Genomic DNA, 56318 nt, shown 5'->3' with positions numbered 1-56318 from the left:
TCGAGCGCGAGCTCCGGCGACGGGTTGCAGAACAGGTTGCAGTAGTCGAACGTGCGGTCCCCGAGCAGGCCCTTGGGATCGATCGCGAGCCAGCCGCGCTCGCCGAAGTCGAGCACGTTGGCGTGGTGCACGTCGCCGTGCAGCGCGACGACGTCACGCTCGTCGTCGAGGAGCGCCAGGGCGAGGTCGGCACCGCGCCGGTGGAACGGCGTGAGCTCGTCGGCGTGCGCGAAGAGATCGCGGAACCACGTGCGAAGCGGCACGAGGTCGGGCGGCCCGGGGGAGTCGAGCACGTCGGCGGACGCCTCGTGCAGCACGGCTGCGGTCGCGCAGAGCACCTCGGTGGCAGCTGCATCCGCCCCCGACACCGACAGGTGCGCGAGTGACCGGGGACCGGTCGCCCGCTCCATCAGCACGGCGTCGCCCTCATGTTCGAGCACGCGTGCAGCACCGTGGCCCGACCACGCGGCGAGCAATTCTGAGCCGCGCTGCTCCTCCTCGACGTGCGAGATCTTCAGCATCACCGCTTGCCCGGTCGCTGTATACGCGGGTGCGAGCGTCGAGGTCTCGGTCTGGAACACGGCGCCGTCGAGGCTGAGGCGCCAGTGATCGAGCCAGTCCGTCGCGACCGCGAGATCCGTCGTCGTTCCGTCATCGGCCGACTGGAGGGTGTCGTCGCCGGCGGACCGGAGGGCGCCGACCTCGGCGGACTGGAGTGCGTCGTCGTCGAGCATGCTCACGCCCTCCCGGCCCACGGGTCGTAGTCGACCTCGAGCTCCTCCTGCCTCGGCCGCTTCGACTCGGGAACGTGCTGGAGGTTCACCCGGATCCGATACCAGAGCGAGCTCGAGCCCCGCATGCCGTCGACGAGCACGTCGGCGGGCTGCAGGAGCGGCACGACATCTGGGTGCTTGGCCTTCCATCGTTCGAGCCCTTCGAGCGCCTCGGGCTTCGTCTCGGCTCGCGCGATCTCGATGAGCGGCATCGTCGACTTCCGGCGTCCGGAGCCGTCGGATGACGTCGGCGCCTTCTCGGCCGGCCCGAGCTCCTCTGCGAGCCGGAGCAGTGCGTCGAGGCTGCCGGCGTCGTCGTCGATCCCGGATGCCGCGTCACCGCGCTCCTCGAACCGGCGCAGCACCGCCGGCACCGTGAACTGCTCGGGATGGCTGCCGCGCACCTCGGCCCAGTCGAGCGGAGTGGACACGCGAGCGTCAGGCAGCGCGCGCACCGAGTACGCGGACGCGACGGTGCGGTCCTTCGCGTTCTGGTTGAAGTCGACGAAGACGCTCTCGCCGCGCTCCTCCTTCCACCACCTCGCGCTCGCGAGGCCGGGGGCGCGATTCTCGATCTCGCGGGCGATGGTCTCGGCGGCGAGCCGAACGTCGTGATAGCTCCAGCGCGGCTCGATGCGGGCGTAGATGTGCATGCCGCGGGAGCCCGACGTCTTCGGCCAGCCGATCAGGCCGTGGTCGGCGAGCACCTCCCGGGCGATGAGCGCGACGTCGACGATCTGGGCCCACTCGACGCCCGGCATGGGGTCGAGGTCGACGCGCAGCTCGTCGGGATGATCGAGGTCGCCGGCACGCACCGGGTGCGGGTTGAGGTCGATGCATCCGAGGTTCACCACCCACGCGAGCGCCGCGGCGTCGTTCACGACGACCTCTTCGGCCGAGTTGCCCGAGGCGTAGTGGAGGGTCGCCGTCTCGATCCACTCGGGCCGCTTCTCGGGAGCACGCTTCTGGAAGAACGCCTCCTGGTCGATGCCCTTGACGAAGCGCTTGAGCACCATCGGCCGGCCGGCGACCCCGCGAAGCGCCCCGTCAGCCACCGCGAGGTAGTAGCTCACGAGGTCGAGTTTGGTGAGCCCCACCTCGGGGAACACGATCTTCTCGGGGCTCGAGATGCGCACCTCGCGGCCGCCGATCTCCAGCACCTCGGCCGCGCTCGTCTTCGGGCTCACGCTTTCACTCTATGGCGGGGTGCGCGGAAAGGGGAGGCCCTTCTCCGCGGCGGGCGCTGGGACGGGAGCCGGATCGTCTCAGCGCGCCGCCGTGGCGGCCTCGGCGTAGCGCCGCGGTGTCTCGCCGATCACGGCGCGGAACTCGCGGGTGAGGTGCGCCTGGTCGACGAATCCGAGTGACGCGGCGAGATCGGCGAGCGCTAGGGCGTCGGGGGCCGCGAGCGCCGCCGCGGCCTCCTGCATCCGGTAGCGGCGGATGAGCCACTTCGGCGTGAGCCCGAGCTGCTCGCGCACGAGGCGCTGCAGCGACCGGAGGCCGAGTCCGCTGGCACTGGCGAGGTCTTCGGCCCGCAGGATCGTGCGATCGGTCTCGGCGAGCTCGACCACGCGGCGCACGAGCCGCGAGTCGTCGTCGAGCACGAGGTGCTGCGCGAGCATCCACGATTCGAACGCCGAGCGGGCGGCCTCGTCGTCGCCGGCTACGACCGACGTGCGGATCGCGTCGACGAGCGCCGCGGCATCCGTGGCTCGAAGCTCTTCGATCGCGACCGAACCGCCGATGGGCGCTCGCATCGGGCCGGTCACGAGCAGCCGCGCGACGCCCGGCTGCAGGAGCGCGCCGAACGCCCATCCGGTGCCCTCGAGGCGACGGTGCCCGCGGCCGAGCTCTGGGCCGTGGAGTGCTGCGCCGCCCGCTTCGATCACGAGATTCGCCGAGGGGTACTCGAGCACGCCCTGTTCGACGACGACGCCGGGCGGGAGGCTCCAGCGGGGGATCCAGACGTGACGTACGAGCTCTGCGACCTCGGGCGCCACGGCCAGACGAGAGAGGCGAACCGGGGCACCCTCACGGGCCTGCCGGTCGGCGACGGCCGGAAGCGGGGCGAGCCCCGGCTGCCCCGGCTGCGAAGCGAGCACGCCATTAACGGCCGGCACGCCGGCGCGCGAGCGCCAGTAGTCGTCGGCTGTTGCGGCAGGCATAGCGCAAGTATCGCGCCCACCACCGATGTCGCGTTTGTGCAAGACCGGGCGGATGCGGCATCCGTAGCGTCGTGGTCATGAACCAGGAGGGTGACATGCAGGACTTCGAGATGACGATCTACATCAAGGCCGACCCGCAGGTCGTGTGGGACGCGATCACGGGCAACGAGGGCAACCGGGCGGTGATGTTCGGCTCGGTCATGCGCGGCGACCTCGAACCGGGCGGACGTTACGAGTTCGTCGGGCCGGGGGAGGGCGGCGACGAGACCGTGCACGTCTACGGCGAGGTGCTCGAGGCCGAGCCCGGAGCGGCGCTGAGTCTTACCGAGCATCCGGGACCGATCTACCGGGAGAACCACGCCGAACTCACGAGCCGCATGACCTGGCGGCTCGAGTCGGCCGGCGACCGGCTCACGAAGGTCACGTTCACGAACGACCAATGGAGCGCGGGGCATCCGTCGCACGCGGAGAGCGCCGAGACGTGGCCGAAGGTGCTCTCGAGCTTCAAGTCGTGGATCGAGACGGGCGAGGCGATCCCCCTCGGGTAGCGATGGAGGACGGACGACGGATGCCGGTGGGCTACCGGGCCAGTTCGGCCCGCCGCATCCGGAGTTCACGGACCGCGCCGTTGAGCGGCGAACCGGTGAAACCGATGGCGTCGAGACGAACGGTGGACGCGGCGTTCAGTGCAAGCGCCTCGGCTGAACGTGCGGCGCGCTCGGGAAGGCCGATCGCGTCGGCGAACGCCTGCCAGTGCCGCGCGCGAAGTCTCGTCGTTCGGCCGTCGATCGGCAGCGCCATCGAGGTGTCACCGTAGACGAGCGTGCAGGCCACGTCGTAGACCGGGGCGACCGTCCATCCCGCTCCGGCGCCGCGGATCACGGACACGTTCTTCGCGTGCAGGTCGCCGTTGCCGGTGAGCCAGGCGAACACGAACTGGAGGTACAGGTTGCGGCTCGCGACCACCGGTGCCGATGCGACCGACGCGAGTGCCGTCACTACCCGCTCGGCGGGCACCGAGTACTTCGAGGCGGGAGGAACGGCGAGCACTTGCGTGGCGTCCTCGAGCGCGAGCCGACGCCACGAACCGTCGGGCAGCGGCATCCGATCGAATCGCTCGACCAGCAAGCCGGCGACGTCGTGCCGGTCGGCGACGAGCGCTGACTTCGCGACGGGGAGCTTCAACGCTTTCGCGCCGGCGAGGTGCGCCGCCTCGTTCTGCACAAGAAGCGGATACTCCGCTGGTGACAGCTTCAGGATGTATCTGCCCTGACGAGTGGCGAGGGGCGTGCTGATCATCGACGCACTCGCCTTGCGCTGCACGCCGGGGATCGCATGGCGGTCGACTTCGTCGACGAGTGCGCTGAAGTCCAGCGTTCCGGCCTCGTCGGCGCCCGCGAGCGGCGCCGGGTCGGCGGGTGCCTCGCCTTCGACGACGACCTGTACATCGCCCGGAACATCCTCGCCGACGGCGAGCAGGAGGCTCAGCTCGTCGTCGGCGCTCGTCTTCACCGCGCGCCGCAACACGGAGAGGCGATGCCCCTCGGGAAGCAGCCCCGCGAAGAACGGCGGCAACGCCCCGGCGGGTGAGACGACCTCGCGATCGGTCATGGGGAGCGACGTCGCAATCGGCTCGGCGGGGGAGCGATCAGGCGAGGCGCGCAGGTAGTCGTCGAGGTAGCGGAACGAGGTCGATCCGTCGGCTCGCCGTTCGATGCGCGCTGCCAGCACGCCGGCTTTGTAGACGTCGGCCGCCGAGGTGAATCGCAAGCGCTCGAGGTCGACGGTCATCCGGCGGCCACCAACTCGAGCCCGAGCACCTCGGCGACGCGCGCGACGACGCGAAGGCTCGCCGATCCGGTTCCCTTCTCGATGTCACGAACGGTGCGCGTCGACGTGCCAGACAGCTCAGCCAGCTGCTCCTGTGTGAGGCCGGCCGTCGCGCGCGCTGCGCGGATGCGGGCACCGATCACCTGGGATGCGGTCATGACGCCTCCGTCCATGGGCAGGATACTGCCGAAATCAAGGCAACTCTGTATCCCAACTGGTCTATTGCGAGTAATTCGGCAGTATACTGCCGATTTGCCCGCTTTTGCAATGCGAGACTCGACGAGTCAGAGAATATCGGCAGAATCGTGCCGGAGGCGTGCCTGGATCGGCGCGGTAGGGTTGTGCGTCATCGGCCGAACGAGAGAGTGGGAACGGATGCGACGCATTCTCGACATCCGGATCGTTCGGTGGGAGTTCAAGGCGCTCTACGTCGTGGGTGCGATCCTCCTCGGCTTTGTGATCGCGGTACTTCTCCGCACGTTGGGCCTCGCGGAGATCGGCGTACTGCTCACCATCACCGTTATCGACTTCGGTGCGCTGCTCCTCGGCGCGCGGATCTTCCGTGGCAGAGGCGAAGAGGTCGAGCCGCCGCGAGCGTGGTGGCGCATGACCGCCCGACCGACCTTGAGTCGGCGGCTCGGGATCCTCTTCGTCGTGTTGTCGCTGCTTGGAGCAGTGAGCCTGGTCCTCGAAGTGACGGGCGTCTACGCACCGTTGCCGCTCACGGGTGACGACATGGTCGCCTCTTCGAGGGGCATCGTCGAGCTCGCCATCGTCGCCTACCTCTACCTGAACTCGGCGGTTCGACTGAAGCGGCTCGGCGTGCCATCCAAAGATCCGAAGCCACCGCAGGGGCCGCACTTCCGTCCGCCTGTCAAGCTGACGCCCTGACCGACGACGCGCATAGGATCGGCTCATGGCCGATGACGCGGTGACGCGAGCTCAAGAGGCGGCCGCTGCTGCGGCCGAGGCAGCCGAAGCGCTGCAGGTGCAGGCGCAGGAGGCCATCAAGAAGGCCGAGGAGGCCGCGGAACTCGCGCGCGCTGCGCTCGAAGCGCAGCAGCAAGCGACGGATGCCGCGGATGCCGGTGGTGGTTTCGATACGCCTGCTTCGCGGGCTACTCAACCACCGGAGGGTGGTTTCGATACGCCGGCTTCGCGGGCTACTCGACCACCGGCATCCGCCGGCCCGCTCGGCGCCGACCAGGTCGCGGCGATCAGGAGCGGCTACGCGTTCGAGGGCGCCGCCCTCGAGATGGGCGCTCTCGTGAACGGCGAGGCGATGCCGGATGTCCCGGTGCGCATCCCGCTCGCGATGACGAACCGGCACGGACTCGTCGCGGGCGCCACCGGCACGGGCAAGACGCGCACGCTCCAGGTGCTCGCCGAGCAGCTCGCCGCCGCCGGTGTCGCCGTATTCGCCGCCGACATCAAGGGCGACCTCTCGGGCATCGCGACGCCGGGGGAGGCCAACGAGAAGCTCCTGCAGCGCACCGAGGGCATCGGGCAGGCGTGGACCGCGGCATCCTTCCCGGTCGAGTTCTTCTCGCTGGGCGGCATCGGCAAGGGCGTGCCGATCAGGGCCACAGTGGCCGGGTTCGGACCGCTCCTGCTCAGCAAGGTGCTCGGCCTCAACGACACGCAGGAGTCGAGTCTCGGCCTCGTCTTCCACTACGCCGAGAACGCAGGCCTCGCCCTGCTCGACCTCGCCGACCTGCGCGCGGTGCTGCAGTACCTCGTCAGCGACGAGGGGAAGGGCGAGCTCGAGGGCCTCGGCGGCCTCAGCAGGGCGACGGTCGGCGTCATCCTGCGCGAGCTCGTCACGTTCGCCGAAGCTGGGGCCGACGTCTTCTTCGGCGAGCCCGAGATCGATACGGCCGAGTTCCTGCGCGTGGCGTCCGATGGTCGCGGCATCGTGAGCCTGCTCGAGGTGCCGGGCGTCGCCGATCGGCCGGCGCTCTACTCGACGTTCCTCATGTGGCTGCTCGCCGACCTCTTCAACGACCTGCCCGAGGTCGGCGACCTCGACCAGCCGAAGCTCGTGTTCTTCTTCGACGAGGCGCACCTGCTCTTCACGGGCGCCTCGAAGGACTTCCTCGCGCAAGTCGTGCAGACCGTGCGACTCATCCGTTCGAAGGGCGTCGGCATCTTCTTCGTCACGCAGACACCCAAGGACGTGCCCGCCGACGTGCTCGCCCAGCTCGGCTCGCGCGTGCAGCATCAGTTGCGGGCGTTCACTCCCGATGACGCGAAGGCGCTGCGGGCGACGGTGTCGACCTATCCGAGGTCGGGCTACGACCTCGAGGAAGTGCTCACGACCCTCGGCACCGGCGAGGCGATCGTCACCGTCATGAACGAGAAGGGCGCACCGAGCCCCGTCGCCTGGACCCGTCTTCGTGCTCCGCAAGCGCTCATGAGCCCGTCGACGGATGCCGCGATCGACGCCCTCATCGGCGCGTCGCCGCTGCTCCCGAAGTACGGCACGTCACTCGACCGCGAGAGCGCGGGTGAGATCCTCACGGCGAAGATGAACGCGGCGGCGGCGGCCGCGAAGGCGGCGGACGACGCGACCGCGAAGGCGAAGGCCGATGCCGAGTTCGCCAAGCAGCAGGCGGCAATCGAGCAGCAGCAGGAGAAGGAGCGCAAGGCCGCGCAAGCCGAGTACGACCGGCTGATGAAACGCACGTCGGGCACGTCCCGTTCGTCGGGGTCGGGCTCGCGTTCGCGGTCGCGTTCGACGGGCGGCTCGAAGTCGACGCTCGAGCAGGTGCTCGGCTCCAAGGCGGCCCGCGATGTGCTGACGACCGTCGTCGAGGGCATCTTCGGCACGAGGCGGCGCAAGTGAGCGCCGAGCGATCGGATGCTCCGGCGAGGGCCGTGGGCGCGCCGCATCCGCTGATCCGCCGCTACCAGCCCGCCGACCGGCACGGCATCGCCGAGGTGTGCCTGCGCACCGCGGCGGGCGGCGGCGACGCGACCGGCGTGTACTCCGACGACACGCTCATGCCCGAGGTCTTCGCGCTGCCGTACGTGGAGTACGCGCCCGAGCTCACGTTCGTCGTGAGCGACGGGCACCGCGTGCTCGGCTACGTGCTCGGCGTCGCCGACACGGCGGCCTTCGTCGAGTGGTGGCGGCGCGAGTGGGGGCCGGAGTTCCGGAAGCGGCATCCGGCGCCGGGCCCGCCCACCGGGCACGACCCGAAGTTCTCCGAGGAAGCGCTCATCCAAGCAGGGGTCGAACCCGATCGCATGCTCATCGCCGAGCTCGACGAGTACCCGGCGCACCTGCACATCGACCTGTTGCCCGAACTGCAGGGGCAGGGGTTCGGTCGCAAGCTCATCGACGTGTTCCGTGCGGCGCTCGCGAGCCGCGGGGTTCCGGCCGTGCACCTCGGATTGGATGCCGCGAACACCGACGCTCGAGCGTTCTACGACCGGCTCGGGTTCCATGAGCTGCCCTCGAGCCGCCCCGAGGCGCCGCTGCTCGGCATCGACACGCGCTAGGTCAGCGTGACCGGCTTGCGGGAGAGCGAGCGGCGCTCGAACCAGTAGAGCAACTGGGGGTCGGACTGGCGCAGTTCGGCGAGCGTCACGGGCTCGTCGCGCCTCGTCTCATCGACCCCGAGGATGGGAGCCACGCGCGACATCGCGCGCTCGTCCCAGAATCGGCCGCGCATGCGGAAGGAACAGTGGCCATCGCGGCACACCACGAACAGTTGCTCGGTCGTGTCGAGGCTGTTCAACCGGTAGAGCTGCACACGGACCACCCCGGTGATGTCGCGAGCAGCGACCACGGACATGAAACCGAAGAAGCCGCGCTCCACGATTCCATGCCGGCTGAGCGAGGCCTTCGTGCGGCGATACGCGAGCCAGGCCGTCACGAAGAGGAGCGCGACAACCACCGCCGACACGGCGACGAACGGCCACTCGCCGAGCGGATCGAGGACCCAGAGCAGCACGGTCAGCAGCGGCAGGAAGAGCATGACGACCGGAAGGCCAATGCTCCAACCGAGAGTGCGACGCGGCCTCAGGGTTGCAACCCTGAGGCCATCGCCCCCTACTGCCACCGGTCCGGTGGAGACGCCCCCTGTGTCCCCACTCTTCATCCCCACCTGCACCGTTGACATCTCTCACATCATGGGGCGCACGCGAGAACCGCGCTATTCGGCATTAAGGAGGACACGTCTGCGCGCGAGGGGCGAGACATCTGCGCGCGAAGGAGAAGCGGGCCGGAAACGGCTCCGCCGCGGGCATCGGAACATGCTCGCGGCGGAGACAAACTGGCGGAGGATGGGGGATTCGAACCCCCGAGGGCTTGCACCCAACACGCTTTCCAAGCGTGCGCCATAGGCCACTAGGCGAATCCTCCACGGGACGCGGCACTCGAAAGCGCGTGCGACCTCATGAAATCGTACCCGACTTCCGAACGCCCGCCGTTCGCGCGATCGGTCGAGCCGACGCGACGGGGCTTCACCCGAGCTCGAGAACGGGTAGAATGGACGACGGCTCCCCGCGTGGCGCCATCCAGGCCAACTCCCCCAGGGCGGAAACGCAGCAAGGGTAACCCGGCTCTGGCGGGTGCGCGGGGGGTCTTTCTTATGCCCGCCCAATAGGCTGGGCGGGTGGCGCACCGCATCTACATCTGCTCGGCTGAGGGCAATACCGGCAAGTCCACGGTCGCGCTCGGCACTCTCGACACCCTGAGCCGGCGCGCGACGCGCGTGGGCGTGTTCCGTCCGATCGCCCGATCCACCGCCGAGCGCGACTACGTGCTCGAGCTGCTGCTGAGCCACGAGGGCGTGGTCGAGCTCGACTACGACGACGCGATCGGCGTGCGGTACGACGACGTGCACGCGAACCCCGATGCCGCGCTCGCCACGATCGTGCGCCGCTTCAAGGCCGTCGAAGACCGTTGCGATGCCGTGGTCGTGCTCGGTTCCGATTTCACGGATGTCGGCAGTCCCACCGAGCTCGCCTACAACGCGCGCATCGCGGCGAACCTCGGCGCCCCCGTGCTGCTCGTGCTCGGCGGCCGTGTCGGCGAGGGCCGCGGCCGCTCGGAGCGACTCGGCTACTCCGACGCGCGAACTCCCGACGAGCTCGCCCAGCTCACCGAGCTCGCCGTCGAGGAGCTCGGGCGCGAGCACGCGAGCCTCCTCGGCATCGTGGCCAATCGCGCCGATCCAGATCGGCTTATCGAGATCGTCGAGGCCGTGCGGGTGGCCGCCGGTTCGGGAGCGGATGCCGCGGGCACCGAGGTGCTGGCCGAGGCATCCGTCGCCGTGTGGGCCATTCCCGAAGACCCGTTCCTCGTCGCCCCCTCGATGCGCACGATCATGTCGGCCGTCGACGGCGAGTTGTACGCGGGCGACCCCGACCTCCTGAACCGCGAGGCGCTCGGCGTGGTCGTCGCGGCCATGTCGATGGAGAACGTGCTCACGCGGCTCATCGAGGGGTCGGTCGTCGTGGTGCCGGGCGATCGCAGCGAAGTGCTCATCGGCGTGCTCACGGCGCACGCCTCGGCGACGTTCCCGTCGATCTCGGGCATCGTGCTGAACGGCGGCTTCCCGCTCGCCGAACAGGTGGAGCGACTCGTCGAGGGACTGCAGGCGGGCCTGCCCATCATCCGCACCGAGTTCGGGAGCTACGACACGGCGCTCGCGATCACCCACGCGCGCGGCCGGCTCGCGGCGGAGTCGCAGCGCAAGCGCGACACGGCGCTCTCGCTCTTCGAGAAGCACGTCGACGGCCAAGGCCTGCTCGACCTGCTTGACGTGGCGCGCGCCGAGGTCGTCACGCCGCTCATGTTCGAGTACGGCCTGCTCGAGCGGGCACGCGGCGTGCGCAAGCACATCGTGCTCCCCGAAGGCGACGACGACCGCATCCTGCGTGCGGCCGCCATGCTGCTCGCGCGTGATGTGGCCGAGCTCACGATCCTCGGCGGGGAGATCGAGGTGCGTTCCCGCGCGATCGGCCTCGGCCTCGACATCTCGCGCGCGACCGTGCTCTCCAACCACGACCACGTGCTCGTCTACCGCTTCGCCGACGAATACAAGCGGCTCCGCGCGCACAAGGGCGTCAGCCTCGAGCAGGCGCGGGAGACCGTCACCGACGTCTCGTACTTCGGCACGATGATGGTGCAGCTGGGCCTCGCCGACGGCATGGTGTCGGGCGCAGCGCACACGACGGCGCACACCATTCGGCCGGCATTCGAGATCATCAAGACGAAGCCGGGGGTCGAGGTCGTCTCGAGCGTGTTCCTGATGGCGCTCGCCGACCGCGTGCTCGTCTACGGCGATTGCGCGGTCGTGCCCGATCCCACCGCCGAGCAGCTCGCCGACATCGCCGTCTCGTCGGCCGAGACGGCGGCGCAGTTCGGCATCGAACCGCGCATAGCGATGCTCTCGTACTCCACCGGCGAGTCGGGCTCGGGCGCCGAGGTCGACAAGGTGCGCCGCGCGACGCAGCTCGTGCGCGAGCGTGCGCCGCAGCTCGCGGTCGAGGGACCGATCCAGTACGACGCCGCTGCCGACGCCGCGGTCGCGCGCACGAAGCTGCCCGATTCCGAGGTCGCCGGGCGGGCGACCGTGTTCATCTTCCCCGACCTCAACACCGGCAACAACACCTACAAGGCGGTGCAGCGCTCGTCGGGCGCGGTGGCGATCGGGCCCGTGCTGCAGGGCCTGCGAAAGCCGATCAACGACCTCTCGCGCGGCGCACTCGTGCAGGACATCGTGAACACCGTGGCCATTACGGCGATCCAGGCGGCGGATGCCTCGTGAGCGTCGTCCTCGTCGTCAACTCGGGTTCCTCGTCGCTGAAGTACCAGCTGATCGACGTCGAGGCAGGGCGGGCGCTCGCAAACGGCCTCATCGAGCGGATCGGGCAGGCCGAAGGGCACGTGCAGCATCGCCGCGAGGATGCCGAGCACGGCCGCGACACGTGGGACACCGACGAGGAGATCCCAGACCACGACGCGGCCTTCAAGCACATGCTCGACGCGTTCGAGGCGCACGGGCCGTCGCTCGAGTCGCATCCGCCCGTCGCGGTGGGGCACCGCGTCGTGCAGGGCGGCTCGCGCTTCGTCGAGCCGACGGTCGTGACCGACCGGGTGAAGCGCGAGATCGAACAGCTCGAGGAGCTCGCGCCGTTGCACAACCCCGCGAACCTCGCGGGCATCGTCGCCGCGCAGCAGGCCTTTCCCGACGTGCCGCACATCGCCGTCTTCGACACCGCCTTTCACCAGACGCTGCCGCCTGCGGCCTACACGTACGCGATCGACCGTGAGCTCGCTGCGAAGCACCAGGTGCGGCGCTATGGCTTCCACGGCACCTCGCACCGGTTCGTGTCCCGTGCGGCTGCGGAGTTCCTCGGGCAACCGGTCGAGGAGCTGCGGATGATCGTGCTGCACCTCGGCAACGGGGCATCCGCGTGCGCCGTCTCTGGTGGGCGCTCGGTCGAGACGAGCATGGGGATGACGCCGCTCGAGGGGCTCGTGATGGGCACCCGGTCTGGCGACATCGACCCAGCGGTGCTCCTGCACCTGCAGCGCGTGGCCGGGCTCGACACGGATGCCACCGACAAGCTCCTGAACTCGCAGAGCGGCGTGCTCGGCCTCAGCGGCCATCGCGACATGCGCGACCTCGTCGGCGCGTTCGAGTCGGGCGACGAAGCGGCGACCCTCGCGCTCGAGGTGTACACCCACCGCATCCGCGCCTATGTCGGCGCCTATGCCGCTCAGCTGGGCCGCGTCGATGCGATCGCGTTCACCGCGGGCGTCGGCGAGAACTCGCCGATCGTGCGCGAATGGTCGCTCGCGGGGCTCGAGGGCTTCGGCGTCGAGCTCGACACCGACCGCAACCGCGCGCGCGGGAGCGACGTGCGCCGTATCTCGACCGATGCCTCGCGCACCGCGGTGCTCGTGGTGCCCACGAACGAGGAGCTCGAGATCGCGCGCCAGACGCTCGCGGCCGTGGAGCACTGACGCCGCGGGTCAGGGTACAACCGTGCACTGCGGGTTCGCCCCGGCGAGTCCCATCGAGGCGTCCGCCTGCGACCACAGCGATGTCCAGCCGCTCGAGTGGAGGAACCGCACGCCGACGCTCTTCGTGCCGCCCAGGAGGCCCGTCAGCACGCCGGATCCGAACCGTGTCGTGTAGACGCCGCCGACGGGCCCCGTCGTGGTGATCGACGACAGGAGCGAACCGGTGACCTGCTCCAGCCCGCTGACGCCGCTGATCGCGTACTGGGCGTTCGCGCTGGTGAAGCCAGAACCTGGGGGTACCATCCAGGTGATGGTGATCGCCGGATTCGTTCCGAGGAATCCAGGGCTCAGCGTGCAGGTCGCACCGAGCGCGGGTCGCGCGACGGTCAGCGCCGTGTACGAGCCGGTCGCGTGAGTGGTCTCGTTCCAGCCCGCGTCGGTCGCGCTCGATTGCGCCGAGAGGGTCAGTGCGGCCCCGAGTGCGAGTACCGCTCCGACCATGGGGAGCCGGAGGCGCGTCATCCGTTTCTCCCGCCGGTCCGGTCGCGCGGACGCCGGATCAGCGCGGCGGTCCCCGCGGCGATGAGCAGCAGCGCCGCCAGGGCGAGTGCGGCGGGCGGGAACGGGAGACCCGTGCGGGCGATCCCGCCGCCACCAGATCCGATACCGGATGACTCGCCGAATCCGCTGGCCCGGACGACGAGGTCTCGCCAGCCCCCATGAATCGACTCGTCGCCGCCGTCTGCCAACCCGACCGTCAGCCGGAGCCAGCGCTGCTCGCTCGTCGAGATCTCGTCGAGGCGGTGGCTGGTCGCGACATCCGTCGCTGTCAGGTCGAGGACATCGCGCCGGCCCGACGCACAGCTGGTGCCGATCCAGCGCACGTCGCACGCCGCGACCGAGATGGCGAGGGCCGGCTCGTCGGCGGTGAGTTCGAGGTCGATGTCGACGGCGCCCGGCTCCTCGGTGATGGCCTCGACGCCGACGATCCAGACGGACTCGGCGCCTGGCTCGAGGCTCCGGGCCTGCTCGGTGTCGAGGATCGAGGTGAGCCGGATCCTCTCGCCCTGCACGATGTGCTCGTTCGTCGTGGTGGCAGCGGTCGCCGGCTCGGGGGCCATCGTCACGCCGATGAGCGCTGCCACCACGATCACCGCAGCCCCGCTGGCATGGCGCGCTCCCGACGATGAGTGCTCGCGGCCGGCGCGTCGTCGTCGTCGTCGTGTCGTGGTCTCACCCGGCGCTTCGCGACGCGGCCAGAACGCCCACGTCACGAGGCCGGCCATGAGCACCGTCACGGTCGCCAGCACAACGGGATTGCCTGCGGCGTCGATCGCGGGTGCGATGCCCGGAACGGAGAAGATGACCTCGCGCACGTGGGACACCGAGTAGGGGAGCGGATCGTCGGTCGGATTCGCATCGCCTCGAAGCGTGAGCTCGCGAACAGCCCCGGCGCCCTCGACTGCGACCACGCGGTGGGTGATGGGCAGCGCGTTCGGGCGGTCGACCGTCACGATGTCGCCCACCTCGACCTCGCTCGCCGGCACCTCGCGCACGAGCGCCGCCGATCCGGCCGGAATCGTGGGGGTCATGGAGCCAGTGCTGAAGAGGATGACCGAGGCGCCGAACCACACCGCGGCGAGCACGAGCACGATGCACGCCGCACCGCCTGCGGCGAGCACGGTGAGCACGACCTCGCCCGATACGTGCAGCACCTTGCGTGCGATCGAGGTCATGGTCTATCCAGAGGTTCCGGTGAAGGTCCAGGTCGCTTTGGCGGTTTCGCCTTGGTAACTGTTCGCGGCGCCCGCGATCACCCGCACATCGAAGCAGAAGCCGATCGACGCCCCAGCGGCGCCGATGGGATTCGATACGGGGGTTGGCGGTGCGCTCGAGAGCGCAACCCACGTCGTCGTGCCGCCGACGATGAAGGTCGAGGGCGCGGCGAACGCCGCGGCGTTGCACGCGATCGTGGGATTCGGCGACGAGGTGCGCACCGCACGGTACTCGAGCGCCGGCGCCAGGGCATTGTCGGTCGAGTCGACATCGAGCCCGGTGAGCACGACGTCGCCGCCCACGGTCGACGCCGGCGTCGTGCGCACGTTCAGCCACGCGTAGTGCGAGACGCTCGGCGACATCGCGGTCGCGTTGAAGGTCAGGCTCGCACCAGGCGCTACCGCGTTGTCCGCATACGTCGGGCTCCCTGCACTCTGCGACTGCAGGTCGAAGACGCTCGAGCCGAAGCTGCCCGTTGCGGTCTCAGTGTCGGTCCACGCGGCGAGCGTCGCCGTCGCGCCTGCGCCGAGTACCAGCCCGCCGGCGAGCACCGCCCGCCATCGGGCGGCCCCGCGCCGGCGTCGCCGCTCGGCGTGCCGGGGCATCCGCTAGTCCTAGGGGAGCGGATCCGTCGAGGTTCCGACGAATTCCCAAGTGACCGATCCCGTGAGGCTTTGGGCGATGTCAGGACCCGCGGTCACGATGAAGCACAGGTTCAGCGGCGTCTCCGCGGCCGTGAATGACGGGAGCGCAGTCGGTCCGCTCGCCGTCGTGGCAGCGTCGTTGACGAGGGTGGTTCCCGCCGTCGTCTCATCGCAGCCGGCGACGAACGTGCCCGTGTCGACGAGGTCGTACGTGAGGTCGGCGGCGATCGCGTCGGCGCTGGCCGCAGCGATCGTGAGGTCGGCCGCATACGTCGAGGTTGCGGAGAGCTGCACGGCGAACGGCACGGCGACGACGTCGCCGGGCGACAGCGTGTCGGGCTCAACGACGAACGTCAGGGTCTTGCCAGGTGCCGTCGGGCTGCTCGAGAACACAGTGCCGTCGGTGCTGCCCTGCAGATCGAAGGCGCCGGATCCGAAGCTGCCGGTCGCGAACTCGGAGTCGTTCCAGGCGGCGAGCGTGATCGCCGCGCCGACGCCGAGCACGAGTCCGCCGGCGATCACCGCCATCGCCTTGCGACGCCGTCCGAAGGCCCGGACCGGTTGTGCTGTCTGCTCGACGTGAGTTTCCACTGTGTCCCCCATTTGATGGAATCCGGTCATGCCCCCATGTCCGGTGAGCCTGAGCATATGCGGGTTCGGCACAGATAGCGAGGGGCGAATGTCCCCCACTACGGGGACCGAGTGGAGCGTTCTCGGCCGGGCTCAGCCGACGAGCCGGGCGCAGTCGATGCAGAGTTCTGCCGTGGGCCGGGCCTCGAGTCGGGCGACCGCGATGCGCTTGCCGCAACGCGAGCAGATGCCGTAGGTCCCATCCGCAATGCGGGCGAGTGCTCGATCCACGTTGCTGAGCTCGGCTCGTGCATCGGCGAGCACGGCGCTGCGCTGCGACCACTCCTGTGTCATCGTCGGGCCCTCGGGGTCGTGCTCGTCGTCGGCCGAAGCGCCCGAGCGCGCGGCACGGACCTCACTCATCACGTCGCCGAACTCGGCGAATCGTTCCTCGGCGTCGGCTCGCTCCTTCAGGAGTTTCACTTGGAAGCGTTCGAGCTGAGTCGGGGTCATCGTCGTGGACATGGCGCTCCTTCCGGTTCCCGAATGGTACGCCTGCCAGTCGATTTGGAGCGTTTGGCATCGCCGACAGCGAATTATTGCGTGCGCAGCCGCTCGCTCGACTAGGTTCAGTCGCGTGGCAGGGGTCGCGATCGTCGGAAGCGGACCGAACGGCTTGGCCGCCGCGGTCACCCTCGCTCGCGCCGGCGTGCGCGTGCGGGTGTTCGAGGCCGAACCGACGATCGGCGGGGGAGCACGCACGCTGCCACTCACCGAGCCCGGCTTCCTGCACGACTGGGGCTCTGCGGTGCATCCGATGGCGCTCGCGTCGCCGTTCTTCCGCGACTTCGGGCTGGCAGATCGCGTGGGCTTCGCGATTCCGGATGCCTCCTATGCGCAAGCGATGCCCGGTCGATCCGCGATCGCGTGGCGCTCGCTCGAGAGAACGGCCGACGACCTCGGCCGTGACGGGCGAGCGTGGCGGCGACTGTTCGCTCCGCTCGTGCGGCGGCGTGATCGGCTCGTGGAGTCTGTGCTCCGGTCGATGCTGCCGCCGCGGCATCCGCTGATCACCGCTCGCTTCGGCGCTCGCGTGCTGCTGCACGCCACGCGAGCCGGAGCCCGCACGTTCAAAGAGGCGAGTGCACCGGCGCTCATCGCCGGCGCGGCAGCGCACGCGAGCGGACCGATGCCCTCGTTCGGCTCTGCGGCGACGGGACTGATGCTCGCGACGCTCGCGCACGGCGACGGCTGGCCGATCCCGCTCGGCGGATCGCAGTCGATCGTCGACGCGCTCGTGGCCGAGCTCGAGTCGCTCGGGGGAGTCGTCGAGACGGATGCCCGGGTGACGTCGATCGCGGAGCTCGGCGACGTCGATGCCGTGGTGCTCGACGTCGCGCTCGCGCGATTGCCCGGCCTCGTCGGCGATCGCCTGCCGGATTCGGCCTCGCGCTTGCTCCGGCGGTACGTCGGCGGCGGCGGTCGCCCGGGCAACGGGCTCAGCAAGGTGGACTTCGCGCTCTCCGCGCCCGTGCCGTGGAGTGACCAACGGCTCGCCGAGGCCGGCACGGTGCACCTCGGCGGCACGGCACAGGAGGTGTGGGCCGCGGAACGCGAGGTGACCGCAGGGCGGCCCGCGAGGCATCCGTATGTCCTGCTCTCGCAGCCGAGCCTCTTCGACCCGTCGCGGGCGCCGGCCGGGCGGCACACCGTCTGGGCGTACATTCACGTGCCTCACGGGTCGACCCTCGATGCGACCGAACACGTCACGGCACGCATCGAGGAGTTCGCACCGGGTTTCCGCGACACCGTGCTGGCGTCGCGGGCGACGACCGCGGCCGAGCTCGAAGCGCACGATGCGAACCTCATCGGCGGCGACATCGGGTCGGGCTTCCTGACGCTGCGGAGCATGCTCGCGCGGCCGGTGCTCGCACGTCGGCCCTGGCGAACGCCGGTGCCGGGGGTGTACCTGTGCTCGGCTTCGACGGTTCCCGGGCCGGGTGTGCACGGCATGGCCGGCCATCTGGCGGCGAAGACCGTGCTGCGCGACGTGTTCGGCCATCCCCGGTTCACCGGATCCGGCGATCGTGTCGGCGGCGCGAACTACGATTGAGGCGTGGTCACCGCCCTGTATCGCCGCTACCGGCCTGAGACGTTCGCCGAGATGATCGGCCAGTCCCAGGTGACCGAGCCACTCATGACCGCGCTTCGAACCGACCGGGTGAACCACGCCTACCTCTTCAGCGGCCCACGCGGCTGCGGCAAGACCACGTCGGCTCGAATTCTCGCGCGATGCCTCAACTGCGCAGAGGGCCCCACCGACACCCCGTGCGGCGTGTGCCCGAGCTGCGTCGAGCTCTCCCGCGGCGGCAGCGGATCGCTCGACGTCGTCGAGATCGACGCGGCGAGCCACAATGGCGTCGACGACGCGCGCGATCTACGTGAGCGTGCGGTGTTCGCACCGGCTCGCGACCGCTACAAGATCTTCATCCTCGACGAGGCGCACATGGTGACGCCGCAGGGCTTCAACGCGCTGCTGAAGCTCGTCGAGGAGCCGCCAGAGCACATCAAGTTCATCTTCGCCACGACCGAGCCAGACAAGGTGCTCGGCACCATCCGCTCGCGCACCCACCACTATCCGTTCCGGCTCGTGCCGCCCGGCCCGATGCTCGAGTACGTGCAGCAGCTCTGCACCGAAGAGGGCGTCGAGGTCGCGCCCGGCGTCCTGCCGCTCGTCGTGCGCGCCGGCGGCGGGTCGCCGCGAGACACCCTGTCGCTCCTCGATCAGCTCATCGCCGGCTCCGAGGGCCCCACCATCGACTACGAGCGCGCCGTCGCGCTGCTCGGCTACACGCACGCGGCCCTCCTCGACGAGGTCGTCGATGCGATCGGCGCGAGCGATGCCGCCGGCGCCTTCGCCGCCGCCGATCGTGTCGTGCAGACGGGGCAAGACCCACGCCGTTTCGTCGAAGACCTGCTCGAGCGCCTGCGCGACCTCATCGTGGTGGCGGCGTCGTCACCCGAGGCCGCCGCTGCGGTGCTCCGCGGCATCCCGGCCGATGAGCTCGCGCGCATGGCCGCGCAGGCGAAGGCGTTCGGCTCGGCCGAGCTCTCGCGCGTCGCCGACCTCGTGAACCAGACCCTCACCGAGATGACCGGCGCCACGTCGCCGCGCCTGCACCTCGAGCTCATGCTCGCCCGCGTGCTCGTGCCCTCGAGCGACGACACCGAGCGCGGCGCCCTCGCGCGGGTCGAGCGCCTCGAGCGTCGGGTCGGCGTGACTGATTCGGCGACGGATGCCGCGAGCCCGGCGCCCCCCGTGCGTGCGGCATCGGCGGCGCCGTCTGCGCCCGTTGCGCCTGTTGCTCCGCCCGTTCCCGCGCGTGCCGCTGCGGAGGCTCCGCGCCCCGCAGGCGCCGATGCTGCGACCGACTCGCGTGCGCCGGCCACGGCAGTCCCGGCTTCGAAGCCCTCACGAACTCCGGTGCAAGCGCCGACCGAATCGACGGAACCGCAGGCCGCAGCGGCACCTTCCGCGGCATCCGCCTCAGTGAAACCGGTGGGCCCGGTCACCCTGCAGCAGGTGCGCGACGCCTGGCCCGAGGTGCTCGCATCATTGCAGCGCACCAAGCGCAGCGCGTGGATGGTCGCGTTCACGGCGCAAGTACGCGAGTTCCGCGACGACGACGTGCTCGTGCTCGCGTTCCCGAGTGAACATGATGTCGCCGGATTCCGCGGCGGTGCTCCCGGCCAGAGCGTGAGCGAACTCCTGCGCGGCGCGATCATCGAGGTGCTCGGCGTTCGCGTGAAGTTCATCGCCAAGGTCGAGGGGTCGGGTTCCGCGGCACCGCGCAGCGGCGCAGCGCCGCAGTCCGACGCACCGTCGACGGCTCCGGGTGTGGGCGGCGGCACCGGCGAAGCCTCGAGCCCGACAGCCCAGCGCACGCCGAACGCGGCGACCAAGGTCGCCACTGCGGCAACGACCGAGTCCAGTGCGACCAAGTCGAGCGCGACCAAGTCGAGCGCGACCAAGTCGAGCGCAGCGGGCACGTCGAAGGCGGCAACCAAGCCAACGGCTTCCGCTGCACCCGCCGCCACGGTCGACTCCTGGGCGACGGTCGCCATCCCCAACGACGCGAGCGAGCTCGACGAGACACCAGCTGATCCGGTCTCCGGCTCGCGCTCAGAGCCAGCAGACTCGGCATCCGACACGGTCGCGGCCGGTCCCGCGACCGCGTCCAGCGCTGCTGCTGCATCTGTCACCTCCGTCGCCGTGGCCGACGTCTCCTCCGCAGACGTGCCCGACGACGCCGATGCGCCTCCCGAAGACTTCGAGCCGCCGTTCGATCCGGGTCCCGTGCCCGACATCGTGACCGAGGCATCCGTGCCCGACGCTGCGCCCGCCGGTGCGACCACCGGCGGCGGCATCCAGCGCTACGGCGAGTCGGTCGTGCGCGAGGTGCTCGGCGCCACTTTCCTCGAAGAGGTCGAGGCGCCGTCGCGGCCCGGCTTCGGGGAGCGTGGGTAGCACGTGTACGAAGGCATCGTCCAAGAGCTGATCGACGAACTCGGCCGCCTCCCCGGCATCGGCCCGAAGTCGGCGCAGCGCATCGCGTTCCACATCGTGCAGACCGAGCACTTCGACGTCACCCGGCTCGCCGAGATCCTCGCCGAGGTGCGCGAGAAGGTGCGCTTCTGCGAGATCTGCGGCAACGTCTCCGAGCAGGCCACGTGCTCCATCTGTCGTGACCCCCGCCGCGACCCCGCGCTCATCTGCGTCGTCGAAGAGGCGAAAGACGTCGTCGCGATCGAGCGCACTCGAGAGTTCCGCGGCCTCTACCACGTGCTCGGCGGCGCCATCAGCCCGATCGACGGCATCGGCCCCGACGAGCTCCGCATCCGCCAGCTCATGCAGCGCCTCGCCGACGGAACCGTCACCGAGGTCATCATCGCCACCGATCCGAACCTCGAGGGCGAGGCGACCGCGACCTACCTCAGCCGCCTGCTCACCACCCTTGAGATCCGGGTCACCCGCCTCGCCTCGGGACTTCCCGTCGGCGGCGACCTCGAGTACGCCGACGAGGTCACCCTCGGTCGGGCCTTCGAGGGCCGCAGGGTCGTCGGCTAGTCGCGCGAACGGATGCCGCCGGCAGGTCAGACTCGCTTGACGGCGCCGTCCCGGCGCGCGTACAACGGACCCATGGCGAGCGCAGGAGCGGAGTGGGTCGCGAACTACGTCGCGGCGTGGGAATCGAACGATCCCGAGCAGATCGGGGCGTTGTTCACCGATGACGCCGCATACCTCCCGAACCCCGACGACGAGCCACGGCGAGGCCGCGACGCGATCGTCGCCGGCTGGCTGGAGGACCGCGACGAGCCGGGCACCTGGTCGTTCGACTGGAAGATCCTGCACGAAGACGAGGGCTTCGTGGTCGTGCAGGGGCGCACGGAGTACCCGGCCGAGAAGGACTACCTGAACCTCTGGATCGTCCGGCTCGACCCAGACGGTCGCGCGACCGAGTTCACCGAGTGGTACATGCCGCGGCCGCACTGATCGGTTCGAGGCATCCGGCCGCCCAGACCGCGAGCCCAGCTACCCCGCCGTCACATTGCCGGGCGCGTATACGCGCCGCCGTATGATTGGGTCTCCGGGCGCGACGGCGCCGGCAATCACCCTGGGAGACCACGTGAGCTTGATCGTGCAGAAATACGGCGGATCGTCTGTCGCCGACGCAGAGAGCATCAAGCGGGTCGCCAAGCGCATCGTCGAGACCCGCAAGGCGGGCAACGACGTCGTCGTGGCTGTCTCCGCGATGGGCGACACGACCGACGAACTGCTCGATCTCGCGAATGAGGTCACGCCCATTCCGGCGCCCCGCGAACTCGACATGCTGCTCTCGGCAGGCGAGCGCATCTCCATGGCGCTGCTCGCGATGGCGATCAAGAGCATGGGCCACGAGGCGCGTTCGTTCACGGGCAGCCAGGCCGGCATGATCACGGATGCCACGCATGGCGCCGCTCGCATCGTCGACGTCACCCCGGTTCGGCTGCGCGAGGCGCTCGACGACGGCGCCATCGTCATCGTCGCCGGCTTCCAGGGTTTCAACCGCGACACCCGCGACATCACGACCCTCGGCCGCGGCGGCAGCGACACCACGGCCGTGGCGCTCGCAGCGGCCCTGGAGGCCGACATCTGCGAGATCTACACTGATGTAGACGGCGTGTTCACGTCCGACCCGCGCGTGGTGACGAAGGCCCGCAAGCTCGACCGCATCACGAGTGAAGAGATGCTCGAGCTCGCGGCATCCGGAGCCAAGGTCTTGCACATCAGGGCTGTCGAGTTCGCTCGCCGGCACGGCGTGACCCTGCACGTGCGTTCGTCGTTCAACAACAGTGAGGGCACGATCGTCTACGATCCCTCGCGTCTTCCCGAAGGAGAAACTGTGGAAGAGTCCGTCATCGCCGGTGTCGCGGTCGATCTCACCGAGGCCAAGATCACGATCGTCGGCGTGCCCGACGTGCCCGGCGTCGCCGCGAAGATCTTCAAGATCGTCGCCAACACGAACGCGAACGTCGACATGATCGTGCAGAACGTCTCCGCCGCCTCCACCGGGCGCACCGACATCTCGTTCACGCTGCCGAAGACCGACGGCCAGCGGGCGCTCACCGCACTCTCGAGTGCGCAAGAGGCCGTGGGCTTCACCTCGTTGCAGTACGACGACCAGATCGGCAAGGTCTCCCTCGTCGGCGCCGCCATGCGTTCGGCAGCGGGCGTCTCGGCGCGACTCTTCGAGGCGCTCTACGAAGCGGGCATCAACATCGAGATGATCTCCACGAGCGAGATCCGCATCTCGGTCGTCACGCGCGCCGACAGCGTGCACGCCGCCGCGCGCGCCGTGCACACGGCGTTCGAGCTCGACGGCGAAGACGACGCGGTCGTGCACGCCGGTACCGGCCGCTGATCGCGGCATCCGAGGGCGAGCGGATGCCGCATCCGCTCGATTCGCTGTGAAGCCCGACACCGAATCCCTGCCGCTTTGCATGACTTTCCTGCCTTCGTAGGACACTTGCAGGCTCAGGCGTCCTCCCCAACGGCAAATGTCCTGCAAACTGGAATGAGCGTTCCCGTCGGCCGACCGGCCGAGCGGGTGATGGAGGAGTGATCGTGGTCAGCAGCAACGGAGTGAACATCGGCGTCGTCGGCGCCACCGGGCAGGTCGGTGCGGTCGTGCGACGCCTGCTCGAGGAGCGCGACTTCCCCGTCGCGTCGATCCGCTACTTCGCCTCGGCGCGGTCGGCCGGCACGACCCTGCCGTGGAAGGGCGAGGAGATCGTCATCGAAGACGCATCGACCGCCGACCCGACGGGGCTCGACATCGCGATCTTCTCCGCGGGCGCCACGCTCTCCAAGGCGCAGGCCCCGCGCTACGCCGCGGCCGGCGTGACCGTCATCGACAACTCGTCGGGCTGGCGCATGGACCCCGAAGTGCCGCTCGTCGTGAGCGAGGTGAACCCACACGCGATCGATGAGGCCGTGAAGGGCATCATCGCGAACCCGAACTGCACGACCATGGCCGCCATGCCCGTGCTGAAGGTGCTGCACGAGGAGGCCGGCCTCGAGCGCCTCGTCGTGAGCACCTACCAGGCCGTGTCGGGCGCCGGACTCTCGGGTGGCGAGGAGCTGCTCGAGCAGGCGCGCGCCGCCGTCGCGCAAGACACGATCGGGCTCGTGCACGACGGCCGAGCGGTCGAGTTCCCCGAGGCGCAGAAGTTCCCGCGCACGATCGCGTTCGACGTGATCCCGCTCGCGGGCTCGATCGTCGACGACGGCGACTACGAGACCGATGAGGAGAAGAAGCTCCGCAACGAGAGCCGCAAGATCCTCGAGCTCCCGGGCCTGCGGGTCGCCGGCACGTGCGTGCGCGTGCCCGTCTTCACGGGCCACTCGCTCTCGATCAACGCCGAGTTCGCGAACCCCATCACCCCCGAGCGAGCGACCGAGGTGCTCGCGAACGCCCCGGGCGTCGCGCTCTCCGACGTGCCAACGCCGCTCCAGGCCGCCGGCACCGACCCGAGCTACGTCGGCCGGATCCGCCAAGACCAGTCGGCGCCCGACGGCAAGGGCCTCGTGCTCTTCGTCTCGAACGACAACCTTCGCAAGGGAGCGGCGCTGAACGCCGTGCAGATCGCGGAGCTCGTGGCGGCGAAGCTGCAGCTGCCCGCGACCGTCTGACCGGGGCAGGATCACCCCCGATTTGGGGGAACCCAAGGTGAGGAAACATCAGTAGGTTTGGGCGAGCGCCCGTTCGTTGAAGAGCGGTAGGGAGACCTACCGCTCTTCGCATGCCCGAAGCAAGAACGGACGGATCCTCGACGTCTTCCCGTCGTCGGGATGCCCCCAACTCACTTACCCGAAGGTTTACCCGACCATGAAGCATTCCCGCACGCTTGGTGCTGCCCTGATACTCGCCGGCGGCGCCGTCGTATTCTCCGCCGCCCCCGCCTACGCCGCCATCATTCCGACCGACCCGCCGGAGGGGGCGTCGGACCAGATCTGCGAAGACCTCGACTCGGGGAAGAGCACTGAAGGAGGCCTCGGCACGACGGAGGAGATTTTCGCTCCCGAAGGCATGGTCATCACGCTCGTCTGCGTGAAGTCCGGCGATGACGTCAGCGGCGGCGGCCCCGAGTACTACCTCGTCGATCCGCCGACCAACTCCGTGATCATCGCGCACTCGACGGGCAAGGACATCAGCCACTACTCCTTCGCGTTCGAGGCAGCTCCGACGCCGGAGCCGACCCCGACTCCGACTCCGACTCCGGAGCCGACCCCGCCCCCGACCGTGCCGCCCGCCGGAGACAAGCTCGCGGAGACCGGCTTCGAGTCGGGATGGCTGCCCTTCGTCGGCATCGGCGCGCTCGCGCTCGGCGCCGCGCTCTTCGTTCCGCGCCTCGTCGCCAAGCGTCGCTGAGTAGTCTGACGACACCGAACGGCCCGCCGCGGATCATCCGCAGCGGGCCGTTCTCGCGTCTCGAACGTGCTGGTCGCACGCCGCCGGGGATGAGCCCTCCCGTGTCGCCTATCCTGAAATCCACGATGTTGCATGCGCTGGGGAGTCGGGCGGCATTCGCCTCGGCGCTGGTCGCGGCGGCGGTGATGCTGCTCGCGGCGTGCGTGGCGGCAGATGATGTGCCTGCTGCGGCGCCCACACGGGGAGCGACGATCGCCGCCTTCTACGGCGACTCGTACACGCGCGGCACGGGCGCGAGCTCACCCGAGCGCCGCTGGTCGACGATCGTGTGCGCCGAACGCGGCTGGTACGAGTTCAATCCGAGCGTCGACGGCCTCGGCTACGTGAACAATCGCGGACTCGCCCCCGGCGGCGACCTCGTCGACCAGATCGTCGACCACGAGCCGTCGCCCGACGTCGTCATCGTGACGATGGGGTTGAACGACGCGTTCTCGATGCCGTCGGCCGGCGATGAGATCCGCGAGGCGATCGCCGACGACCTCGAGCGGTTCCGCACCGAGCTGCCCGACGCGCGGCTCGTCGTCGTCGAGCCGTTCTGGTACCAGGACGACCGACCCGACGAGTTCGAGCAGATCGTCGAATGGGTCGAGGATGCCGCGAGCCGAGTGGATGCCGACTACATCGCGGGCGCGTCGCACTGGCTCGAGGGCCACCCGGAGTGGATGTCGTCCGACGTGATCCACCCGAATGACGACGGCTACGCCGAACTCGCCCGCAGGATGGACGCCGAGCTCGAGCGTCTCGGCCTCTGACCGCAGTCGCAGCCCCAGTCGCAGCCGCTGTCCGCTGTCGGCTGTCCCGGCAATCTACCTGCCCGCGCCGCGTGTCCCCGTTAGGCTCATCGCATGGGGGGAACGGGTGAACCTCGCCGCGGCAGCGCGGCCGCGACGCTCGATCGATCCGTGATCCTGTCGCAGCTGCTGTTCGGCGCGGTGGTCGTCGTCTTCGTCTTCACGCTCCTGGTGTTCCTGCCCGAGTCCGCGTCGCGGCCGCTCATGCTCTACGGAGTCGGTGTGGCGTTCGTCGTGACCGGGGTGACCGTGGTCATCCCGTGGCATCGCCTGCCTCACGATCTCGTCATGCTCGTGCCCATCATCGACATCGTCGCCGTCGGGCTCATGCGGCTCGGGGATCCGGCCACGGGCGTCGGGCTGCTGTGGGTGTTCCCGACACTCTGGCTCGCGAGCTACTTCGGCCTGCGGGGCGCCGTGATCGCGGTGTCGTCGTCGGCGGGACTCGTCTGGCTCACCGAGATCATCACGGGACGCGCGCTCACCGCGGGAAGCATCCCCGGAGTCGTGCTGCTGCCGATGGCGCTGCTCTTCGTGGCGACGAGCGCGGTGCTCACGAGCCGGCGCACCAGCGCGCAGCGCGTCCTCCTGCGCACGCAGGCCGGACAGGTCGAGCGCGCGCTGCGCCGCGCGAACCGCCAGGAATCGCTCATCGCCGAAGTGCTGAACGCGGTCGACTTCGGAGTGGTGCGACTCGACCGCGAAGGGCACGGGGCCGTGATGAACACCGCATACGCACGCCTCTACCGGCTCGACATGGCCGTGCCGGACGCGGCCCGGTTCGGTGTGGCCTTCGCGGAAGACAGGGTCACCCCGCTCACGCCAGACGAGCTCCCGTTCAACCGCGCGGCGCGAGGCGATGAGTTCGACAACGTGATCACATGGATCCCGCGCGGAGGCGCAGAGCTTGCTGCGGTCGCCGTGACCTCGCGGCGGCTCTACGACGGCGACAACGAGCCCGACGGCAGCGTGCTCGTCGCGCGTGACGTGACCGCCGAGCTGCTCGCCGTCCGCGCACGAGACGACCTCGTGGCATCCGTCTCCCACGAACTGCGCACGCCGATGACCTCGGTGCTCGGCTTCGTCGACCTCTCGCTCGACGACCCAGACCTGCCCTCTGGCGTACGGCGCAACCTCGAGATCATGGAACGAAACGGGGAGCGGATGCTCCAGCTCATCGCGAGCATCCTGCAGAGCGCACGTCAAGCGGATGCGCCGTCCCAGCTCGAGCTCGGTGACACCGACCTCGGCTCGATCGTGCTCGAGTCCGTCGAGTCGCTCCGGCCTCGTTCAGACGAGCGGGCGCTCACCGTGACCGTCACGACGGCGGAGCACGCCATCGTGCGCGCCGATCCCTTCCGCATCCGGCAGGTCGTCGACAACGTGCTCTCGAACGCCATCAAGTACAACCACACCGGCGGCGAGGTGACCCTCGGTGTGACGGCCGATGGGGACACGGCGTGGATCGTGGTACGCGACGGCGGCACCGGCATCCCCGAGGCGGAGCTGCCACGGGTCTTCGACCGGTTCTTCCGGTCGGAGTCGGTGCGGCAGGGCAGCGTGCATGGCAGCGGGCTGGGTCTCGGCATCGCCCGTGACTTCGTGGAGCTGCACGGTGGGCGGCTGAGCATCGACAGCGAAGAAGGACACGGGACCACCGTGATCATCACATTGCCCGTGGCCGGACCCGGAGCGGCATGAACATCGACCTGTACACGATCCAGCTCGCGACGACCACCGTCACCATCGTGGCCGGCGTGATGTTCATCCTCGACACCTTCCTCCGGAAGACGGATGCCGCGGGCCGCGTGTGGGCGCTCTCGTTCATGGCCGGCATCCTGGCTTCCTTCGCCTACGCTGCGTGGGTCGTCGTGCCGGGCGCGTGGTGGGCGGTCGCGATCGGCAACGCGGCCGCCGTGCTGAGCCCGGCGCTGCTCTGGAGCGGTGCACGCGCCTACAACGGGCGACCGCATCTGGTGTGGATCGGCGTGGTCGGCTCCACGGCAGCCGCCACGGCGGTGCTCGGTGCGGGCCCTCGTGGCGGCGACTGGGCGGGCGCCGCAGTGATGTTCGCGCTCATCGCGACGTTCGGCATGCTCGGGGCGATCGAGTCGTTGCGGGCGCCGATGCGCGAGAACTGGACGGCGCGCGGGCTCACCGTCATCTTCCTCGTGGTGGCGCTCTTCTACGCGGCGCGCACCGCGGTCTTCCTGCTGCGAGGACCCGACGACCCCTTCTTCGCGACGTTCCTCGGTACCGAGGCGTCGGCGTTCGTGATCATCTCACTCATCATCGTGACCCTGCCGAGCCTCGTGATCCTCCAGGGCGAGCGCGTGCCACGGATGTCGGGCCGAGGGGACATCGCCCTCTCGTACAACGCCGACGCCGTCCTCAATGACGAGTTGTTCCGGGAGATCGTCGACGACTGGCTCGAGCGCGCGAACTTCCACGATGAGCAGCTCGTGTTCATGCGTGTCGAGCTCGACGAGCTCGACGCGCTCAACACCGCGTTCGGGCGCTCGGTGGGCACGCAGCTCCAGACAGAGTTCGCGGCCGCGGTCCGGCGCTTCAGCTCGCCGCACTCGCACATCGGCATCGCCGGGCGAGGGGCGCTCGTCGTCGTGGGGCCGTACGTGCAAGTCGAGCAGGCGGCGCTGAATGCCGCGGCGATCCAGGTGGGTCTCCGCGAGAACCGCATCGAGGCTGCGCAGGGGATCCGGTTGTCGGCGAGCATCGGGCTTGCCGGCACCGACCGGTGCGGCTACGACTTCGATCGGCTGATGGATGCCGCATCGGGCGCCGCTTCGAGTGCACGCGAGAGCGGGGGAGACGCCATCGTCCTCGCCGAGTGAGGTGCGGTGTACTCGAACGGCGAATTCTTGAGGAGATCTTGAGGTGACGTTGCCGCATCCTCGCGCCGATCCCGAGGTCGCCCGGGGAGACTCGTGGCGTGGTGCGGGGACGCTGCACCAGAAGTCAGGAGAACACCGAGATGTTCGATCTCGCCACCCCCAAGGTCCACCCCCGGACCATCCCCCGGGGTATGGCACCGATCGCAGCTCGGTTCTCGCGGCCGCTTCTCGATCCCGAACTCGAAGCGTACGCAACCGACTTCGTCGCCGGTGGATACTCTGCAGTCCGCCCGCTCGACCGGTTGCATCGTCCCCGCCGCATCACCTGACCGGTGCTGCAGGGCGGCGTGAGCGGATGCCGCCCCCCGCTCCTGTCATCGGCCGGCTCACGCGTCGTCGGCCGTCAGCCGGTAGCCGACGCCGCGCACCGTCTCGATCCATCGCGGATGCGAGGCGCTCTCACCGATCTTCCGGCGCAGGTTCGCGAGATGCACCTCGACGGCGCGCCTGTCGGCGTCACTGACGTAGGACGACGTGACGTAGCCCTCCCCGCGGAGGGCGACGGCGAGGTCGGACTTGCTTCGCACGCGTCGCCTCGACGACATGAGGTCGTGCAGGAGCTCGAACTCGCTGCGCGTGAGTTCGAGCTCGTCGCCGTCGATGGTGACGAGATGCATCTCGGAGTGGAGCCGGAGGCCTCGGTGCTCGAGCCATCCCGCGTCGGACTCGACCGGCCTGGTGGCCGGAACCGCCTGCGGTTCCTCGAGGCGAGGGCGTCGGAGCATCGCCTCGATCCGCGCCCGAAGTTCACGAGGCCGGAACGGCTTCGCGACGTAGTCATCGGCCCCGGCTTCGAGCCCCATGAGCGTGTCGATCTCGTCGCTGCGAGCGGTCAGCATGATGAGGTACGTCTCACTGAACGCGCGGATGCGCTTCGCAGTCTCGAACCCGTCGATCCCGGGCATGCTGATGTCGAGGGTTGTCAGTGTCGGGTGGTGCCGCCGAACCTCCTCGATGCCGTCGAGCCCGTTTCCGGCGCTGTGCGTCTCGAAACCCGCTTGTTCGAGCACCTGCTCGAGCAGTCTCCGGATGTCGGCGTCGTCTTCGATGACGACCGCGACGCGATCACCTCGCATCGCCGGCGCCTCGCCGTGTGCATCGTTGCTCGCCACCTCGCCCCTCCCCGTGCGGCCGGTGTCTTCCCCAAGCGCCAGTCTATGTGGAGGACTGCTGGGGGACAGGTCGGCGCAGGCTTCCGACGCCGGCTTCGTCACTCCTGCGGGATCGCCGCCACGACGTCGATTTCGACGAGGATGTTCGCGAGGCGGGAGCCCACGGTCGTGCGCACCGGGTACGGCTCAGTGAAGAACTCGGCGTAGGCCGTGTTGTACTCGGCGAAGTCGGCGAGGTCCTCGAGGTGCGCCGTGACCTTCACGACATCGTCGAAGGAGAGCCCGTACTCGGCGAGCACGGCGCCGATGTTGCGCAACACCTGGCGGGTCTGCTCGGCCACGCCGCCCTCGACGACGAGCCCGGTCGCGGGGTCCTGCGGGCCGAAGCCCGCGGTGAACAGGAAGCCGTGCGCGACCACGCCGTGGCTGTACGGCCCGGCGGGCTTCGGCGCGTTCGAGAGAGTGACGGCGGTCTTGGACATGGTTCCTCCGGTGGGATTCGAGCGGATGCGGCATCCGCTGGTCTGGCGGGACGCCCCGAGGCGTCCGCTGTGGTCAGCCGAGCTCTCGCGAGATGAGCTCGGCGGTCTCGCGCAGGGCGGGCAGGTGCTCCTGCAGCTCGTCGAGGTCGGCGACCATGCGGATCGCGGTGACCGAGAGCGCGCCGACGACCCCCATCGGGCTGCGGATCGGCACGGCGATGCAGTTCACGAACGCCTCGAACTCGCGATCGTCGGTGGCCCAGCCGCGGGCGCTCACAAGGGCGAGCTCCCGGTCGAGGAGCTCGCGCGTGGTGATCGTGTGCTCGGTGTAGCGCTGCCAGGTGACGCCGTCGAGCACGGCGTCACGGGCGGGCCGGTCGAGGCCGGCGAGGACCGCCTTGCCGACCCCCGAGCAGTAGGGGATCACCTCGCGGCCGATGCGCGAGTACATGCGCACCCCCGACTCGTCTTCGGCCTTGTCGACGTAGACGATCGAGCGGTCCATGAGGGCGGCGAGGTGCACGGTGTTGCCCGTGCGGCGCTGCAGTCGGCGCACGTGCTCGGCGCCGGCCTCGCGGAGGTCGAGCGAGTCGAGCGCCTGCTTCGAGAGGGCCGCGAGCCGGGTGCCGAGCGTGTAGCGGCCCGAGCCGCGCCGGCGCACCCAGCCGACCCCCTCGAGCGCCTGCAGTTCGCGGAACATCGTCGAGCGATGCAATCCGAACGACTCGGCGAGCTCGGCGACGGTGCGCGGGTCGGCCGCGATGGCATCGATGATGCGCGCCGCGCGGGTGACACTCTGCGACATGTCAGGCCTCCTCGGGTGGTGCGGTTCGAGGGCGTCGAGCAGATGAGCGCCGGATGCCGCGCCCGGGCGTCGCGCCCGTGAGCGCGCCGCCCGCGAGCACCGGAACTCCCGCGACGAACGCGTCGTCGATGCCCCGTGCCAGCCCGAGCGGCGCCTCGTAGCTCGCCGTGTCGGCGACCCGATCGGGATCGACGAGCACGACGTCGGCGATCCACCCCGGCCGGATGCGCCCGCGCCGGCCGAGCCCGAACCGGTCGACGGCACGTGTGGAGCAGAGCGCCGCCGCCTCGCGCCAGGACAGCGCGCCGCGCTCGCGCACGAGGTCGCCGAGGTACCGCGCGAACGTGCCGCGCGCCCGCGGGTGCGGGTGGGCGCCGACGAAGATGCCGTCGGAGCCGCCGAGGGCACCGGTGTGGGCGAGGATCGAGGCCAACTCGGCCGGCGAGCGCTCGTTGCGCACCGCCATCACGACGTTCACCTCGAGGCGAGAGGTGGCGAGCACATCGAGGGCGAAGCTCGCCGGGTCGGTGTCGGCGCGGCGCGCCGCTTCCTCGAGGGTGAGGCCGTGCGCCCAGGCGAACTCGGGTGCCGCGATGTGGGCGAGCGTGAGCATCGACGGCCACTCTGCGCCGAGACTCGGGTAGTCGGCGATCGAGGGGAACCAGTACCGGAACAGCACCTCGCGCTCCGCGGGATCCGCGAGCGCCTCGATCACGTCGGCGACCGGCTGCACCGAGAGCGCAGCGGGCAGGATCGGCATTGCGAGGATGCTGCATCCGCGCGTGTACGGGTACGCGTCGAACGTCGCATCGACGCCGGCTGCGGCGAGCCCGTCGAGCAGGCCGTGCACGATGCCGGGCTCGGCGTGGAAGTGGGAGACGTGCACGGCGACGCCCGATTGCAGGGCGATCGCCTCCAGCTCGGCGATTCCGGCGGCCGAGTTCGCCTCGTACCCGCCGCGAAGGTGGGACACGTACACGCCGCCCGCGGCGGCGACGGGCTCGGCGAGACGGGCGAGCTCGTCGGTCTCGGCGAAGATGCCGGGCACGTAGTCGAGTCCGGTCGAGAGGCCGAGGGCGCCCGCGGCGAGGCCGTCGGCCACGAGCGAGGTCATGGCTTCGAGCTCTGCGGATGCCGCGGCATCCGTCGACCGGCCCATCACCTCACGCCGCACGGTGCCGGCCGGAACGAGGATGCCGGCGTTCAGCGCCGTGGTGCCGTCGTAGCCGGCGAGCAGTGCAGCGACGCCACCGCCCCGATAGGTCGGGTGCCGGCCGTTGATCGCCGCGAAGTACTCGCTCGCGTAGGTGCCGTCGCCGGGAGCGAACGAGACGCCGTCCTGCCCGCCGATCACCGTCGTGACGCCCTGCCGCAAGAGCGCGAGCTGCACGTCGGGATCGAACAGGAGCGCGTCGGCGTGCGAGTGCGCGTCGACGAATCCGGGCATGAGCAGTCGCCCGGTGCCGTCGAGCACGGTGTCGCCGGCCGACGTGGCGACGCTGCCCGCCGGGTCGATTCGCACGATGAGCTCGCCGTCGAGCAGCACGTCGGCCGGCGCGGCGCCCGCGCCGTCGCCATCGACGACGGTCACGTTGCGGATCAGGTGCGGCACGGGCTCCTCTTTCGGTCGGTCGGCTGGGCGGTGGGCGGCTGTGCGGTGGCTCTGGCGCGTCAGAAGAACGTGCGCACGAGGTCGACCACGCGGTCGGAACCGCGGTGCTCGACCACCGGGATCCAGCGCCACTTGTCGAACGCCGTGCACGGATGCGAGAGGCCGAGTGACACGACATCGCCGATGCTGACCGGCAACGCGGCATCCGAGCGCAGGAAGGCGTGCTGGTCGTTCACAGCGGTGACGGATGCCCCGACGAGCGGCTCCTCGTCGGCGCCGAGCCGCGCGGCCCGCCCGAACGGCACCGGCAGTCCTTCGTCGTAGGGGAAGTCGCGCTTGCCGCCGTCGAGCAGGGCGAGCCCCGGCTCGGGATGCGAGACGACGCGTGCATAGCCCCGCATCGCCGAGATCAGGGTGGCGCCGCCCGAGCGAGCAGCAGCGCCAGCGCGAGCGTCTGCACCAGCGCCCGCGTCGAGCGGGGAGATGCCGTGATAGAAGCCGTCGTCGTGCAGGAGCGAGGCGCCTGAGCGGAGGATCCAGCTCGCCGGGAGGCCCGCCGCGGCATCCGCTGCCATCGCCGGTGCGAAGACGTCGGCGACGACGTCGAGGTAGGCGCTGCCGCCCGCGGTCACGATGAGCTCTCGGTCGCCGACGAGCGGTCGTACGGCGGCGCGCAGTTCGAGGAGGTCGCCGAGGTAGTCACGCACGGCGGCGAGTGCCGCGGGGGAGCGGTCGTGGCCGAGGCTGCCCTCGTAGCCCGCGACGCCCGCGAGGCGAAGCGACCGCGAGGCGGCAATGCGCTGAGCGACGCCGACGGCTTCGTCGAGCGAGCGAGCGCCGGTGCGGCCCCCGGCGGCGCCGAGCTCGACGAGCACGTCGATCGGGCGGGGGAGCGGGGCATCCGGAAGGGCCTGCTTCATCGCCTCGACGGTCGCGACCGAATCGGCCCAGCAGGAGAAGGCGAAGCCCTCATCGGCGAGCTCACTCGCGATGAACGCGAGCCCGGCGGGGGCGACGAGGGTGTTCGCGAGCATGATCCGGGCGACGCCGAACGAGCGCGCGGTGCGCACCTGCCAGGGGGTCGCGAGGGTGAGGCCCGCCGCCCCGGCGTCGAGCTGCCGCTGCCAGAGGGCGGGTGCCATCGTGGTCTTGCCGTGCGGCATGAGGTCGAAGCCGTGGGAGGTCGCCCACTCCTGGATGACGGCCGCGTTGTGCGCGAGGGCCTGTTCGTCGAGCACGAGGAGCGGGGTCCAGAACTCGCTGAGGCGGGGGCCGCTCGCGAGGAACTCGCGCACCGTGAGTCCGGCAGCTCGAGCGGGGAGGCCCTTGTCGCTCGGCTCGAGGCGCTCCTCGGCGAGCTCGGCGATCACGCGCGGTTGCGGCATCCGTCATCCTCTCGTTCAGCGATGCGACGGGAAGGTGTTGCGTATGCTGCAACCGGTTTGCGCCGAATCTGCACAAGCGCCAGCATAGGGCCCGTGACCCTCGCAGCGCAGCCCGACGTCGTCGCCATCGGCGAGACGATGGTGCTCATCGCGCCGGCCGATGCTGAATCGCTCGAGCACGCTGCCGACTTCCGCCTCGATCCCGGCGGCGCCGAGGCGAACGTGGCCTCGCACCTCGCCGCGCTCGGTCGCCGCGCAGCTTGGGCCGGCATCGTCGGCGACGACGCGCTCGGCCGCCGCCTCGTGCGACAGCTCGCCGAGCGCGGCGTCGACACTCGCTGGGTCGGCGTCGACCCCGAGGCGCCCACGGGCGTGTACTTCAAGGATCCCGGCCATGGCGTGCAGTACTTCCGAGCCGGGTCGGCGGCGTCGCGCATGTCCCCGGCGCTCCTCGACGAGCTGCCCCTCGGCACCGCCCGCCTCGTGCACCTGAGCGGCATCACGCCGGCGCTCTCGGCATCGTGCGACGCTCTCGTCGACGCGGCCTTCGCGCGTGTGGCGGCCGGCCCCGCGATCGCGAGCTTCGACGTCAACCACCGGCCGGCGCTCTGGCCGTCGACGGATGCCGCGGCGCGTCGCCTTCGCGAGCTCGCGGCGCGAGCCGACGTCGTGTTCGTCGGCCTCGACGAGGCAGCCGGCCTCTGGGGCAGCGCGACGGCCGACGACGTGCGGGCGCTGCTGCCCGAGCCGGCACTCCTCGTCGTGAAGGACGGCGCAGTCGGCGCGACCGAGTTCGGAGCGGCAGGTGCCGTGCACGTGCCCGCGATCGAGACGGAACTCGTCGAGGCGGTGGGGGCAGGCGACGCGTTCGCCGCGGGCTACCTCGCCGCCCTGCTCGACGGCATTCCATCTGCTGGTCGACTGCGCGCCGGACACGAGCGCGCCGTGGTCGTGCTCGCAGATACCGCCGACTTCCCCCGCAACCGACCGTGATCGAGAGGCCGCAGATGACCGAGATCGTGAACGCCGAATTCGATGAGATCCTCGCAGGGCGGCCGCTCATGGCGATCCTCCGAGGCCTGGGCGCCTCGCGCAGCCTCGAGATCGCCCGTCGTGCCTGGGAGCTCGGCATCGAGGTCGTCGAGCTGCCGATCCAGTCGCCGGCGGATCTCGAGGCGCTCGCCGCCGTCGCCGAGGCCGGACGAGCCGAGGGCCGCCTCGTCGGCGCGGGCACGGTCGTGTCGGCGCGCCACGTCGAGCTCGCGGCATCCGCCGGCGCTGCCTTCACGGTGAGCCCCGGCTTCGATGCGGACGTCGTGCGCGCCTCGGTGGCCGCCGGACTCCCGCCGCTTCCCGGCGTCGCGACGGCGAGTGAGGTGCAGGCCGCGATGGCGCTCGGGCTCACGTGGCTGAAGGCGTTCCCCGCGTCGCTGCTCGGCACCGCCTGGTTCGGCGCGATGGCGGGCCCGTTCCCGGATGCCCGTTTCGTCGCGACCGGTGGGATGGATGCCGCGAATGCGGGCGCGTTCCTCGCTGCCGGGGTTCGCACGGTCGCCGTGGGCTCGGCGCTCGAAGACCCGGCGCAGTTGCCTGCGCTCGCGGCGATGCTCGCGCGCTGACGGCGCCGCAGGTTCCCCGGCCGCGCGAGGGCGGCTGTGGATACGTGGGCGCCTCCCGGTGGGTGCGAGACTATGCGACGACGAGTTGCTGGAGCAGACGGACCGTATCCCGCTGCTCGTCGAGTGCTTCCATGCGCGACTGGACGGTCTCCAGGTGAGTGCGAAGGTAGTCGCTGACGCAAGCGTGCAGTCGTGCGCCGCTGTCCAGGAAGCAGGGGATGACCTGGGAGACGATGGCAAGGGGCAGTCCCGCGTTGAGGAGCAGCCGGATTCGACGCACGCTCTCGACGTCGGCGGGTCGGAACCTGCGGTGGCCGGCGCTGGTGCGTGCCGCGTCGAGGAGATCGTTCTGCTCGTAGTAACGCAGCGCGCGGACGCTGACACCGGTGCGGTCGGAAAGCTCGCCGATAGAGATGGTGTTGTCGTACAGGTCGGGCATCGCTGACTCCTTCGAGGCGACTTGCATGTGACGCTAGCGTCAGTTCCTACGGTGATGGTCATGACGACCACGACTGATGCAACATCCTTCGCTGACGGCTTCTTCCTTCTCGGCAGCGATCTCCCCGTCCGCAGAATCGGCCTCGGCACCATGCGTCTCACCGACGCGACCGGTGACGACACGCAGGCCGGTGCGCAGATCTGGCATGCGCCTGCGGACCCGTCCGAAGCGATCGCCCTGCTCCGTCATGCCGTCGAGCTGGGCGTGCAGTTGATCGACACCGCGGACGCGTACGCGCTGGGCGAGAGCGAGGAGCTCGTCGCCGCGGCGCTGCACCCCTACCCGGAGGATCTGGTGATCGCGACCAAGGTGGGGAATGTGCGCCCCTCGCCGACGGAGTGGGTGCCGCTCGGGAACCCGGCATACCTCAAGCAGCAGGTCGAGCTGAGCCTGCGACGGCTGCGAGTGGAGACGATTGACCTGCTTCAGTTGCATCGCCTAGACCCCGCCTACACGATCGCGGATCAGGTCGGCGCTCTCGCGGAACTTCGTGAGCAGGGGAAGGTGCGGCACATCGGGCTCTCCGAGGTCAACATCGACGAGCTGCGCGAAGCTCAGCTCGTTACGCCGATCGCCGCGGTGCAGAACCACTACAACCTCTCGGCTCGGGACCACGAGGCCGTGCTCGACTGCTCGACCACCGCGGGCATCGCCTTCATCCCGTTCTTCCCTCTCGCCATCGGCGACCTTGCCCGTCCTGGAAGCTCGATTGATGAGGTCGCCGCCGAGCTCGAAGCCACCCCCTCCCAGGTCGCGTTGGCGTGGCTGCTTCACCGCGCAACAAACGTCCTCCCGATCCCCGGCACGACCTCCATCGCCCACCTCGAACAGAACATCAGCGCGACCCGCCTCGAGTTGACCGAAGCGCAACTCCAGCGCATCAGCCCCTCCGAGACAACCGAGCGTGGTCAGTGAGCGCGCGCCCACCCGCCAGCACCGACCGCCCCGCCAAACGCTTGCGAATGACCGCCGAATGGCGCTGCCGTTTCGTATTCGTAAATAAAGTTTCCGGATAGTTCATTTTCTGATAAGTTCCTTCCCAGTAACGCCCCCGAGCCCGTGTCCTGCTTGTCGCGGCGCTCCTTCCCAGCAATGAAGCACGAGAAAGAAGGAACGATGATTCGTCGACCGAAACGCTCCATCGCCGCGACTGTCGCCGCGGGCGCGGCCGCCCTCGCGCTCGCCCTGACGGGGTGCAGCCCCTCTGCGGAGGCCGGCGCGGATTCACGGCCGCTCCGCGTCTGGGCCGGCAGCGCCACGCCCATCAACAACAACTTCAACCCGTTCAACGTCGACACGGCCGTGCACGCCACCTACGGTGCGATCTACGAGCCGCTGTTCTTCTTCAACCAGCTCTCGAGCGAGCCGCCCGTAGGACTCCTCGGCGACAGCTACGAGTACAGCGAGGACGGCACCGTCATCACCGTGACGCTGAAGCCCGATCTCAAGTGGAACGATGGCGAGCCCCTCACCGCCGCCGATGTCGCGTTCACCTTCGGCTACGGGCCGAACACGAGCGAGGACCTCGTCTCGGCGGAGGCGATCGACGACACGACGGTCGTGCTCAGCTACTCGAAGCCGCAGTTCACCGGAGCGTCGCTCATCCTCGGGTCGACGTGGATCGTGCCCGAGCACGTCTGGGGTGAGATCGACGACTACATGGCCGAGACCAACGCCGAGCCGGTCGGCAGCGGGCCGTACATGCTCAAGTCCTTCACCGAGGCCGCCTACACCGTGACGGCCAACGAGCACTTCCGCGACGGCGAGCCCGCTGTGAAGGAGGTGCAGTACATCGGCATCGACAGCAACCAGTCCTCGCAGGATCTCCTCGCCACCGGCCAGCTCGACTGGGTGGGACAGTTCGTCGCGAACCCCGACTCGGTGACCGGCGACGGCGTGATCTCCACACTCAACCTGCAGCAGGACCCGACCGTGATCGTGACCTGCTCCTCGGCCGAGCTGGGGTGCACCGGCCCGCAGACCGACCCCGCGGTTCGCCAGGCGATCAACGTCGCCATCGACCGCTCGACGATCCGCGAGAAGGCCTTCGCCGGACTCGCAGGTGAGGCGACGCCCACGTTCATGCTCCTCCCGCGCGACGAGGGCTGGCTGAGCGACCCGAGCCTCGAGGTGAGCCCGCAGGAGTCGAACGCGGCCGAGGCATCCGGCATTCTGGAGGCCGCCGGTTACGTGAAGGGCGCCGACGGCTTCTACGCCAAAGACGGCCAGGCGATCGAGCTCGACCTCTTCTCGCCCGACGGCTGGACCGACTACAACGATGCCGCGAAGCTCATCTCGGAGCAGGCGGCGGAGGCCGGCATCAAGATCACCGCCCGCACCGTCTCGGACGCCGACTACTGGACGCCGATCTCGGCAGGCGACTTCCAGCTCGCCATGTACGGACTCGCCGCGAGCCTCGTGGCCGACCCCTACTCGACGTACAGCGAGTACTTCGCGGGCACGTCCACGGCGAAGGTCGGCGAGGATCCGGTCTCGGGCCAGAATTACGTGCGGTACAGCAACCCGACGGTCGACGCCGCGATCGTCGCCGCCGGCGCCACGCAGGACGAGGCGACGAAGCGCGACGCCTACGCGACCATCCAGGCCGAGATCGTTCGCGACCTCCCGTACATCCCCGTCGTGCTGAACGCCTCGCAATCGTTCTTCAACACGACGGACTTCGCAGGCTGGCCGTCGGAGGGTGACCTGTACGCGGCTCCGCTGCCGTACACCTCGGTCGCGAACGCGGTCGTGCTCACCCACCTCTCGCCCGCGAAGTAGGAACGGGCGGTCCCATGTCACGGATTCCTTCGACAGCCGCGAGAGCGGATGCGTCATGAGCTACTACCTCCGACGGATCACCTTCTACGTGGTGACCATGTGGGCGGCGGTCTCGCTCAACTTCTTGCTCCCGCGGCTGCTGCCGGGCGACCCCGCCAAGATCATGATCGGCAAGCTCCGGCGGGCCAACGGCGGACGACCGATCTCGCAGGAGATGATCGACGCCATCACGTCGATCCTCGGCTCCGACGAGGGATCCATGTGGGACCAGTACGTGGCGTACTGGGGCCGGTTGCTTCAGGGAGACCTCGGCGTCTCCTCCACGAGGTACCCGGCCCCGGTCGCCGATCTCATCGCGCAAGCGCTGCCCTGGACGATCGTGCTCGTCGGCGTGGCGACGGTGATCTCGTTCATCCTCGGCATCGTCGTCGGTGCATGGGTCGGATGGCGCCGCGGCACGTGGCTCGACCATCTCGTGCCGATCACCACCGTCTTCCAGTCGATCCCGTACTTCTGGCTCGCGCTCGTGCTCGTCGCCGTCTTCTCGGTGAACCTCGGGCTCTTCCCGATCATCGGCGGGTACGACTTCTTCGCCTTCCCGGCGGGGCCGGAGTGGAGTTGGGCGTTCGTCGGGAGCGCGGTGACCCACGCGATCCTCCCGGCGACCACGATCGTGCTCTCGTCAGTGGGCGGGTGGCTCCTCGGCATGCGCAACATGATGGTGTCGACGCTCTCCGAGGACTACGTCGTCACCGCCGAGGCGAAGGGACTCACCCCTCGTCGCATCCGCACGAAGTACGCCGCGCGGAACGCCGCGATCCCGTCGCTCGCGGGATTCGGCATCGCGCTCGGGTTCGTGGTCGCCGGCTCGATCGTGATGGAGCAGGTGTTCAGCTACCCGGGCATCGGCAAGCTCATGATCCAGTCGGTCCAGGGACTCGACTACGCGCTCATGCAGGGCGTGTTCCTCGTCATCACCGTCACGGTGCTCGCCGCCAACCTCTTCATGGACGTGATCTATGGATTCATCGACCCGAGGGCGCGCCACAATGGCTGACGCCCGGTCCCGGTTCCGCACCCTCCTGCCGCGCCGGTCGGCGAAGCTCGTCGGCGGGTTCGCGATCGTCGGCGCCATCGTGCTGTTCGCCATCCTCGGCCCGCTGATCGCACAACCGCCACGGGACTCCGACAACGCCTCGCTCCAGCAGCCGAGCGCCGAGCACTGGCTCGGCACCTCGAAGCTCGGCTACGACGTGTTCTCGCAGCTCGCGTGGGGCACCCAGGGCTCGCTCATGATCGGCCTCGTGGCCGGCATCATCGCGCTCGTTCTCGCGGTCGTCTTCGGTGTGCTCGCCGGCTACTTCGGCGGCTTCGCCGATGAGGCGCTGTCGCTGTTCACGAACATCATGCTCGTGATTCCGGGCCTCCCGCTCGTCATGGTGATCGCCGCCTACGTGCAGCGATCGGAGGGGCTCGGCGACTTCGCTCGCAGCTCGGTGCTCGTGGCGATCGTGCTGGGTATCACCGGCTGGGCGGGCTCGGCCGTCGTGCTCCGTGCGCAGGCGAAGTCGCTCCGCTCGAGGGAGTACGTCGCCGCCGCACGGGTGGCGGGGGAGAAGGCCTGGCGAGTCATCTTCGTCGAGATCCTCCCGAACCTCGTGCCGCTCCTCGCCGCGCAGTTCATCTTCGGCATCATCTTCGCGATCCTCGGCGAAGCCGGGCTCTCCTACCTGGGGCTCGGCGCCACCGGTTCGATCACGTGGGGCACGATGCTCAACGATGCCCAGACCGGGCAGGCGGTCGGCACGGGAGCGTGGTGGTGGTTCGTGCCGCCCGGTGCGATGATCGCCGCGCTCGGCGCAGGGCTCTCGCTCATCAACTTCGCGATCGACGAGGTCGTGAATCCGAAGCTCCGACTCGCCCCCGAGAACGCCCGGAAGGTACGCCGGGCCGCGAGGGCCGGGGTCGGCGTGACCGAGACGGGAGTCATCGCATGAGGCCCGACGCACAGCCCGTGCTCACCGCACGAGGCGTCTTCATCGAGTACGAGGTCGACCCGCCCGTCAAGGCCGTGCGGAACGCCTCGCTCACCCTCCACCGCGGAGAGATCCTCGGTCTCGCGGGCGAGTCGGGCTGTGGCAAGACCACGCTCGCCTACGGCCTCAACCGCCTGTTGAAGGCGCCCGCCCTCATGACCGCCGGCGAGGTGACGTTCCACGACGCCGACGGGCGCGACATCGACGTCGTCGAGCTCCGCGACGAATCACTTCGCACATTCCGCTGGGACAAGGTGTCGATGGTTTTCCAGGGGTCGATGAACTCGCTGAACCCGGTCATGAGCATCCGGCGCCAGTTGCACGACGTGTTCACGACGCACCGACCCGGCATGAGGCGCCGTGAGCGTGAGGCGCGGTGCGCGGAGCTGCTCGGACTCGTCGGCGTCGACCCGTCCCGCCTCTCGAGCTTTCCGCACGAGCTCTCGGGCGGCATGCGCCAGCGGGTCATGATCGCCATGGCCCTCGCGCTCGACCCGCAGGTCATGATCATGGACGAGCCGACGACGGCGCTCGACGTCGTCGTGCAGCGGGGCATCATCCGCGAGATCATGCGACTCCGTGAGCGCCTCGGCTTCGCGGTCATCTTCATCACCCACGACCTGCCGCTCCTCATCGAGATCAGTGACCGGATCGCGATCATGCTCGAGGGCGAGATCGTGGAACAGGGCACCGCGGCCGAGGTCTACCGCGCGCCGAGGCACGACTACACCAAGCGGTTGCTCGCGAGCTTCCCGAGCCTCCGCGGCGAACGCGGGGACTTCGTGCGCCGCGGCGCGGACACGACGACGGGAGACGCGGCGTGAGAGACATCCGGCAGCGGGCGGGAATCCTCGAAGCCCAGCACCTCGTGAAGGACTTCCGGCTCCGTGACGGCGTTCGGCTCTCGACGCTGCACGCGGTGAAGGACGTGTCGTTCTCGCTCGAGCCGGGACGCACCGTCGCGCTCGTGGGCGAGAGCGGCTCCGGCAAGTCGACCATCGCGCGCATGATGGCGAAGCTCGAGACGCCGAGCTCAGGGCGCGTGATCATCGACGGGAAGCCGAGCGCCGACCGTGGCCGTGGCCTCGCGCAGTATCGGCGCGACGTACAGATGGTCTTCCAGGACCCGTTCGGCTCGCTGAACCCGTTCCACACGATCCGCCACCACCTCGAGCGCCCGCTTCGCATCCACCACCCCGGATGGTCGTCATCCCAGGTGCGGAACCACGCGCACGAACTGCTCGAGAGGGTGCAACTCACCCCCGCGAGCCGATTCGCCGACCGGCGGCCGCATGAACTCTCGGGCGGCCAGCGACAGCGTGTCGCCATCGCCCGGGCGCTCGCCCCTGGCGCCCGCTTCATCGTGGCCGATGAGCCGGTCTCGATGCTCGACGTGTCGATCCGGCTGGGGGTCCTGAACCTGCTCGCCGATCTCCAGCGCGAGGAACGACTCGGGGTGCTCTACATCACGCACGACCTCGCGACCGCCCGCCACTTCTCCGACGAGATCCTCGTGATGCTCCGCGGGGAGATCGTCGAGCGCGGCCCGAGTGACCGCGTCATCCTCGACCCCCAGCACGAGTACACCAAGACGCTGCTGGATGCCGCGGCCGACCCCGAGAACCTCGGGATGCTGCGCGACGAGGTACGGAACGGCGGGTGATCTCCATTCAGTAAAGAATGTTTTCAGATAGAGTGACGCCAGCGCGAACTGCGCCGAGAGAGGGATGGAAGAGATGAGCCAGATCGACCCCGGAACGCCCACGTGGCTCCGTGCGCACAACGACCGCACGGCGTTCCGGCTGCTGCTCGAGCACGGCCCCCTCACCCGCTCGAAGCTCGGCGAGCTCTCGGGAATGTCCAAGCCCACCGCCACCCAGATGATCACCCGACTCGAGCGAGTCGGGCTCATCAGGCCCGTCGGCGAGGTCTCGGGCGGTCGAGGCCCCAACGCGGTCAGCTACGGCGTGCGAACCGACCGCATCACGGGAGTGGCGATCAGCATCCTCCACCGGGTCATCCATGCGGTCGTCGTCGACGCCGTCGACCGCGATCATCCGGTCGTCGAGATCGCCACGGATGCCACCGCCGAGCGAACCCCAGAGGGTGACGTGCGCGCCGCGGTCCGTGCCGCGTGTGCCGCCGCCGGACTCGACGAGGCGACCGTCAGCCGGGTCGTCGTGGGCGTGCAGGCCGCGTTCTTCGTCGAGGGCGACGAGCTCTCCTTCACGGACACCCTTCCCGGGTGGCCGGCCGTCGGCGCCCGCCGGCGCATCGAGGAGGCACTCGGCCTCGCCGTGACCCTCGACAACGACGTGAACCTCGCTGCCATGGCCGAGCGATCGGCGGGCGCGGCGCAGAATGCCGCGAGCTTCGCGCTCTTCTGGATCGGCGACGGCCTCGGCGTCGGCGTCGACATCGGGGGCACACTGCACCGCGGCGCGTCGGGCGGAGCGGGCGAGATCGGATACCTCGCGGTGCCCAGGGCCGCGGCTCGACTCGCGCCCGAGGCGAACGACTTCACCGATCTCCTCGGTGGTCCTGCGGTCGTGCGGATGCTCGGCGGCTCTCGCGAGACGCTCGTCGAAGCCCTGCCCCGACTCGCCGACGACGAAACGGCGCTCGCCGCCCTCGCCGACCGCGTGATCCTCGCCGTCGCGCCGCTGCTTGCGATCCTCGATCCGTCGATGGTCGTGCTCGGCGGACCGACCGGGACTGCGGGGGGAGCGCGACTCGCTCAGCTCGTCGCCGATCGTGTCGACGAGGGCGCACATCCGAGGCTCGCCGTGCGAACGAGCGGCACGGGAGCGCAGCCCGTGCTCCTCGGCGCGCGCCAGCAGCTCGTCGAGCAGATCCGCACGCAGCTCGAGGCCGATATCTCGCTCGCCCCCTGACCCACAACGATCGATCGACGGATGCCGCGCAGAGGCATCCGTTCGTCCCGCCTGCCATCGCACCGCCCGGCACCCACCGCCACGCACCTGAATCGAGGACCCATGAAGCTCGCCATCGTCGGCGGAGGCTCCACCTACACGCCCGAACTCATCGACGGCTTCGCCCGGCTCCGGGGAGTGCTCCCGCTCGAGGAGATCCACCTCGTCGACCCCGACGAGCATCGACTGGGGCTCGTGGCCGGAATGTCGCAGCGGATGCTCGCAAATGCCGGGCACCCGGCCCGAGTCGTCGGCACGACCGACCTCGTCGCAGGCGTCGCGGATGCCGACGCGGTGCTCATCCAGCTGCGCGTCGGCGGGCAGGACGCGCGGCACGCCGACGAGACCTGGCCGCACGAGGCCGGATGCATCGGCCAGGAGACGACCGGCCCGGGGGGTCTCGCGAAGGCACTCCGCACGGTGCCGGTCGTCCTGCGCATCGCCGATGTCGTGCGCGCCCACGCGAAGCCCGACGCGTGGATCGTGGACTTCACGAACCCGGTCGGCATCGTCACGCGCGCCCTGCTCGAGGCCGGCCATCGCGCGGTCGGACTCTGCAACGTCGCGATCGGATTCCAGCGCCGATTCGCGTCGATCCTCGGTGTCGCGCACGAGGAGGTCGAGCTCGGCCATGTCGGCCTGAATCACCTCACCTGGGAACGCAGCGTGCAGGTCGGCGGCCGTGACGAACTGCCCGGCCTCCTGCACGACCGGCTGGGCGACCTCGCCGCCGACGTGCACCTCGCGCCGGCGCTCATCGCGCAACTCGGCGTCGTGCCGTCGTACTACCTCCGCTACTACTACGCGCACGATGAGGTGCTCCGTGAACAGCTCGCTGAGCCGACGCGGGCCGAATCCGTTCGGGCCATCGAGCGCGAGCTCCTCGAGCTCTACGCCGACGAGGCGCAGCGTGAGAAGCCCGTTGCGCTCGAGCGTCGAGGCGGAGCGTTCTACTCGGAGGCGGCGATCGAGCTGCTCGCGGCGATGCGGGCGCCCGGCGGGCGCTCGCGCGTCGTCAACCTGCGCAATGACGGCGTGCTGCCGTTCCTGCCCGATGACCATGTCATCGAGGTGCCGGCGGTGTTCCGCGACGGGGCGTTCGTCGCGGAACCGGTCGCGCCGCTTCCCGACGATATCCGCGGACTCATCGCCGCCGTGGCGGGGTATGAACGCCTCGCGCTGGATGCGGCGATCTCCGGCGGTCGGGATCGCGTGCTCCGCGCGCTCCGTGCGCATCCGCTCGTGCTGCAGCACGACCGCGCCGAACAGCTGACCGACCTGCTGCTCGCGCAGAACGCGCCATTCCTGGAGTGGGCGCGATGAGCGGCCTCGTCGTGGCGGTCGACGGCGGCGGCTCGAAGACCGATGCGGTCGCGCTGACCCTCGAAGGGGAGCTCGTCGCGCACCGCCGAGGGCAGGGCTCGAGTCCGCACTTCGAGGGGCTCGCCACGTCGGTCGAGGTCGTCGACGGCCTCGTTCGCGCAGTTGCGGGTGATGCGGAGATCATCCAAGTCGATCTCTATCTCTCGGCGCTGGACCTGCCGATCGAAGTCGAGCGCTACCTCGCGGCGATCGCCGGGCTCGACTGGGCCTCCGCCCCGCACTTCGTCGGCAACGACCTCTACGCGCTCCTCCGCGCCGGCACCGATGAGCGCGACGCGGTCGCGGTCGTGTGCGGCACCGGCGTGAACGCGATCGGCGTGCGTGCCGACGGCGCCGACGCGCGATTCCCTGCACTCGGCCCGATCTCGGGGGACTGGGGCGGTGGTAGCGGACTCGGCGAACAGGCGGTCTGGCATGCAGCGCGGGACGTCGACGGCCGTGGGCCGCGTACCGCCCTGACCGCGGCGATCGCCGAACGGCTCGGCGTGCCCTCGGTGACCGCGCTCATCGAGGAACTCCATTTCGGCACGAGGAACGGCACCGACCTCGCCGGGCTCGCACCCGTCGTCTTCGAGACGGCGCGCGCAGGCGATGCGGTCGCGAGGCAACTCGTCGACCGGCAGGCCGAGGAGATCGTCGCATTCGCGAGGGCGTGCATCACGAGGCTCGGACTGCACGGTCGTGCGATTCCGGTCGTGCTGGGTGGCGGCATCATCCGCTCAGGCGACGAACGACTGCTCGAGGGCATCGCGGCGAGGCTCGCGGCGGCGGCACCGGCGGCGCGCATCGAGATCTTCGACGGCGCGCCGATCGTGGGAGCGGCCCTTCTCGCGCTCGGTCGTGCGGGCGCCACGGCCGATGCCCTGCTCAGGGCGCGCGAAGCGGTCGCGGCGGTCACAGCGGCAATGCACGGCGACGCTCCGCTTCCAGCGGTCACGTCCGCGTCGGCCTGATCGCCTTCGGCCTGGCCGACTGGCCCGTGGCCCACGCGTCGTGGCCGACGGGCCGTGACCCGCGCTCGCCGCCTCAGCTGGGGATGCCGCGACGCCGCGCAGCCTCGTCCTGGTGGGCGAGGCGGCGCAGCGCGACGACGACGGGCTCGTACAGCGCCGTGCCGAGCACCGTGTACTCGACCGCGGCATGCGGCTCATCCGGCATCCGCTCGAGGTCGAAGGCAGCGAGCTTGCGAAGCAGGTCTCCATACGCCTGCAAGCGCTCGTCGCTGATCGGCATGCCGGCGGACTCCGCAGCCGCGAGCGCCGACTCGAGCTGCGCCACCGCGGCGTACTCGGGGTCGAACACCTGCCCGAGGGCGGCGAGCGCGGCGCGGGCGCGAGGGTAGGGGTCGTCGCCCTCGCGCCGCTCCACGGCGGGCGGCAAAGCCCCCACGGCCCGGCCGAGCGTCGAGTAGAGGTCGTCGCCCGGATCATCGACGAGTTCGAGGATGGCACGGGCCTGCTGCACGCTGAGCCCGACGGACCCGATGAGCGCACGCACGAGTCGCAGCCGCCGCACGTGCGACTCGTCGTAGCTCGCTTGCGTGGCCGAGGTCGCGACCCCGGGCTGGAGGAGTCCCTCGCGCAAGTAGAACTTGACGGTCGCGACGGGCAGCCCCACCGCGTCAGCGAGTGCCGAGATGCGCATGCCGACCCCTTGCATTGGATAGTGCCACTCTCTAGTATTGGAGAGTAAAACTATCCAATCACATCCCACCCGAAAGGACGCTCATGCTGTCCGCTCAAGACGTCATCCTCATCGGCATCCTGTTGCTCGCGCTCGTCACGGTCGAGAGCGGCGGGTACTTCCTCACTCGGGTCGTGCGCGGCCACGTGCCGGTGAACAGCCTGCAGCAGGGCTTCTTCCGTGCCGGCCACGCACATGCCGCGGTGCTCCTCGTGCTCTCGATCGCGATCCTCGCGGTCATCGGCCACGCGGAGCTCGACGGCTTCTGGCTGTGGCTCGCCAGCACCGGCGTGCCGATCGCGGCCATTCTCATGCCCGCCGGCTTCTTCCTCTCGGTGACGGGCCGCGACCCGCAGCGCCCGAACCGGCTCATCGTGCTCCTCTGGATCGGGGTCGCCGCGCTCACGGCCGCGCTCATCACGGCGGGAATCGGGCTCATCGCCGGCGGTATCGCGGCGCTCTGAGGTCAGCGGTACGCTCGCCACATGGGCATTCCGCAGCGATTCTCCCTCGTCACCCTCGGGGTCGCCGACGTCGAGGCGGCGACGGCGTTCTACCACCGCATCGGCTGGCGCGAGGCGCCGTCCTCCGTACCCGGAGACGTCTCCTTCTTCGCGACACCCGGCGGCGTGCTCGCCCTGTGGGAGACGGCCGAGCTCGCGAAGGATGCCGCCCTCCCCACATTCCACGCGAACGCGCCGCATTTCCGTGCCGTCGCCATCGCCATCAACTTCGCCTCGCGCGAGGAGGTCGACGACGCCGTCGGCGACTGGGTGCTCGCCGGCGGGCAGATCTCCAAGCGCGCCGCCAACACGGCATGGGGCGGCTACACCGCCTACGTCGCCGACCCCGACGGCAATCTCTGGGAACTCGCGCACAACCCGGGCTGGCCGCTCGACGAGCGCGGACTGCCGCAGATCGACGGCGCCTGAGGCGCGGCATCCGGTCGTGCATCACCCCCCGGTCAGGGGTGACCTCGCGGCGCATCTAGACTGGAATCCGTGACTTCAGAGGAATCCGTCGACGTCGTGCTCATCGGTGGTGGCATCATGAGTGCCACGCTCGGCTCCCTCATCTCGCAGCTGCAGCCCGACTGGAGCATCCGCGTCTACGAGCGCCTGGGCGAGGTTGCCCAAGAGAGCTCGAACGCCTGGAACAACGCCGGCACGGGCCACGCCGCGCTCTGCGAGCTCAACTACATGCCCGAGGCCCCCGATGGCACGGTGAGCGCGGCCAAGGCCGTGTCGATCAACGAGCAGTTCCAGATCAGCCGGCAGTACTGGGCGTACCTCGTCGCGACCGGGGCGCTGCCCGAGCCGCACAACTTCATCAACTCGACCCCCCACATGACGTTCGTCAAGGGCAAGGCGAACATCGAGTACCTGAAGAAGCGCGTCGAGGCGCTGCGGAACGAGCCGCTCTTCCCCGACATGGAGTACACCGAAGACCTCGAGCGCATCGCCCAGTGGACCCCGCTCCTCGCGAAGAAGCGCAACCCCAAGCAGAAGGTCGCCGCGACCCGTGTGGCCTCGGGCACCGACGTCGACTTCGGTGCACTCACGAAGTACCTCTTCGCCGACATGGAGCGTCGCGGCGCGACCGTGCAGACGAACCACCAGGTCACCTGGCTCAAGCGCCAGAAAGACGGGCGATGGAAGCTCCGCGTGCGGCACCTCGTCGGCCAGACGCCGAAGATCACGTACGCCAGGTTCGTGTTCGTCGGCGCGGGCGGCGGCGCGCTCGCGCTGCTCCAGCACTCCGGCATCCCCGAGATCAGGGGCTTCGGCGGCTTCCCGATCTCAGGTCAGTTCCTCCGCACCACGAACCCGAAGGTCGTCGCGCAGCACCAGGCCAAGGTCTACGGCAAGGCCGCCGTCGGCGCTCCGCCGATGTCGGTGCCGCACCTCGACACTCGCGTCGTCGAAGGCCAGTCCGCACTGCTCTTCGGCCCCTACGCCGGATTCACGCCGAAGTTCCTGAAGTCGAGCACCTGGTTCGACCTGCCGTTCTCGATCCGGTTGCACAACCTCGGCCCGATGCTCCAGGTGGGTCTCAAGAACTTCGATCTCGTGAAGTACCTCGTCTCCGAGCTGCTCGCCTCGCGGGCGAAGAAGATGGCCGCCCTTCGCGAGTTCATGCCGACGGCGAAAGACCGCGACTGGGAGCTCATCACCGCCGGCCAGCGAGTGCAGGTCATGAAGAGAGATCCCGAGAAGGGCGGCGTGCTCCAGTTCGGCACCGAGCTCATCACCGGCGCCGACGGCACGATCGCGGGGCTTCTCGGCGCCTCGCCGGGTGCCTCGACGGCTGCGCCGATCATGCTCGATGTGCTCGCCCGCTGCTTCCCCGACCGCTTCCTCAGCTGGGAGCCGAAGCTCCGTCAGATGATCCCGAGCTTCGGCCGGCAGTTGTCGGCCGAGCCCGCCGTCGCCGAAGCCTCCCTCACCGAGACCGCGAAGCTGCTCGAGCTCACCGCGTAGCTGGTTGGGCACGAGTGCGTCGTGTCGCGACGCCACGTGGGTTTGCATGACTTAGGCCGCTTTGTAGGACGTGCGCGCGCTCACATGTCCTATAAATCGAGGAATGTCATGCAAACCCGCCGGGGCGGGTCCGTGCGCTCGAGAAAGTTCTTGGCTTCCAGCCGCAACCTCTGCTAGCGTCGACCCCGCTATGAAGTGAGCACATCCCATCGTCCCGCGCCTGAGGCGCCGTTGACTGCAGGGTGTGCTCTTTTCACTGATCGCGACAGTGTCGATCGCACCCTTTCACGACGGCGAATGCCCGGCGGGATCAACCCTTCGCTCCCGGGTCGCCGCCCGCACCTTCGTGCCGTCGGCGTGCCGTTCGGTGCATCGTTCGTGCCCGCCCGCCCTCGGCGGTGACGGCCGGCGACCCGGGAGCACTCGTGAAAGGGCGTCCCCATGGCGCTACACGTCTCCCATTCCCAACATCTCCGCGCCGACGGACTCTCGGTCTCCTACCCCGAGCGGCGCATCTTCACCGACCTCGCCTTCGCGGTCGCGCCGGGTCACCGGCTCGGTCTCATCGGCGAGAACGGCGTGGGCAAGTCCACGTTGCTCCGACTCGTCGCGAGCGGTGACGAGCGAGCGGATGCCGCATCCGCCGCCGCCTTCGCCGACGCCCACGTCGCGGGCCGCATCTCGCGGCCTCGGCGCACGGGGCTCCTCGCGCAAGAGCTGCCGTTCCACCCGCACGACCGCGTCGGCGAGGTGCTCGAAGCGGCGCTCGCCGAGGTGCGCGCCATCGAGCGGGAGCTCGACGCCGCGGCATCCGCGCTCGCACACGACGAGTCCGCGGCATCCGCGAACCGCTATTCGGCGGCGCTCGACGCGGCCGAACGCGCCGAGGTGTGGTCGGCCGAGTCGCGGCGTGACGAGCTGCTCGAGGGGCTCGGCGTCGCCGGGCTCGGTCTCGAGCGGGCGATCGGCGAACTCTCCGGAGGCCAACGCAGCCGGTTCGCGCTCGCGGCGCTGCTGCTCGGGGCTCCCGACGCGCTCCTGCTCGACGAGCCGACGAATCACCTCGACGACGACGCCGCGGCCTTCCTCGAGGACCGCCTCCGCGAGTGGCGCGGACCGGTGGTGTTCGCGAGCCACGATCGGGAGTTCCTCGATCGGGTCGCGACCGGGCTCCTCGACCTCGATCCGGGACGCGCGGGCGCGCTCGCCCTCGCGGGCTCGGGGGCGGCGAGCGGTTCGACTCGTGACGACGCGCTCGCGGCCGCCGGTGGCACCGTCTTCGGCGGCGGCTTCAGTGAGTTCCTCACGGTGAAGGCCGAGGAACTCGAACGCTGGCGCCGGCAGTACGAGGCCGAACAGGACGAGCTGAAGCGACTTCGCCTCGGCGTCGTCGAGACGGCGCGCAACGTCAACCACGGCCGGGCGGCGACCGACAACGACAAGTTCCTCAAGCACTTCAAGCGGGGGAGGGTCGACCAGGCGGTGTCGCGCCGCGTGCGGAACGCCGAGCTCCGCCTTGACACGCTCGAACGGGAGCAGGTGCGAAAGCCGCCCGCCCCATTGGAGTTCGCGGGCATCCCGTCGGGGTCCCATGCGCTCGAGGAGGCGTCGGGGCTGCTGCTGCAACTCTCGGATGTCGCGGTCTCGGGCCGCCTCGAACTCGGCGCGCTGCAGGTGGCGCCGCTCACGCGGTTGCTCGTCACGGGGGCGAACGGTGCAGGCAAGTCGACCCTGCTCGGCGTGCTCGCGGGCACGCTCAGCGTCGACCGCGGCATCGTGCACCGGCGAAAAGGGCTGCGTGTCGGGCTCCTCGAGCAGGATGTGCGGTTCGCCGATCCGGATGCCTCGCCACGTCGCCTCTACGAACGAGCGCTCGGTGAGCGACGCGCCGAGCAGGTTCCGCTCGCGAGCCTGGGACTCATCGCGCCACGCGACGAGGGCCGCCCCGTGGGCGCGCTCTCGGTGGGGCAGCAACGGCGGCTCGCGCTCGCGCTCGTGATCGCACGTCCTCCGCACGTGTTCCTGCTCGACGAGCCGACGAACCACCTCTCGCTCGGGCTCGCGACCGACCTCGAGGAGGCGCTCGGCGCCTACCCCGGCGCGGTCGTCATCGCGAGCCACGACCGCTGGCTGCGCCGCCGGTGGGCGGGGGAGCGCGTCGCCCTCGAGGCGGGGCGCCTCCTCTCGGTGGTTGAGTAGCCAGCGAAGCAGGCGTATCGAAACCACCCCACGGATGCCGCGGCGCCCGGCCGCCTCGAAACCGCCGCGCCGCGGCATCCGCTTGCCTCAGATTCGAACATGTGTTCGAATGTCGGTATGAGGTGGAGCGGGCAGGAACTCGGCGTGGAGCAGTCCGACGCGCTGCCGGGCCTCGCGAAGCTCAACAACCTCGTGCGCTCGGTGCAGACCCCCGATTTCGCCGGGGTGACGTTCCACGAGGTTCTCGCGAAGTCCGCGCTCAACAAAGTTCCGGGCCAGTCCGCGATGCCCTTCGGCTGGACCATCAACCCCTACAGGGGCTGCACCCATGCTTGTGCCTACTGCCTCGGTCCCGAGACCTCGATCACGATGGCAGACGGTAGACAACAGCCGCTGTGGTCGGTCGAGGTCGGCGACGAAGTGCTCGGTACGCACGTGGTCGACGGATTCCGCAGGTACACGGCTTCGAAGGTTCTCGCGAAGTGGGAGACGCGCAAACGCGCGCACCGCGTATCGCTCGCCGACGGCACCGAGCTCATCGCCAGCGGCGATCACCGATTCCTGACGAATCGCGGGTGGAAGCATGTGACCGGAGCGATGTCGGGCCCCGGGCAGCGCCCATACCTCACCACGGCGAACTCGCTGATCGGGTTCGGGAGCCGAGGCGTCGGTCGCGCCCCATCCGTGTTGCAACTTGTCGGAGCAATGGTGAAGACCACCTCCGACCTCGGCATCGTCGCGATCGACGACCTCGGCGAAGACGTCGACATGCTCGACATCACGACGACGACGGGTGACTTCATCGCGAACGGAGTCGTCAGCCATAATTGCTTCGCGCGGCCCACGCACACGTACCTCGACCTCGACGCCGGCGACGACTTCGATCGGCAGATCATCGTGAAGGTGAACGTCGCCGACGTGCTGCGCACCGAGCTCGCGAAGCCGTCGTGGCGGCGCGACGCGGTGGCGCTCGGCACGAACACCGACCCGTACCAGCGAGCCGAGGGCCGCTACTCGCTCATGCCCGGCATCATCGACGCGCTCGCCACGAGCGGCACGCCGTTCAGCATCCTCACGAAGGGCACGCTGCTGCGCCGCGATCTGCCGCTCATCGTCGAGGCGGCCAAGCTCGTGCCCGTCGACGTCGCCATGTCGATCGCGATCTACGATCACGAGCTGCAGCAATCGGTCGAGCCGGGCACGCCCAGTGCGAAGGCGAGGCTCGCCACGGTCTCGGCGGTTCGGGAGGCCGGGCTCGATTGCGCGGTCTTCCTGATGCCGATCCTGCCGTACCTCACCGACACGAAGGCGCACCTCGACGATGCGTTGCGGCAGGCGAAGGCCGCCGGCGCCACGAGTGTGCTCTACACCGCGTTGCATCTCAGGGCCGGCGTGAAACCCTGGTTCATGCAGTGGCTCGAACGAGAACACCCCGAGCTCGTGCCGAAGTATCGGTCGATGTACTACGGCAACAATGCCTACGCTCCGAAGGCGTACCGGCGCTGGCTCGGCGAACGGATCCATCCGCTGATCAGGGCGCACGGGCTCGAGCGCGGTCGCGAAGATCCGGTCACTGGCGGCATCCGCTCGACTGCGCTCACCGGGGGAGCGGCCGTCGAGCTTCCCGAGGTCTTCGGCAGCCCGGCGGATCCGGCGGCCCTCTTCTGAGGTGATCCGCCGAACCGATCGGAACGCGGCGACGGCGCGGCGAGCTCGCGGGCTGCGCCCGCCGCCCACAAACTGGGATAATCCGCAGAAGCCCGAAAGCAGATCGTCGCGCGCGGGCGGAAGCAAGGGGGAGGAACCCGATGACGTTGGGCTTACCCGGCCACCTCGCGCGCGATTCCATGAGCCGCTCCCTCGCGACCGCGGGCCACTTCGCAGCATTCACGTGTCTTGCAGCAGCCGCGACCGTCGCGTTCACCTCGGCGGTGATGTTCGGCGACATCGACGACTGGGCGGCGTTCGTCCTCACACTCGCCATGGCCGTGTTCCTCGTCGGCGTCACGATGGTGCCGACCGTGACGCTCACCGTCGTCTACCTGGTCGTTGGTGCGGCCGTCGTGTGCTCACTTACCGTCATCGTCATGGGCCCCGACGGCGGATTCGCGAACACGAACAATGCGATCAGCGCGCTCCCGCTCATCGCGCTGCTCCTCGTCGGCGGTGCGGGGAGCGGTTCGGTGACCGCACTCATCTGGGCGGCGCTCGGGTACGGCCTGGGCGAGGCCGCGACCTTCCTCGGGGTCGCACTTGTCGGCGGCGCGTACGCGCCGAACCTGGCTGCGGCGGCGGCCTTCGGGCTCGTCGTCGTGGTGCGCACCTTCGACGGCCTGAGTCGCCGATCGGACACCCGCCACAAGGCCGGGCTTCATCGTGCGAGTCAGCAGTCACATGAACTCGAGATCCGTCACGACTACGAGCTCCGCGCCACCGCCAGGCTTCACGACACCGCGCTCAGCCACCTCGTCGCGATCGCCGCTGCGGGCTCGGGGCCCGTCGACGAGCGGCTGCGCGTGGGCATCCGGCAGGATCTGGGCCTCATCGTCGGCCGCGACTGGGCGACCGACCACGCCGAGACGGATGGCCGGGATGACCTGCGGGTGCGAGTGGGCGCCCGCGCACCGGCATCCGTCGACGTCGAACGATTGCCGCACGCCGTGGCGGCGGCGGCCAATGCCGGGCTCGAGATTCGCGTGACCGGTGACCTCGCGGTGCTCGGAGTGCTCGGGCCCCGGCGAGCGGCTGCGCTCGATGCGGCCGTGGCCCAATGCCTCATCAACGTCGCACGGCACGCGGGCGTCGACGAGGCCGAGGTCGCCGTCGGGCTCGGCGGCGGGGAGGTGACGGTCGCCGTCATGGACAGCGGGGTCGGCTTCGACGAGCGCGAGGTGCCCCAAGACCGCATCGGGCTCCGCACCTCGATCCGGGCCCGCATCGAGCAGGAGCAGGGCGCCGTGCGCCTCTGGTCGACGAAGGGCATCGGCACGACGATCGTGTTGACCGTGCCGGAGGGCGGCGAATGAGCGCGAGAATGCGCCTGACGCAGCAGGAGGCCGACCCGATCGGTGGCATCACCGCTGCGCCGATCGTCACGATCGGCGCGGTGGTCGCGGTCGGCACCGCGATCGTGCTGACGTGGCTGCACTGGGGAGAAGTAGGGTCGCCATTCGCCGCGGTGTTCGCGATCGCGCTCGTCGCTGCTGCCGGCATCGCCGCGGCGTTCTCCGCCACACCGGCCCGGGCGCCGTTCACGACCGACCGACTCTGGCTCGTGGTGTCCTTCGCAGTCGCTGCAGCGATCGCCGAGTACGTGAGCACGATCGGCGCCGACAAGTACCTCTACGACAACTTCGGGCCGGCGGTGATCGGACTGCTCATCCTCTCCGTCGCACCGTACTGCACGTGGGTCTCGCTGGTCATGGCCGGGATGCTGGCGTCGACAGTGCTCTCCATCCTCGTGATCGGCACCTCCACGTACATGGCCGCGCTCGCTCCGATCGGCGCCCTCATCGCCGTGAACTCTGCGCCGACGCTCGCGATGTCGGCGGCGGCGGCGGCCTACTCGTATTCGATCGTCGGCGAGACGCTCGCATGGCAGCGCGAGGCGAACCGGGCGGCACTGCAGCGCGATACAGAGTTGCGCGCCGGCATCGCGCGCTCGGTGCAGCAGAGCCGGGTCTCGGTGCTCGGTCGGGAAGTGCTGCCGTTCCTCGCCGGTGTGATGACCGCCGATCGCATCTCGGTGGCCGACGCCGATCGTGCCCGCGAACTCGCCGAGGCCTTGCGTCACGCGCTGAAGGCCGGCATCGAGTCCACGTGGCTCGACGATCTCGCCGCGAACGTGCAGCAGAGCCGGGGTGTCGAGACGGTCGTCGTCGATCCGGCGGGAGCGGCGGCCGATCTCGGCGGCGACCAGCGCTCTGCGCTCACCGCCCTCATCTCGTGGCTCGGCGATGCTGCACGCTCGACCGCCATCCGTATCGTGCTCGCGCGTGACGGCGAACTCCGGAAGATCACCCTCACGACCCAGACGGGCGGGGCTCCGCCGTCCCGTCGCGAGCTCGAGCGGTTCGTCGTCGTGGCTCGTGCCGTGGCATTGCGCGCGGAATCGACCCAAACGCGAGAGAATGTCACGGTGGAGTTCAGTTATGTCGCCGAATGAGTCCCAAGCGGCGACCAACCCGTACCGACTTGCCCTGCTCGACGATCACGGACTCATCGTCGACAGCCTCGCCCGATGGTTCGAAGATCGTGCCCCCGACTTCGAAGTCGTCTTGCGCGCCACCAGCTGGATGGACCTGATCAGAAGCCCCGAGTTCCCCGTCGATCTCGTGCTGATGGACCTGCAGCTCGGCGACACCGTCTCGATCGAATCGCGCATCCGCGCCTGCCGGGCCGCGGGCGCCAAGGTGCTCGTCGTCACGGCGCTCGACGACGAGGAGTCGCGCGAACGATCGCTCTCAGCGGGCGCGGCGGGGTTCGTGTCGAAGACACTCCAGGCCGACGAGCTCGTCGAGATGGCACGGCGAGCAGTTCACGGCGAGCGGATGCCGCGGCATCCGTCTCGAATCGACGCAGCCCCCCACGGGCATTCGGCCGACACGGCGACCAAACCGCTCAACGCGCTCGAGGGCGTGCACCTCAGCCCCGCCGAGGAGCAAGCGCTGCGGTACTACGTCCAGGGCCTCAGTACTGTTGAGGTGAGCCGCCGAATGGGCGTCGGTTATGAGACGGCGAAGACCTACCTCCGGCGCGTTCGCGAGAAGTACGCGAAGGCCGACCGCCCTGCGAGCCGCAAGTCGGAGCTGATCCGCCGTGCGGCGGAG

The 56318-nt window shown here is 69.7% G+C and carries 53 protein-coding genes, 1 tRNA gene and 1 other RNA gene (2 of these 55 cut by a window edge); 36 read left to right on the top strand and 19 right to left on the bottom strand.

Annotated features, from left to right (window positions below; genetic code table 11):
- The 3 genes from ESP51_RS05230 to ESP51_RS05220 form a co-directional block, all read right to left on the bottom strand.
- Positions 1–755 carry the 5' portion of an aminoglycoside phosphotransferase family protein gene (locus ESP51_RS05230; protein WP_206737215.1) on the bottom strand. It extends 184 nt beyond the left edge of the window, so 755 of the gene's 939 nt are visible here — the first part of the coding sequence; the start codon lies at positions 753–755; its stop codon lies off the left edge, out of view.
- Complete coding sequence (ligD, locus tag ESP51_RS05225; protein ID WP_129519837.1) at positions 737–1960, bottom strand: non-homologous end-joining DNA ligase; 1224 nt, start codon at positions 1958–1960, stop codon at positions 737–739. Before ligD ends, ESP51_RS05230 begins: the two co-directional genes overlap by 19 nt.
- 78 nt (positions 1961–2038) lie before the next feature.
- Positions 2039–2941 carry an AraC family transcriptional regulator gene (locus tag ESP51_RS05220; protein ID WP_129519836.1) on the bottom strand — a complete coding sequence of 301 codons (903 nt, stop codon included), beginning with the start codon at positions 2939–2941 and terminating at the stop codon, positions 2039–2041.
- Between the two features lie 77 nt (positions 2942–3018).
- On the opposite strand from ESP51_RS05220, the gene ESP51_RS05215 reads away from it, so the two are divergent.
- Positions 3019–3489: an SRPBCC domain-containing protein gene (locus ESP51_RS05215; RefSeq protein WP_206737214.1), complete on the top strand. Its 471-nt coding sequence runs from the start codon at positions 3019–3021 to the stop codon at positions 3487–3489.
- Between the two features lie 31 nt (positions 3490–3520).
- Here ESP51_RS05215 and ESP51_RS05210 read toward each other — a convergent pair whose 3' ends face one another.
- Complete coding sequence (locus tag ESP51_RS05210) at positions 3521–4732, bottom strand: type II toxin-antitoxin system HipA family toxin (RefSeq protein WP_129519835.1); 1212 nt, start codon at positions 4730–4732, stop codon at positions 3521–3523.
- A complete protein-coding gene (locus tag ESP51_RS05205; protein ID WP_129519834.1) occupies positions 4729–4929 on the bottom strand; it encodes a helix-turn-helix domain-containing protein in 201 nt (66 codons plus the stop codon). Before ESP51_RS05205 ends, ESP51_RS05210 begins: the two co-directional genes overlap by 4 nt.
- A 274-nt stretch (positions 4930–5203) precedes the next feature.
- On the opposite strand from ESP51_RS05205, the gene ESP51_RS05200 reads away from it, so the two are divergent.
- Genes ESP51_RS05200 through ESP51_RS05190 form a run of 3 tightly spaced genes read left to right on the top strand, consistent with a single transcriptional unit; the run spans position 5204 to position 8275 of the window.
- Positions 5204–5662, top strand: coding sequence for a hypothetical protein (locus ESP51_RS05200; RefSeq protein WP_129519833.1), 459 nt, complete (start codon positions 5204–5206; stop codon positions 5660–5662).
- A gap of 25 nt (positions 5663–5687) precedes the next feature.
- Complete coding sequence (locus ESP51_RS05195; RefSeq protein ID WP_129519832.1) at positions 5688–7616, top strand: helicase HerA-like domain-containing protein; 1929 nt, start codon at positions 5688–5690, stop codon at positions 7614–7616.
- Positions 7613–8275 (top strand): GNAT family N-acetyltransferase, encoded by a 663-nt coding sequence (locus ESP51_RS05190; protein WP_241842986.1) that lies wholly within the window; start codon positions 7613–7615, stop codon positions 8273–8275. The genes ESP51_RS05195 and ESP51_RS05190 overlap by 4 nt, the downstream gene beginning before the upstream one ends.
- Here the strand turns inward: ESP51_RS05190 and ESP51_RS05185 are convergent.
- Positions 8272–8754 carry a hypothetical protein gene (locus tag ESP51_RS05185; protein ID WP_129519831.1) on the bottom strand — a complete coding sequence of 161 codons (483 nt, stop codon included), beginning with the start codon at positions 8752–8754 and terminating at the stop codon, positions 8272–8274. The genes ESP51_RS05190 and ESP51_RS05185 overlap by 4 nt on opposite strands.
- Positions 8755–9052: 298 nt before the next feature.
- Positions 9053–9140: transfer RNA gene (locus tag ESP51_RS05180), tRNA-Ser, on the bottom strand.
- 132 nt (positions 9141–9272) lie between these two features.
- Between ESP51_RS05180 and ffs the strand changes: the two genes are divergently transcribed.
- The 3 genes from ffs to ESP51_RS05165 all read left to right on the top strand — a co-directional run bounded on the left by ffs (position 9273) and on the right by ESP51_RS05165 (position 12755).
- Positions 9273–9369, top strand: an RNA gene (gene ffs, locus ESP51_RS05175) — signal recognition particle sRNA small type.
- A 24-nt stretch (positions 9370–9393) separates the two neighbouring features.
- Entirely contained in the window at positions 9394–11553 is a 2160-nt protein-coding gene (gene pta / locus ESP51_RS05170; RefSeq protein ID WP_129519830.1) for a phosphate acetyltransferase, read from the top strand.
- The gene (locus tag ESP51_RS05165; protein ID WP_129519829.1) at positions 11550–12755 is read left to right on the top strand and encodes an acetate/propionate family kinase; all 1206 of its coding nucleotides are present in this window, start codon (positions 11550–11552) and stop codon (positions 12753–12755) included. The genes pta and ESP51_RS05165 overlap by 4 nt, the downstream gene beginning before the upstream one ends.
- A gap of 9 nt (positions 12756–12764) precedes the next feature.
- Here ESP51_RS05165 and ESP51_RS05160 read toward each other — a convergent pair whose 3' ends face one another.
- The 5 genes from ESP51_RS05160 to ESP51_RS05140 form a co-directional block, all read right to left on the bottom strand.
- Positions 12765–13277: a hypothetical protein gene (locus ESP51_RS05160; RefSeq protein ID WP_129519828.1), complete on the bottom strand. Its 513-nt coding sequence runs from the start codon at positions 13275–13277 to the stop codon at positions 12765–12767.
- Complete coding sequence (locus tag ESP51_RS05155) at positions 13274–14491, bottom strand: signal peptidase I (RefSeq protein ID WP_129519827.1); 1218 nt, start codon at positions 14489–14491, stop codon at positions 13274–13276. Before ESP51_RS05155 ends, ESP51_RS05160 begins: the two co-directional genes overlap by 4 nt.
- Positions 14492–14494: 3 nt before the next feature.
- Positions 14495–15136 carry a SipW-dependent-type signal peptide-containing protein gene (locus ESP51_RS05150; protein WP_129519826.1) on the bottom strand — a complete coding sequence of 214 codons (642 nt, stop codon included), beginning with the start codon at positions 15134–15136 and terminating at the stop codon, positions 14495–14497.
- Between the two features lie 9 nt (positions 15137–15145).
- The gene (locus ESP51_RS05145; RefSeq protein ID WP_241842985.1) at positions 15146–15766 is read right to left on the bottom strand and encodes a SipW-dependent-type signal peptide-containing protein; all 621 of its coding nucleotides are present in this window, start codon (positions 15764–15766) and stop codon (positions 15146–15148) included.
- A gap of 132 nt (positions 15767–15898) precedes the next feature.
- On the bottom strand, positions 15899–16270 hold the full coding sequence (locus ESP51_RS05140; protein WP_129519824.1) for a TraR/DksA family transcriptional regulator: 372 nt from the start codon (positions 16268–16270) through the stop codon (positions 15899–15901).
- Between the two features lie 112 nt (positions 16271–16382).
- Here ESP51_RS05140 and ESP51_RS05135 point away from each other — a divergent pair, with 112 nt between their 5' ends.
- The 10 genes from ESP51_RS05135 (at position 16383) to ESP51_RS05090 (ending at position 28420) form a co-directional block, all read left to right on the top strand.
- Positions 16383–17858, top strand: a complete 1476-nt coding sequence (locus ESP51_RS05135) for a phytoene desaturase family protein (RefSeq protein WP_129519823.1) — start codon at positions 16383–16385, stop codon at positions 17856–17858.
- Between the two features lie 3 nt (positions 17859–17861).
- Complete coding sequence (locus ESP51_RS05130; protein ID WP_129519822.1) at positions 17862–20273, top strand: DNA polymerase III subunit gamma and tau; 2412 nt, start codon at positions 17862–17864, stop codon at positions 20271–20273.
- Positions 20274–20276: 3 nt separating this feature from the next.
- Positions 20277–20873: a recombination mediator RecR gene (gene recR / locus ESP51_RS05125; RefSeq protein ID WP_129519821.1), complete on the top strand. Its 597-nt coding sequence runs from the start codon at positions 20277–20279 to the stop codon at positions 20871–20873.
- Between the two features lie 72 nt (positions 20874–20945).
- The gene (locus ESP51_RS05120; RefSeq protein WP_129519820.1) at positions 20946–21299 is read left to right on the top strand and encodes a nuclear transport factor 2 family protein; all 354 of its coding nucleotides are present in this window, start codon (positions 20946–20948) and stop codon (positions 21297–21299) included.
- A 133-nt stretch (positions 21300–21432) separates the two neighbouring features.
- Positions 21433–22707 carry an aspartate kinase gene (locus tag ESP51_RS05115; RefSeq protein WP_129519819.1) on the top strand — a complete coding sequence of 425 codons (1275 nt, stop codon included), beginning with the start codon at positions 21433–21435 and terminating at the stop codon, positions 22705–22707.
- Positions 22708–22910: 203 nt separating this feature from the next.
- Complete coding sequence (locus tag ESP51_RS05110) at positions 22911–23978, top strand: aspartate-semialdehyde dehydrogenase (RefSeq protein WP_422386827.1); 1068 nt, start codon at positions 22911–22913, stop codon at positions 23976–23978.
- A gap of 196 nt (positions 23979–24174) precedes the next feature.
- On the top strand, positions 24175–24717 hold the full coding sequence (locus ESP51_RS20845) for an LPXTG cell wall anchor domain-containing protein (RefSeq protein WP_129519817.1): 543 nt from the start codon (positions 24175–24177) through the stop codon (positions 24715–24717).
- A 125-nt stretch (positions 24718–24842) separates the two neighbouring features.
- A complete protein-coding gene (locus tag ESP51_RS05100; protein WP_129519816.1) occupies positions 24843–25529 on the top strand; it encodes an SGNH/GDSL hydrolase family protein in 687 nt (228 codons plus the stop codon).
- 93 nt (positions 25530–25622) lie between these two features.
- Positions 25623–27269, top strand: coding sequence for a sensor histidine kinase (locus ESP51_RS05095; RefSeq protein WP_129519815.1), 1647 nt, complete (start codon positions 25623–25625; stop codon positions 27267–27269).
- Positions 27266–28420, top strand: a complete 1155-nt coding sequence (locus ESP51_RS05090; RefSeq protein ID WP_129519814.1) for a GGDEF domain-containing protein — start codon at positions 27266–27268, stop codon at positions 28418–28420. Before ESP51_RS05095 ends, ESP51_RS05090 begins: the two co-directional genes overlap by 4 nt.
- A gap of 386 nt (positions 28421–28806) precedes the next feature.
- Here ESP51_RS05090 and ESP51_RS05085 read toward each other — a convergent pair whose 3' ends face one another.
- From ESP51_RS05085 to ESP51_RS05065, 5 genes are all read right to left on the bottom strand, one after another.
- Positions 28807–29556 carry a response regulator transcription factor gene (locus ESP51_RS05085; RefSeq protein WP_129519813.1) on the bottom strand — a complete coding sequence of 250 codons (750 nt, stop codon included), beginning with the start codon at positions 29554–29556 and terminating at the stop codon, positions 28807–28809.
- Between the two features lie 134 nt (positions 29557–29690).
- Positions 29691–30074 carry a RidA family protein gene (locus ESP51_RS05080; RefSeq protein ID WP_129519812.1) on the bottom strand — a complete coding sequence of 128 codons (384 nt, stop codon included), beginning with the start codon at positions 30072–30074 and terminating at the stop codon, positions 29691–29693.
- Between the two features lie 73 nt (positions 30075–30147).
- The gene (locus ESP51_RS05075; protein ID WP_129519811.1) at positions 30148–30879 is read right to left on the bottom strand and encodes an IclR family transcriptional regulator; all 732 of its coding nucleotides are present in this window, start codon (positions 30877–30879) and stop codon (positions 30148–30150) included.
- 1 nt (position 30880) lies between these two features.
- Positions 30881–32491, bottom strand: coding sequence for an N-acyl-D-amino-acid deacylase family protein (locus tag ESP51_RS05070; RefSeq protein WP_129519810.1), 1611 nt, complete (start codon positions 32489–32491; stop codon positions 30881–30883).
- Positions 32492–32550: 59 nt separating this feature from the next.
- Entirely contained in the window at positions 32551–33876 is a 1326-nt protein-coding gene (locus tag ESP51_RS05065; protein WP_129519809.1) for a type III PLP-dependent enzyme domain-containing protein, read from the bottom strand.
- Positions 33877–33969: 93 nt separating this feature from the next.
- Here ESP51_RS05065 and ESP51_RS05060 point away from each other — a divergent pair, with 93 nt between their 5' ends.
- Both ESP51_RS05060 and ESP51_RS05055 read left to right on the top strand, forming a co-directional pair.
- A complete protein-coding gene (locus tag ESP51_RS05060; RefSeq protein WP_241842984.1) occupies positions 33970–34869 on the top strand; it encodes a sugar kinase in 900 nt (299 codons plus the stop codon).
- 14 nt (positions 34870–34883) lie between these two features.
- Positions 34884–35495, top strand: a complete 612-nt coding sequence (locus tag ESP51_RS05055) for a bifunctional 4-hydroxy-2-oxoglutarate aldolase/2-dehydro-3-deoxy-phosphogluconate aldolase (RefSeq protein ID WP_129519807.1) — start codon at positions 34884–34886, stop codon at positions 35493–35495.
- A 70-nt stretch (positions 35496–35565) separates the two neighbouring features.
- Here the strand turns inward: ESP51_RS05055 and ESP51_RS05050 are convergent, their stop codons facing one another.
- Entirely contained in the window at positions 35566–35934 is a 369-nt protein-coding gene (locus tag ESP51_RS05050; RefSeq protein ID WP_206737213.1) for a MerR family transcriptional regulator, read from the bottom strand.
- A gap of 60 nt (positions 35935–35994) precedes the next feature.
- Here ESP51_RS05050 and ESP51_RS05045 point away from each other — a divergent pair, with 60 nt between their 5' ends.
- From ESP51_RS05045 to ESP51_RS05005, 9 genes are all read left to right on the top strand, one after another.
- Positions 35995–36909, top strand: a complete 915-nt coding sequence (locus ESP51_RS05045; protein WP_129519806.1) for an aldo/keto reductase — start codon at positions 35995–35997, stop codon at positions 36907–36909.
- A 201-nt stretch (positions 36910–37110) separates the two neighbouring features.
- Complete coding sequence (locus tag ESP51_RS05040) at positions 37111–38775, top strand: ABC transporter substrate-binding protein (RefSeq protein ID WP_129519805.1); 1665 nt, start codon at positions 37111–37113, stop codon at positions 38773–38775.
- A gap of 55 nt (positions 38776–38830) precedes the next feature.
- Positions 38831–39832 (top strand): ABC transporter permease, encoded by a 1002-nt coding sequence (locus tag ESP51_RS05035; protein ID WP_129519804.1) that lies wholly within the window; start codon positions 38831–38833, stop codon positions 39830–39832.
- Positions 39825–40772: an ABC transporter permease gene (locus ESP51_RS05030; protein ID WP_241842983.1), complete on the top strand. Its 948-nt coding sequence runs from the start codon at positions 39825–39827 to the stop codon at positions 40770–40772. The genes ESP51_RS05035 and ESP51_RS05030 overlap by 8 nt, the downstream gene beginning before the upstream one ends.
- Positions 40769–41635, top strand: coding sequence for an ABC transporter ATP-binding protein (locus ESP51_RS05025; RefSeq protein WP_129519802.1), 867 nt, complete (start codon positions 40769–40771; stop codon positions 41633–41635). Before ESP51_RS05030 ends, ESP51_RS05025 begins: the two co-directional genes overlap by 4 nt.
- Positions 41632–42474 carry an ABC transporter ATP-binding protein gene (locus ESP51_RS05020; protein ID WP_241842982.1) on the top strand — a complete coding sequence of 281 codons (843 nt, stop codon included), beginning with the start codon at positions 41632–41634 and terminating at the stop codon, positions 42472–42474. Before ESP51_RS05025 ends, ESP51_RS05020 begins: the two co-directional genes overlap by 4 nt.
- A 73-nt stretch (positions 42475–42547) precedes the next feature.
- Positions 42548–43705 carry an ROK family transcriptional regulator gene (locus ESP51_RS05015; protein ID WP_129519801.1) on the top strand — a complete coding sequence of 386 codons (1158 nt, stop codon included), beginning with the start codon at positions 42548–42550 and terminating at the stop codon, positions 43703–43705.
- A gap of 102 nt (positions 43706–43807) precedes the next feature.
- Positions 43808–45067 (top strand): family 4 glycosyl hydrolase, encoded by a 1260-nt coding sequence (locus tag ESP51_RS05010; protein WP_129519800.1) that lies wholly within the window; start codon positions 43808–43810, stop codon positions 45065–45067.
- Positions 45064–46080 (top strand): N-acetylglucosamine kinase, encoded by a 1017-nt coding sequence (locus ESP51_RS05005; RefSeq protein ID WP_241842981.1) that lies wholly within the window; start codon positions 45064–45066, stop codon positions 46078–46080. The genes ESP51_RS05010 and ESP51_RS05005 overlap by 4 nt, the downstream gene beginning before the upstream one ends.
- 73 nt (positions 46081–46153) lie before the next feature.
- Here the strand turns inward: ESP51_RS05005 and ESP51_RS05000 are convergent, their stop codons facing one another.
- Positions 46154–46771 (bottom strand): MerR family transcriptional regulator, encoded by a 618-nt coding sequence (locus ESP51_RS05000; protein ID WP_129519798.1) that lies wholly within the window; start codon positions 46769–46771, stop codon positions 46154–46156.
- Positions 46772–46854: 83 nt separating this feature from the next.
- Here ESP51_RS05000 and ESP51_RS04995 point away from each other — a divergent pair, with 83 nt between their 5' ends.
- The 8 genes from ESP51_RS04995 to ESP51_RS04960 all read left to right on the top strand — a co-directional run.
- Entirely contained in the window at positions 46855–47274 is a 420-nt protein-coding gene (locus ESP51_RS04995; protein WP_129519797.1) for a hypothetical protein, read from the top strand.
- 21 nt (positions 47275–47295) lie between these two features.
- On the top strand, positions 47296–47742 hold the full coding sequence (locus ESP51_RS04990; protein WP_129519796.1) for a VOC family protein: 447 nt from the start codon (positions 47296–47298) through the stop codon (positions 47740–47742).
- Between the two features lie 69 nt (positions 47743–47811).
- On the top strand, positions 47812–49290 hold the full coding sequence (locus tag ESP51_RS04985; RefSeq protein WP_129519795.1) for a malate:quinone oxidoreductase: 1479 nt from the start codon (positions 47812–47814) through the stop codon (positions 49288–49290).
- Between the two features lie 441 nt (positions 49291–49731).
- On the top strand, positions 49732–51489 hold the full coding sequence (locus ESP51_RS04980) for an ABC-F family ATP-binding cassette domain-containing protein (protein ID WP_129519794.1): 1758 nt from the start codon (positions 49732–49734) through the stop codon (positions 51487–51489).
- A 117-nt stretch (positions 51490–51606) separates the two neighbouring features.
- A complete protein-coding gene (locus tag ESP51_RS04975) occupies positions 51607–53157 on the top strand; it encodes an Rv2578c family radical SAM protein (RefSeq protein ID WP_129519793.1) in 1551 nt (516 codons plus the stop codon).
- A gap of 140 nt (positions 53158–53297) precedes the next feature.
- Entirely contained in the window at positions 53298–54515 is a 1218-nt protein-coding gene (locus ESP51_RS04970; RefSeq protein ID WP_129519792.1) for a sensor histidine kinase, read from the top strand.
- An 8-nt stretch (positions 54516–54523) separates the two neighbouring features.
- Positions 54524–55654 carry a hypothetical protein gene (locus tag ESP51_RS04965; RefSeq protein ID WP_129519791.1) on the top strand — a complete coding sequence of 377 codons (1131 nt, stop codon included), beginning with the start codon at positions 54524–54526 and terminating at the stop codon, positions 55652–55654.
- A protein-coding gene (locus ESP51_RS04960) for a response regulator transcription factor (protein WP_129519790.1) crosses the window boundary here: on the top strand, positions 55641–56318 show its 5' portion. It continues 18 nt past the right edge of the window; 678 of the gene's 696 nt are visible here — the first part of the coding sequence; its start codon is at positions 55641–55643; its stop codon lies beyond the right edge, outside the window. Before ESP51_RS04965 ends, ESP51_RS04960 begins: the two co-directional genes overlap by 14 nt.

Origin of the sequence: Agromyces albus (assembly GCF_004134825.1) — a bacterium.
Lineage (GTDB): Bacteria > Actinomycetota > Actinomycetes > Actinomycetales > Microbacteriaceae > Agromyces > Agromyces albus.
The sequence above is the reverse complement of the archived record's forward strand: the minus strand, read 5'-3'. Positions and strand labels throughout refer to the sequence as shown.

Bases quoted from the DNA above. Each gene is read 5' to 3' on its own strand.
- ESP51_RS05210 (WP_129519835.1), bottom strand. From the start codon at position 4,732: ATGACCGTCGACCTCGAGCGCTTGCGATTCACCTCGGCGGCCGACGTC.
- ESP51_RS05095 (WP_129519815.1), top strand. From the start codon at position 25,623: ATGGGGGGAACGGGTGAACCTCGCCGCGGCAGCGCGGCCGCGACGCTC.
- ESP51_RS05075 (WP_129519811.1), bottom strand. From the start codon at position 30,879: ATGTCGCAGAGTGTCACCCGCGCGGCGCGCATCATCGATGCCATCGCG.
- ESP51_RS05155 (WP_129519827.1), bottom strand. From the start codon at position 14,491: ATGACCTCGATCGCACGCAAGGTGCTGCACGTATCGGGCGAGGTCGTG.
- ESP51_RS05005 (WP_241842981.1), top strand. From the start codon at position 45,064: ATGAGCGGCCTCGTCGTGGCGGTCGACGGCGGCGGCTCGAAGACCGAT.
- ESP51_RS04975 (WP_129519793.1), top strand. From the start codon at position 51,607: ATGAGGTGGAGCGGGCAGGAACTCGGCGTGGAGCAGTCCGACGCGCTG.
- ESP51_RS05015 (WP_129519801.1), top strand. From the start codon at position 42,548: ATGAGCCAGATCGACCCCGGAACGCCCACGTGGCTCCGTGCGCACAAC.
- ESP51_RS05160 (WP_129519828.1), bottom strand. From the start codon at position 13,277: ATGACGCGCCTCCGGCTCCCCATGGTCGGAGCGGTACTCGCACTCGGG.
- ESP51_RS05065 (WP_129519809.1), bottom strand. From the start codon at position 33,876: ATGCCGCAACCGCGCGTGATCGCCGAGCTCGCCGAGGAGCGCCTCGAG.
- ESP51_RS05010 (WP_129519800.1), top strand. From the start codon at position 43,808: ATGAAGCTCGCCATCGTCGGCGGAGGCTCCACCTACACGCCCGAACTC.
- ESP51_RS05080 (WP_129519812.1), bottom strand. From the start codon at position 30,074: ATGTCCAAGACCGCCGTCACTCTCTCGAACGCGCCGAAGCCCGCCGGG.
- ESP51_RS05100 (WP_129519816.1), top strand. From the start codon at position 24,843: ATGTTGCATGCGCTGGGGAGTCGGGCGGCATTCGCCTCGGCGCTGGTC.
- ESP51_RS05120 (WP_129519820.1), top strand. From the start codon at position 20,946: ATGGCGAGCGCAGGAGCGGAGTGGGTCGCGAACTACGTCGCGGCGTGG.
- ESP51_RS05040 (WP_129519805.1), top strand. From the start codon at position 37,111: ATGATTCGTCGACCGAAACGCTCCATCGCCGCGACTGTCGCCGCGGGC.
- ESP51_RS05205 (WP_129519834.1), bottom strand. From the start codon at position 4,929: ATGACCGCATCCCAGGTGATCGGTGCCCGCATCCGCGCAGCGCGCGCG.
- ESP51_RS05090 (WP_129519814.1), top strand. From the start codon at position 27,266: ATGAACATCGACCTGTACACGATCCAGCTCGCGACGACCACCGTCACC.
- ESP51_RS05055 (WP_129519807.1), top strand. From the start codon at position 34,884: ATGACCGAGATCGTGAACGCCGAATTCGATGAGATCCTCGCAGGGCGG.
- ESP51_RS05140 (WP_129519824.1), bottom strand. From the start codon at position 16,270: ATGTCCACGACGATGACCCCGACTCAGCTCGAACGCTTCCAAGTGAAA.
- ESP51_RS05185 (WP_129519831.1), bottom strand. From the start codon at position 8,754: ATGCTCTTCCTGCCGCTGCTGACCGTGCTGCTCTGGGTCCTCGATCCG.
- ESP51_RS04990 (WP_129519796.1), top strand. From the start codon at position 47,296: ATGGGCATTCCGCAGCGATTCTCCCTCGTCACCCTCGGGGTCGCCGAC.
- ESP51_RS04970 (WP_129519792.1), top strand. From the start codon at position 53,298: ATGACGTTGGGCTTACCCGGCCACCTCGCGCGCGATTCCATGAGCCGC.
- ESP51_RS05000 (WP_129519798.1), bottom strand. From the start codon at position 46,771: ATGCGCATCTCGGCACTCGCTGACGCGGTGGGGCTGCCCGTCGCGACC.
- ESP51_RS05035 (WP_129519804.1), top strand. From the start codon at position 38,831: ATGAGCTACTACCTCCGACGGATCACCTTCTACGTGGTGACCATGTGG.
- ESP51_RS05030 (WP_241842983.1), top strand. From the start codon at position 39,825: ATGGCTGACGCCCGGTCCCGGTTCCGCACCCTCCTGCCGCGCCGGTCG.
- ESP51_RS05085 (WP_129519813.1), bottom strand. From the start codon at position 29,556: ATGCGAGGTGATCGCGTCGCGGTCGTCATCGAAGACGACGCCGACATC.
- ESP51_RS05025 (WP_129519802.1), top strand. From the start codon at position 40,769: ATGAGGCCCGACGCACAGCCCGTGCTCACCGCACGAGGCGTCTTCATC.
- ESP51_RS04965 (WP_129519791.1), top strand. From the start codon at position 54,524: ATGCGCCTGACGCAGCAGGAGGCCGACCCGATCGGTGGCATCACCGCT.
- ESP51_RS04995 (WP_129519797.1), top strand. From the start codon at position 46,855: ATGCTGTCCGCTCAAGACGTCATCCTCATCGGCATCCTGTTGCTCGCG.
- ESP51_RS04980 (WP_129519794.1), top strand. From the start codon at position 49,732: ATGGCGCTACACGTCTCCCATTCCCAACATCTCCGCGCCGACGGACTC.
- ESP51_RS05215 (WP_206737214.1), top strand. From the start codon at position 3,019: ATGAACCAGGAGGGTGACATGCAGGACTTCGAGATGACGATCTACATC.
- ESP51_RS05150 (WP_129519826.1), bottom strand. From the start codon at position 15,136: ATGCCCCGGCACGCCGAGCGGCGACGCCGGCGCGGGGCCGCCCGATGG.
- ESP51_RS05195 (WP_129519832.1), top strand. From the start codon at position 5,688: ATGGCCGATGACGCGGTGACGCGAGCTCAAGAGGCGGCCGCTGCTGCG.
- ESP51_RS05050 (WP_206737213.1), bottom strand. From the start codon at position 35,934: ATGCCCGACCTGTACGACAACACCATCTCTATCGGCGAGCTTTCCGAC.
- ESP51_RS05220 (WP_129519836.1), bottom strand. From the start codon at position 2,941: ATGCCTGCCGCAACAGCCGACGACTACTGGCGCTCGCGCGCCGGCGTG.
- ESP51_RS20845 (WP_129519817.1), top strand. From the start codon at position 24,175: ATGAAGCATTCCCGCACGCTTGGTGCTGCCCTGATACTCGCCGGCGGC.
- ESP51_RS05045 (WP_129519806.1), top strand. From the start codon at position 35,995: ATGACGACCACGACTGATGCAACATCCTTCGCTGACGGCTTCTTCCTT.